Genomic DNA, 44731 nt, shown 5'->3' on the forward strand with positions numbered 1-44731 from the left:
TGCGCCGGCGGCCCCCGCTCCACAGACCGCCCCAGCCGCCACCCAGCCGGTCGACGTCGAGGCGGTGCTCTCGGGCATGGCGTCGCGCAAGAATTCGGACCTCAACTGGCGCAGCTCGATCGTCGACCTGATGAAGCTGCTCGACCTCGACTCCAGCCTCGACAACCGCAAGGAACTCGCGACCGAGCTCGGCTATACCGGCGCGAAGGACGGCAGCGCGGAGATGAACATCTGGCTGCACAAGGCCGTGATGCGCGAACTGGCCAAGAATGGCGGCACCGTTCCCGCAGGTCTGCAGGACTGAGTGGTCGGGCGCCGGCAACCAAGGCCGGCGCCAAGCATTGAGGTGATACCGACAACCCTCTGAAAGGACGCGAAATGCGCGCTATGACGCTGGGCCTTATGGCTGCCTCCACCCTGATCGCCGGTTGCGTCGGCGGTGGCGGCGACCGCTACGGCGTCGACCCGCGCTATCGGTCCTACGACTATAACCGGCCCGACCCTGCCTATGGCAGCTACGACGCCGGCCGCTACTACCGCGACGACCGCCGCTACCGCGAACGCCGCCTGTCGAACAACGACCGCATCTACCGCGGCAATGACGGCCGCTATTATTGCCGTCGCAACGACGGGACGACCGGTCTGATCGTCGGCGGCGTGGCCGGCGGCGTGCTCGGTAACGTGATCGCACCGGGCGGTTCGGGCCTGCTCGGCACCGTGCTCGGCGCGCCGGCGGCGCGCTCGCCGGACGCGCGGTCGATCGCGGCAACACCCCGGCACGCTGCCGCTAATGTCCGGGGCTGGCGGCGTTCTGTTACGCCGCCGGCCTTGGCGCTGCGGGGGATCTTTCTGATGGTAATGGTCGTCTAAAAACACCGCCAGATTTGCAATTTCGGGTCGTCTGGCCCATATGGAGATTTGCTACAGTCGCATATCGACGGTTCTTGGCGCTTTGCGGCACCTTTCTCCTTCTTTCCCTGCTCCGCGGCATCGGGCGGTCCGAACCTCGGATTGCCCCATAACAAAGAAGGAGCCATCGCATGGCTATCACTGGCACCGTAAAGTTCTTCAACGCCGACAAGGGCTATGGCTTCATCGCTCCCGATGGCGGTGGCAACGATGCATTTGTGCACATCACCGCGGTTGAGCGCGCCGGCATGCCGACGCTGAACCAGAACCAGCGCGTCACCTACGAGCTCGAGCCCGACAAGCGCGGCAAGCAGTCGGCTGTGAACCTCCAGCCGGCCGACTGAGGCTGTCGGCGGACTTGTCCGCCGATGACTGATTTCGGTTGCGGCGCGGCGACCCCTCTGGTCGCCGCGCCTACTTCCTCTAGGTCCTCAGGAGCGCAGCAGCATGGCCGATAATCCAGAATTCTACCGGGCCCGCGCTGAAGAAGAGCGTCGCAATGGCGATGCCGCCTCGCTCGACAATGTCCGCGACCGCTGCCGCCGCGCCGAAAAGGCCTGGGATGACATGGCCAACCGTGCCGAGCGCACGCAGACGTTGCGCGCCGCCCGCGAAGCTGCCCCTCCCGGTGGCGAGCGCATGGCAAATACCACGATGATCCCCGCCGAATAAGATCGGCTTAGAACGGCCGCCGCCATCGGCGGCCGTTTCCATATTTAGCGTTTGAGCGTGGCTACACGCCGCACCGTCAGCGCACTCCACCTGTATCCTTCCATTTGTCGAGGATTTCCGGCGCGGGCGGTAATCGATCCGCTTCGATTGGCGTCGACGCACGAGCGACCGCACTTGTTGGAACCGTCGCCGACATGGTGTCAGCCGGACCTGAATCGCCTCTGGTGCCACCCGCGCTATCAGGCAGCGCTGTGGTCGAGAGTACTGCAAATGCCGCGCCGGTGGCCCCGCCTGGCACGGGCTCGTGACCGAGATAGTGCTGGTTAAAGGCAGCAACGGTGCCCCAATAGTCTCGCCACCGGTGGAAGAAATGTGCACCGACGACCGCCGTCATCACCAGACTACGGCTCCAGGGCGGCGTGACGGCATAGGTATGATAATGCGTTGCCAGTCCGACCGGAGTGTAGACATAGCCCGCCAAAGCCATCGCCGCATTCCGCTCAGCCCGGACCCAGGCAAACCTGGCCGGCGCGTGCGCGGTGGCACCGTCACAGGCAAAGCTAAACTGACATGCAGTCGGTGCCCCGCCCGAATGCGGCCCCTGATAGACCACGCCGCAGACGCTTGCCGGGAAGGCGGGATGGCGGACACGATTGAGAATGACCTGAGCAACCGCGCGTTGCCCGGCATCGGGCTCGGATGCGGCCTCGTAATAGATCGCAGTCGTCAGGCAGAACAACGCCCGCGCCCGGTCCGCCGCGCTGGTCCTCGTCATTGAAAAGGGACGCGCCGCCACGATGCCGGGATCCCCTGTACGAATATCAACGGAACTGGGCACCTTGGGGAGGGCGGTCGTTCCCGTCACCCCGGGGACGGGAGCCCCAAAGTCCCCGGGAATGCTCTTGAGGGCATTGCTATGGGGCCCCTCGCCATCACCGCCGCGCAGAGGTGTCCCGGCATCCCTTGGCGCGTAGCGGAACGCCGCGTGCGCAAACAGCGCGGTCGACGCGATCACGCCGGATATGGCCACCGGCAACCATCGACGTCTCGATGACCGGGAGGCCCAGCGCGTCGTGTTCAAAATCCCGCTATCCTTGCGCCACCGTCATCAAAGACGGCCAGCCATATCGCAGGAAACCCTACCGTTCCGCTACCGAATGCCCGCGGTCCTCCCGACGAGAGTCATTTAAGTGCGGCGGTATCGAGCTTTAACGCAGCCTCGGGGATCAGCTCGGTCTGCGGGTAGGCTTGACGGAGCGAGGGGGCGAACTGCCTGGCATCGCCGACAACCACAATACTGGCCTTTTTGGGATCGAGCAGCGCCGCGGCTGCGGTTTGGACCGACGCGGAATCAACTGCGCCAACCTTTGCCGTAAACTGCTGCAGTTCATCGACGCTGACGCCGTTCTGGACATAGGATCCCAGAATTCCCGCCACGCCGGACGTCGTCTCGATCCCGCGCCCGAAATTCCCGACAAGTACCGCCTTGCGTGTCTCCAGTTCGCCCGGGGATACGGGCGCCTTGCCCATGCCCGCCAGCTCCGCTGCGATCAGCGAGACGACTTCCGTTGCGGTAGGGTTCTTGGTCTGTGTCCGCGCGGCAACCGTTCCCTGTGTCTTCCCCGCGTCCAGCGTGCTGCCTGCGCCATAGGCCAGACCGCGCTTGATCCGGATTTCCTGGTTCAATCGTGAAGAGAAGCCTCCGCCAAGCACGGTGTTCGCTACCGCTAGCGAATAATAGCGGGGGTCGGTACGTGCGATCGCCGGCCGGGCGACGACGACGCCAGCTTGGCCCGCATCGGGCATGTCGACGACGATCACGCGAGGCGCCGGGTAATCGATCGCCATGGCGGGTGTCGTCGCCGCGCCGGTCTTCTTCCAGGGGCCGAATTGGGCGTCGGCCAGCGTCTTCGCCTGCGCTGCGGTGACGTCGCCGACCATGATGAGCGTAGCCTGATCGGGGCTGAAGCTGCGCGCATAGGCCGCGGTGATGTCGGCCCGGGTGATCGCCTTCAACGAGATCGGGGTGCCGCCGATCGGTGCGCCATAGGCGGACGCGCCGAGAACCGCCCGGTCGGCGACCAGTGCGGCAAGCTGCGCCGGATTCTTGAGCGCGAGCGATACCGCGTCGATTTGCTGCGTCCGTGCCCGTTCGATTTCGTCGAGCGCGAACGCGGGGTGCATCGCTACATCGGCAAGGATCGACAGGGCAGGGGAGAGCTGATCCGCCTTCACCGTGACATCGACGGCGGCACCGTCGCTGCCCGCATCGCTGCCGATCGATCCGCCGAGCCCTTCGATCTGCCGCGCAATCTGCGTGGCCGTCCGCGTGCGCGTGCCTTTGGTCAGCAACTCGGCCGCCAGGCTGCTGACACCTGCCCGATTAGCAGGATCGGTTGCCGCGCCGCCACCGGTAACGAGATAGGCGGTGACGATCGGCAGATCGTGCCGCTCTACGGTGATAAGCCGCATGCCATTGGCGAGCTGGGTCGAGATCGGGCTGGGGTAGGGTCGGCGAAATCGGTGTACCGGGGGGCGGGGGGAAGGACGCGCTGTCCTTCGGCGGCGGGGGTAACAATCTCGACGCTGGCAGGCGCCTTAAGATCGGCGACGCGGACGGTGGGGGCCACATCGATCGTCGCGACCCGCGTCGCGGCCGGCTTGGCATCGAGCGGGAGATACCGGATCGTCGCGGATTGCGCGTCAGCCAGATAGGTCCGTGCGACGCACTGGATATCTGCGGCCGTGACCTGCGCAATAGCCGCGAGCTGGCGGTCTGCGGCGCGCGGATCACCATCCACGATCACCGATGACGCAAGGGTGCTCGCCTTTCCTTCGGCGGTTTCCCGGGCGATGATCGACGCTGTCAGAATTTCGTTCTTCGCCTCGGCCAGTTCGGCAGGCGTGACGGGGGCATCGCGCAGCCGTGCGATCTCTCGCTTGAGCGCGGCCTCGCCAGCGTCAACGCTCTTGCCCCCGGCCATGATGGCATAGACGACCAGATTGCCAGTCGACTGCTTGCTGTCGATCATGCGTCCGCGGACTGTGCGAGTTGATCGCGGTAGACGACGCTTTCGTAGAGCCGCGAGCTCTCGCCCTCCGACAATATCGCTTTCAGGAGACTGAGCGCGGGGATGTCGGCAGCGCGGTCCGCCGGAATATGATAGCTGATCAGCACCGCGGGGAGCGGCGTGTTGGGCTCGTAGACGGTACGCGTCACGGCTTGGGTACGGGCCGGCTCGGCGACCGTCACCCGGGGAATTTCCCCGCTCGGCTTCTTGATGGGGGCGAAGTAGGTGTCGATCCACCGGTCCAGCTGTGCAGGCTCGAAATTGCCCGAGACGACCAGAACCGCATTGTCGGGTCGGTAATAGGTTGCATGAAAGGCGCGGACGTCGTCGATGCCGGCGGCTTCGAGGTTTTCCAGGCTGCCGATTGTGCCACGTGCATAGGGATGTCGTACATAGGCAAGCGCGGGATAATAGAGTGAGAACAGCTTGCCATAGGGCCGGGCCAGCGTGCTCTGGCGAAGCTCCTCCTTCACGACGTCGCGTTCGGAGGCGAAGCTCTTGGGTTCGACCACAAGGCTCGCCATTCGGTCGGCTTCGGCGAACAGCAGACGCTGCAAGTGATTGGCCGGCACCACCTCGTAATAGTTTGTATAGTCGTCGTTGGTCGATGCGTTGTTATAGCCGCCGACGTCCTCGGTCAGCCGGTCCATCTGTTCTGACACCAGGTTGCGGGTCGATTTGAACATCAAATGTTCGAACATATGGGCAAAGCCGGACCGGCCCTTGGGATCGTCCTTCGACCCGACGTCATACCAGACCTGGACCGACACGTTGGGTGTCGCCGTGTCCCGGATGGCGTAGACACGCAAACCGTTGGCCAGCACGCGCTCAGTGAAGGCGAGCGGCTTTACGGAAACGTTCGACGTAGATTTTGGGGGGGCGGACTGCGCCACCACCGCTGCAGGACAACAGGCTGCACCAAGCAGCAAGGCGGAGCGGAGGAGGCGCATCTGTGTCCTTACTTCTGGGTACGCGAGCGGTTAAAAAGCACCGCGCCGGCGATGGCGGCTGAGCCTATGCCGACGCCAAGCCCGATCTTCGCAAGTGGCCAGGTCTTCGCTTTCTCTACGGTCGCGCCTTTGCCGCGGCTTCGGCGTGAAGCTTTGCTTCCTTGGCTGCGGCGAGGATTTCGTTGGGGGTATCGTCGTCGGCAGCCGTTGTGATGGGATCGGTCACGTCACTCTCCTAACTCGATTTCCGACCATACTCCGCTCGGAAATCATTTGCGAACTTCGTCAATGTGCCGGCGGCGATCGCAGCGCGCAGATCTGCCATCAGCGTTTCGTAGAACCAGATATTGTGCTCGGTCATCAACATCGCGCCCAGCATCTCGCCCGCGCGGACGAGATGATGCAGATAGGCCCGGCTCCAAGTGGCGCAGACCGGGCAGGCACAGTCGGCCGCCAGCGGCGACTGGTCCTCGGCAAACCGGGCGTTGCGGATGTTGATCGGCCCCTTGCGCGTGAACGCCTGGCCGGTTCGCCCTGACCGGGTCGGCATGACGCAATCGAACATGTCGATTCCGCGCTCGACAGCGCCCACGATATCATCAGGCTTGCCGACGCCCATCAGGTAGCGGGGTTTATCGGCGGGCAATTGTCCCGGCGCGAAATCCAGGCATCCGAACATCGCCTCCTGTCCTTCGCCGACCGCCAATCCGCCGACCGCATAGCCATCAAAGCCGATATCGATCAGCGCGTCCGCCGAGGATCTGCGGAACGACTCATTCAGCGCGCCTTGCTGGATTCCGAAGATCGCGTTGTTCTCCGCATGCGCACCGCCTGCATCGAAGGCATCGCGTGATCGCTTCGCCCAGCGCATCGATCGTTCCATGGCGGCGGCCTGAACCTCCCGCGTGGAGGTCGTCGGGACAAGCTCGTCGAACGCCATGACGATGTTCGACCCCAATAAACGCTGGATCTCGATCGACCGTTCGGGGCTGAGCAGGTGCCGGGTGCCGTCCAGATGCGATTTGAACGACACGCCCTCCTCGGACCGCTTGGTAAGATCGGCAAGGCTCATCACCTGATACCCGCCCGAGTCGGTCAGGATGGGCTTCGACCAGCCCATGAAGCCGTGAAGCCCGCCCAGTCGCGCGACGCGTTCCGCGCCCGGACGCAGCATGAGATGATAGGTATTGCCAAGGATGATTTCGGCCCCGGCGGCCGCCACGTCGTCGGGCTTCATCGCCTTGACCGTCGCGGCGGTGCCGACCGGCATGAAGGCGGGGGTACGGATCACGCCGCGCTGCATCGCGATCTGGCCCGTGCGTGCTGCGCCATCGGTGGCGGAAATCGTGAAGTCGAAACGTGGGGACACGGGATGATCCATTAACGGCGCTTGCCGCGCGGTGGGGCGTTGGGGGCGAAGCTCCTGATCGTCAGCAGTTCCTCGCGTACGAGTACGCCGTCGCGGTTGCGGTCGAAGCGGAGAAAGAACTGCGCAAATCGGGCCTGAAGTTCGGCAAGGGTGATCGCGTTGTCGCCGTCGCGATCGACTTCGAAGGGGCTGGGCAGGGCGTTGCGATCGCCAAGCCATTTCAGCGACCAGTCGGCATAGGCGATATAGCCGATCTTACCCGTCGTGCTGCCCTCGGCACCCGCAAAGCTCCGCGCGAGGCAAGCGTCGAGTTCGGGCCTGGTCACCCGCGCGTCGCGATCCGCATCGCAGGCGGCGATCAGCATTGCGGCCGGTTCGGCAAAGATCGTTGCGGGCGGTTGCGCGATCCCAGCGGAAGGCACGACCTGCAAGGCCAGAATCAACGGGATCAACATGGGCCGGTCATGGCAGCAGCAGGCTGGCATCGCCATAGCTGTAGAAGCGATACTTGGCCGCAATTGCATGCGCATAGCCGGCCTGCATCCGCTCGCGTCCCATCAGCGCCGATACCAGCATGAACAACGTCGATCGCGGAAGGTGGAAATTGGTCATCAGGCCATCGATCCCCTTGAAGCGGTAGCCCGGCGTGATGAAGATCGCCGTGTCGCCCTCAAACGGGCGGATGATGCCGTCGTCACCGGTCGCGCTCTCGATCAGTCGCAGCGATGTCGTGCCGACCGCGATCACCCGGCCGCCGGCGGCGCGCACCGCATTCAGCTGGTCCGCCGTGGTGGCATCGATCCGGCCCCATTCGGCATGCATCTGGTGATCGTCGGTATCGTCCACCTTCATCGGCAGGAACGTGCCCGCACCGACGTGCAGCGTCAGCGTTGCCTTCCCGATGCCCGCAGCCTCGAGCGCCGCCATCACCGATGGGGTGAAGTGCAGCGCCGCGGTCGGCGCCGCGACCGCGCCGGGCTCGGCGGCGAACATTGTCTGGTAATCCTCGGCGTCGCGCGCGTCCGTCGGGCGCTTCGCCGCGATATAGGGAGGCAAGGGCATTCGCCCCGCGCGATCGAGCAGCAGTTCGATCGGTTCGTCGCCTGCGAATTCGAGCGCGTAGCTGCCGTCTTCTGCCCGGTCGACCGCCCGGGCGACGGCGCCGTTGCCAAAATCGATCGGATCCCCATCGCGCAGACGGCGCGCATTTCGAATGAAGGCGCGCCAGCGCCGCGGCCCCTCGCGCTTGTGCAGCGTCGCCCCGATCTTCGCCCCGGACGAGAGCTGCCCGTCCTGCTCGATCCCAGCACGACGCCCTTCGAGCTGCGCCGGAATGACCCGCGTGTCGTTGAACACCAGCAGGTCGCCGCGACGCAGCTGTCCAGCCAGATCCGTGACGCGCAGGTCGCGTGTTGCATCCCCGTCTAAGACCAACAGCCGTGCGGCATCGCGCGGCGTTTCGGGCCGGAGTGCGATACGGTCGGTCGGCAGGTCGAAGTCGAAAAGGTCGACGTTCAACGGATTCTCACTTCTTCGCGGGGGCCTTCTTGGCAAGCTTGGGCTTTGCAACGACCGCCGGTGCTGGCCTCGACTTGCTGCTGCCGGTCCCCGGCAGGGTTACAGGCACGCCCAGTGCCGGTGGCGGGGTAACGGGCGCGGCGACATAGGCCGGTGGGCTGTCCGCAGCGATATAGGCGTGCAGGATACGCGAGGGGTTTGCCGGCGGCTCGCCGCGCTCAATGGCGTCGACATATTGCATGCCGTCGATCACCCGGCCGAACACGGTATATTTCTTGTCGAGGCTGAGGCGCGGCTGAAAGACGATGAAGAACTGGCTGTTCGCGCTGTCTTCCTTTTCCGAACGCGCCGCGGACACCGCGCCGCGAACGTGCGGCAGATAATTGAACTCGGCCTTCACGTCGGGCAGGGGTGAGCCACCGGTACCGTCACCCTTTGGATCGCCGCCCTGTGCCATGAACCCGTCGATCACCCGGTGAAACGCCAGGCCGTCGTAGAAATGCTGCCGGGTCAGGGTTTTGATGCGCTCGACCATCAAAGGGGCGACGTCGGGACGAAGCCAGATCGTGACCCGGCCCCCCGTCGACAGGTCAAGCAGCAGCAGGTTCTGCGTGTCCGTCGTCAACGGCGGGGTAGCGCGTCCGGCAACGGCGGGATCGATGATCTGGGCGGACGCAGGCGCCGCGACGAGGCACCCGAGGATCGCAAACATACCGGCGAAAAAGCGCATCAAATCCCTACTCGCATTGGCCATGAGGCCGGGGCCGACCTTGAAGCCCGCCGCTTAGAACAAATCCGTGCTTGCGCCAAACTGAACATCGTCTGCCGACTGGCGTCCCGCGCGCGTCAACTTCCCTTGCGGCCGATCTGATTGACGCGGGCAATGACCTCTTCACTGACGGCAGGCGGCACGAATTTGGCTATGTCCCCGCCGAAGAGCGCGATTTCCTTGACCAGCTTGCTCGCAATCGGCTGCAGCGCGACATCCGCCATCAGGAACACCGTCTCGACCCGCGGATTGATCTGCTGGTTCATCCCCGCCATCTGATATTCATATTCGAAGTCGGCGACGGCACGCAGACCGCGGACGATGACCTTTGCCCCTTCGCGCTCGGCAAAATCCATCAACAATGAGTCGAACGCGACCACGTGGATCTCGCCGGCCACGCCGTCTACCTCACGCCTCACCATCGCCATGCGTTCCTCGATCGTGAACATCGGCGATTTGGAGGCGTTCGTCGTGACGCCGACGACCAGCCGGTCGACGAGCTTCGCGCCACGCCGGATGATGTCCATATGGCCTAGCGTGATCGGGTCGAACGTACCCGGGTAAACACCGACCCTTACGGTCTCTTGGCTTGCCGTCATGGTCGGTGTCTCCGGAAGAGGTCAGCGGTCGCGATCAAGCACGAAGCGTGCGATCTCGCGGAGCAGATCGGCCTCGCGGCCATAGCTGTGCAGATGCGCGATCGCCTGCTCGACAAGCATGCGGGCCTGTTCACGCGCGCGCTCCGCGCCGAGCAGCGACAGGAATGTCTCCTTGCCCGCACCGGCATCCTTGCGGAGACGTTTGCCCGCCGCCGTCTCATCGCCTTCGGCATCGAGCAGATCGTCAGCAATTTGAAAGGCAAGTCCCAGGTCGTGCGCATAGCCGCGCAGGCCAACCCGGCCCTCGGGCGCAATCCTGCCAAGAATGGCGCCTGCTTCGACGGACGCCAAAATCAGCGCACCGGTCTTCATCTGCTGAAGCCGGGTGACAGTGTTGAGATCAAACCGGGCATTCTCCGCCTCGAGATCCATCATCTGGCCGCCGGCCATGCCAGTCGGGCCGGACGCCTTGGCAAGGTCGAGCACCAGATCGGCGCGCACGAACGGATCGGGGTGCGTTGACGGGTCGGCGAGGATCTCGAACGCCAGCGCGTGAAGGCAGTCACCTGCGAGGATCGCGCATGCTTCGCTGAACATCTTGTGGACGGTCGGCTTGCCACGACGCATGTCGTCGTCGTCCATGGCCGGGAGATCGTCATGGATCAGCGAATAGACATGGATCGCCTCGATGGCCGTGGCCACCCGCGCCGCACAAGCACGGTCGACCCCAAACAGACTGGCGGTCGCGAAAACGAGCAACGGGCGTAGCCGCTTGCCGCCGCCGATCGCGGCATGACGCATCGCGCGATACAGGTCCGCACGCGGATCTTTGGGGATCGCCAGAAGGACGTCGAACTGCGCGTCGATCTCTGCGGAAACCTCCGCGAGCGCTTCTGCCAGCGATTGCGGCAAGGTCGTCATGCGCGGCTCAACCTGCCGCAAAGGGGCGAACCCCAGCCGGCTTACCCTCGGCATCGAGCCGGATCGCTTCGATCCGCGCCTGCGCAGCGTCGAGCCGATCGGCACAACGCTGGCGCAGCTTGTTGCCGCGTTCGTAAAGCTCGATCGCCTGCTGCAGCGGCGTATCGCCACGCTCGAGCTGCCCCACGATCGTCTCCAGCTCTTTCAATGCCTCTTCGAATGAGAGGTCTTCGGTCGGCGTTTCCATGCGTGCTGCTATGGAGCAGGCGCGCGACGGGGGGTCAAGGACGCGTCGACGGCGGAGGCTATGCCGTGACCGGCACGCGCCGAGTTTGCCGCGAATTCTAGCGCAACCGGTCGACGGTCCAGGTGTAAAGCACCGATATGCCGATCAGCCCCAGGTCGACGGCAGCCTGCATCCTGTGCGGCGCGGGGTCGGACGGGTCATGCGTGATGAGGCGGATATCCGCCGTCGGTCGCGGCATTACTGCGAGCGTCAGCACCAGCGCTGCGACAGCGAGGCCAGCCTTACGATTACGCATCGTCATTCCCCCGGCGGAAGCTGCATCCTGACGTCGTCAATCCGCTTTGACAAGCCGCGGCACCAGGCACCGCATTCAGGCGGCCGAGACGAGGCTGACCGCGCTTCGCGATCGATCGCGCCCCGCCGCTTTGGCCTCGAACAAGGCGCGGTCGGCGTCGCGGTAGAGCGTCTTCCAGTCGGCGTCGTGCAACAGGGGGCCGGTGCATGTACCGATGCTGGCGGTGACGGTGATATCGTACGGCATCGACTGGCCGCGGACACGGTCGCGGATTGCGCAGGGCGAAACCGATGTCGAGGCATCGACGAGGATAGCAAACTCCTCGCCACCAATTCGCGCGATGAGCGTATCGGTTGGCAGTGCGCTGCGGAGCGCACGGGCGAAGGCCCGCAACACCTCGTCGCCGCCATCATGACCGATCGTCTCGTTGACCCGCTTGAAATGGTCGATGTCGGCGATCAGCAGCGTCTGCTCGCCGGGGCGGCCAATCGCGCGTGCCAGGAAGGCGCGACGATTAAGCAGGCCGGTCAGCGGGTCAGTATCGGCGAGCAGGCGCGCCGCGATCTCCTGTTCCCGCGCAGCGTCGCGTTCGCGGCTCAGCAACAGGATGCGATAGGCAATCGCCGTGCTCGACAGAAGCGCCTCGATCGCCATCGCGATGACCGTCGAATTGTCGACCAGCAGGCTCGGCTCGACCATCCCGAAGCTGCTGGCGATGCGAAGCCCGGACATGACGATCGGTGCACCCCACGCAAGCGCAAACAACCACAGATAATTGCTGCGGACGCGCCACGCGCGCCACAGGATGATCGCTACAACCCCGATGAACCCCAGATATGCGATCGACATGCCGGTATCGAGGACATGGATCGCGCGGGGGGGCGAGCATAACCCAGAGCCCCGCCATGCCGACCAGCCCGACCATCACCGCACTGCTGAGCGGCCGTACCCAACCCGAAAACACGGCGCGTTCGAAAAAGCTGCGGGCGAAAAGGAGTGCTGTGCTGGCGGATGCGGCCAGGAACAGTATGTTGAGCCGCTGGCGGTCGTTATTGTCGAGGCCCGTAAAGACTTGGCCCGCAGCACCTGATGACGTCGATACATAGGCCAGAAGGCACAGGACGAGCAGGCAGTAAATTGGCTGGAAGGACTGGCGAAGCGCTCCCCAGAGCGCCAGATTGTAGACGATCAGCGCGATCGCCATGCCGGCAAACGCGCCGTAAAGTGCGCCGCGCACGATCTCGGTCGTCGCCGCCTCGCCATGATCCGCCAGTGCCGGCTGCAGGATGACGCCGCGAAGGTTCGTGGCGCCTTCGACATGCCACAGGAGACGTACCGGTGGCGCGTCATGGCGCGGCAGCGGTTGCGAGAGGACGGCGCCGAGGTTCAGGATCTCATGGGCGGTTTTTGGCGTGACGCCGACATGGCGAATCGCACCATCGGCATAGCGGACATAGAGCGTGATGCGCGTCATCCAGATACTGCCGATACGCACGCTGGTGCCGCGTAGCTGAGCGGCGGGAAGCGGCTGTGACAGGACCCAGAAATCACCCGGGCCGAATCGGCGCTGTGGGGTGGTGCAGTCGAATCGTTCCGGCGTCTTGAACAGGGACGGCGCCGTCATGCCGGGTGCTGCGCGGACGAGACAGGTCGCCAGAGGGAAGGCGGTCGCGGCGGCGGGCGGTGCAGTCACCAGGCTGAGCGTCCACAGCAGCAAGACCATGACCCACCGCATATATGCCCGTATCCCCATGACATGCCTCGTAAAGCGCGTTCGGCAAAGAACGGTAAACGTGGCTGGCTATGGCACAAAAAAACCCGGCGGCAAGCGCTGCCGCCGGGTCTTATAAACACGGCTTGACGCCGTCTCGCTGCTACTTCGCAGAGACGGGTTCAGCCTTCCCCTTCTTCTTGGGCTTTTTCGGCGCTGCACTTTCAATCGCGAACGATAGCGCACCATCCTTCATCTTCACCGTCACCTCGCCGCCATGGACCAGTTTCCCGAACAGCAGCTCCTCGGCAAGTGGCTGCTTGATCTTTTCCTGGATCAAACGGCCCATCGGACGCGCTCCGTAGAGCTTGTCATAGCCCTTCTCGGTGAGCCACGCCTTCGACTCGTCATCGAGCTGGATATGGACGCCGCGGTCCGCCAGCTGAAGCTCGAGCTGAAGAATGAACTTGTCCACGACCCGGGCGACCACAGTCGTCGGCAGATAGCCGAACGGCACGATCGCATCGAGGCGATTGCGGAACTCCGGCGTGAACATCTTCTGCACCGCCTGTTCGTCCTCGCCTTCACGCGTAAGGTTACCGAAGCCCACCGTCTCGCGCGCCATGTCGCTGGCCCCCGCATTGGTCGTCATGATCAGGATGACGTTGCGGAAATCGACCGACTTGCCGTGCTGGTCGGTAAGGCGCCCGTTGTCCATTACCTGCAACAGGATGTTGAACAGGTCTGGATGCGCCTTCTCGATCTCGTCGAGCAGCAGCACGCAATGCGGATTTTGGTCGACCGCATCGGTCAGCAGACCACCCTGATCGAACCCGACATAGCCCGGGGGCGCACCGATCAGACGGCTGACCGAGTGCCGCTCCATATATTCGGACATGTCGAACCGCTGGAGCGGGATGCCCAGGATCGAAGACAGCTGCTTGGCCACCTCCGTCTTGCCGACGCCGGTGGGGCCGGTGAACAGATAGTTGCCGATCGGCTTCTCTGGCTCGCGTAGACCCGCTCGCGCCAGCTTGATCGCCGAACTGAGCTTCTCGATCGCCGCATTCTGCCCGAACACCACGCGCTTTAGATCTGTTTCGAGCGTGGCGAGCGCGAGCTTGTCGTCGGTCGAAACCGATTTCGGCGGGATGCGCGCCATGGTCGCGATGACCTGTTCGATCTCCTTGGGGGTGATCGTCTTCTTGCGCTTGTTCGGCGGCACCAGCATCTGCATCGCACCCACCTCGTCGATCACGTCGATCGCCTTGTCGGGCAGTTTGCGGTCGTTGATGTAGCGCGCGCTGAGCTCCACCGCCGACTTGATCGCGTCGGGGGGTGTATTTGACGTTGTGGTGATCCTCGAACGCCGAGCGCAGGCCCGCCAGAATCTTGATCGTGTCCTCGATCGTCGGCTCGTTCACATCAATCTTCTGGAAGCGCCGCAGTAGGGCGCGATCCTTCTCGAAATGATTGCGGAATTCCTTGTACGTCGTTGAGCCGATGCAGCGGATCGTGCCGCCCGAGAGCGCCGGCTTGAGCAGATTTGACGCATCCATCGCACCGCCGCTCGTCGCGCCTGCACCGATGACTGTGTGGATCTCGTCGATGAACAACACCGCGTCCGGCATCTTCTCCAACTCGTTGACGACTGCCTTCAGGCGTTCCTCGAAATCACCACGATACCGGGTGCCTGCCAGCAATGCGCCCATGTCGAGCGAATAGATTACCGCCGGCTTGAGCACGTCGGGGACCTCGCCCTCGACGATCTTGCGCGCGAGGCCTTCCGCAATCGCGGTTTTTCCGACGCCGGGATCGCCGACATAAAGCGGGTTGTTCTTCGACCGGCGGCACAGGATCTGGATCGTGCGATCCACCTCCGGCCCGCGCCCAATCAGGGGATCGACCTTCCCGTTCTTGGCTTTCTCATTCAGGTCGACCGTGAATTGTTTGAGCGCGCTTTCCGTCTTGCCCTTCTCCTGTCCCTTGGTCGGCTTCTCGTCGTCGGCACCCTTGGGCGTCGAAGCTTCGGTCGGCTGCTGTCCGCCCTTGCCGACGCCGTGGCTGATGAAGCTGACCGCATCGAGGCGGCTCATGTCCTGCTGTTGCAGGAAATAGACGGCATAGCTTTCCCGCTCGCTAAACAAGGCAACGAGCACATTGGCACCCGTCACTTCGTCGCGGCCCGAAGACTGGACATGAAGGATGGCGCGCTGGACGACGCGCTGGAAGCCGCTCGTCGGCGAAGGATCGGTCGCGGCATCGACCTTGAGCGCATCGAGCTCGGTGTCGAGATAATGCGCGACCGTGGTTTTCAGTTCGCCCAGATCGACGTTGCAGGCGCCCATGACCTTCGATCCGTGCTCGTCGTCGATCAACGCCAGCAAGAGATGCTCGAGCGTCGCATATTCGTGGCGTCGGGACGATGCAGCCTCGAGTGCCTTGTGCAGGGTGGTCTCGAGGGCGGGTGCAAATGACGGCATTTACATTACTCCTGTCGGGCCACGCAGACGCAGGCCCTTTGGCACTATGTCGGAACGGTAATCGATCGCATCAAGCACTTGACCCCGCCGGCCTGCGTTCCTGCACCGTCCAAATGCGGACCGCCGAGACGAGGTCGAGGACATCACCGTCTAAATAGGTCGTCGGCGCTGGCGCGGTGGCTGATCGCTCGATCTTTTTTCAACTGGCAGCGCGCAATCTCGCCTTGCAGCACGGTGATCCGCGCATCGAGCTCGGCGACCGAGAGCGAGTCGATGTCCTGACGCACGAGCGCATCGAGGAAATCGTCGGGACGAGAGGGGGCGTCATCCGGATCCATTGCGCCTGTAACGTTGACCCGCACCGGAGTGATGTCAATAAGGCACGGGAATCCAATGGGGCGTCTCGATCACATGACTGCAAAAACCGTGACTCCGCGTTACATCGTCCCTGACGTCATGAAGGCAATCGATCCCGAAGCCCCGGGAGGCCCTGAAGTGCTCGTCCTTGTGGAGCGCGCCGTGCCGCATCCCGGAGCCGGCGAGGTCCTCGTCAAGGTTGCGGCGGCGGGCGTCAATCGTCCCGAGGTGATGCAACGGCAGGGTAAATATCCGCCGCCGCCCGGTGCCCCGTCGATCTTGGGCATGGAGATTGCCGGGACGATCGTCGCGGTCGGCGACGGGGTCGGCGAGGAACAGATCGGGCAGCGGGTCTGTGCGTTGATCACGGGCGGTGCCTATGCCGAATATGCGGTTGCGCCGTTCGGCCAGTGCCTCTCCGTGCCCGAAGCGCTGACGATGGTCGAAGCCGCGGCGATGCCCGAGACGTTGTTCACGGTGTGGACCAACCTGTTCGAGCGTGCCTATGCGACCGAAGGCGATACGGTACTCGTCCATGGCGGCACGAGCGGGATCGGCACGATGGCGATCGGCTTGTGTGCCATCTTCGGGATCGACATCATCGTCACCGCGGGCTCGAAGGCGAAATGCCAAGCCGCGCTCAGCCTCGGCGCGACGCACGCGATCGACTACAAGACCGAGGACTTCGTCGAACGGGTCAAGCAGATCACCGGCGGCAAGGGTGTTGCGGCCGTACTCGATATGGTGGGTGGCGACTATGTCGCGCGTAATCTGCAATGTCTGGCCGAAGACGGGCGGCACGTATCGATCGCGGTTCAGGGTGGGGCGAATGCGACAGTGCCGCTGTTCGAGATCATGCGCCGTCGTCTGACCTTGACGGGATCGACGCTGCGCCCGCGTGATACCGCGTTCAAGTCGCTCGTGGCCGATGAACTGGCACGGACGGTCTGGCCGCATGTCGAGGCCGGCAAGCTCAAGCCAGTGATCGATCGCGTCTTTGCCTTTGCCGACGCCCCGGCGGCGCATGCGCGGATGGAGGCGGGCGATCACGTCGGGAAGATCGTGCTGTCCATGACGTGACGCGGACATGCCTGACCAGGCTGTCCCCGAGCCGCCTCTGTATTCGTGACGGAGGCTGTGCGTCGTCCGATGACTTAGAATAGTCACCGGACTGCGACTGCCATGTCATATTGCGCCGCTAGACAGGACCGCAACGAACAGATTTGCGGGGCAGGCCGATGGACATCGTCACGTTTCCAACCGACGCGTTGCCGATAGCCGATGTGGCGGACATCGCGGACTTCATCCATTCGCGACCCGTTGTGCCCGAACGCGTGGTCGACCGGCGGCAATATCGCACGATCTGGATTTCCGACGTCCATCTCGGCACGCGTGGCTGCAACGCGGCGATGCTCAACGACTTTCTCGACCATGTCGACAGCGAGACGATGTTCCTGGTCGGCGACATGATCGATGGCTGGCGATTGAAGAAGAAATTCTACTGGCCGGCGGCGCATAACGACGTGCTGTGGCGGCTGCTCAAGCGCGCGAAGCGCGGTACGCGGGTCGTCTATATTCCGGGCAACCATGACGAGGTGTTCCGGCAATATTCGGGGCTCGACTTCGGTGGGATCTCGATCCGGCGCAAGGCGATCCACGAGACCGCCGACGGCCGCCGCCTGCTGGTTCTGCACGGTGACGAGTTCGACGCTATCACGCTGGCGCATCGCTGGGTCGCGCATATTGGGGATGCGGCGTACACATTGCTCATGGGGCTCAACCGGTGGGTGAATGGCGCGCGCCGACGCCTCGGCATGCCCTATTGGTCGCTCTCGAAACACGCCAAGGCCAAGGTCAAGAACGCGGTCGCCTTCATATCGCATTTCGAAGAAGTCGTCGCGCACGCGGCCGGCGTGCGGGGGGTCGACGGCGTCGTGTGTGGACACATCCATACCGCGGAAATGCGCGATATTGCCGGCGTTGCCTATTATAACGACGGCGACTGGGTCGAAGGCTGCACGGCACTTGTCGAGCATTTCGACGGGCGAATGGAACTGCTTCACTGGGCAGACGAGATCGCCGCACGCGAAATCGACAACGTCGTCACGCTGGCCGCCTGACCCACGTCAATTCGGCTCATGCCGCGATTACCCAAGGAGACCCCGATGCGTATCGCGATCGTCACCGATGCCTGGAGCCCGCAAGTCAACGGCGTGGTTCGCACCCTGCAGTCCGTCCGACGGGAACTCGAAGCGGTGGGTCATCAAGTGCTGATCATATCCCCCGCGCAGTTCGCCTCGATGCCGTGTCCGACCTATCCCGAGATTCGGCTGGCCTTTGCACGGTCGGGCGCGGTCGGACGATTGCTCGAAAGCTTTGGCGCCGATGCGATACACCTCGCGACGGAAGGTCCGGTCTGCCTCGCTGCACGAGCCTGGTGCCTGGCCCGAGATCTGCCGTTCACGACCGCCTATCATACCCAGTTTCCCGATTACATCGCGGCACGGACGGGCGCGAACCCCGCCTGGATATGGCGCTATATTCGCTGGTTCCATCGTCCCGCCGAGTCGATCCTGGTCTCCACGCCGTCCGTCGCGGCAACACTTACCGCACAGGGGCTGCATCAGGTTCGCGAATGGGGGCGAGGCGTCGATTTTGCACAATTCGGGCTGGACGGCGCCCGCGATCCGGAGATGGCGGCGCTGCCCGGCCCGATCCTGCTCTATGTCGGGCGCGTCGCCGTCGAGAAGAATGTCGAGGCCTTCCTGTCGTCCGCGCATCGGGGAACGAAGGTCGTCGTCGGCGACGGACCCGGGCGCGCCACGCTTGCACGTCGCTTCCCCGATGCCGTGTTTCTTGGCCAGCGTGACGGACAAGGGCTGGCGGCGGCCTATCGTACCGCGGACGTCCTCGTCTTTCCCAGCCGGACCGACACCTTCGGGCTGGTCATGATCGAGGCGCTCGCGTGCGGGACTCCCGTTGCAGCCTATCCCGTCGCAGGCCCGATCGACGTACTCGACCCGCGCGTTGGCGTGATGCATGAGGATCTCGACGAAGCGATCGCGGCGGCACTGACCCGCGATCCTGTCGCCTGCGCCGCCTATGCTGCCCGGTACAGCTGGCCCGCAAGTGCGCGCCAGTTTCTGCGTGCCCTTGTTCCGCTTGCCCGTCCACTCGATCGACCGCGCATGGCGGCATGATGCGACGCGACGATCGCGCGCTTGCCTGTTAGTCATGGGCGCACTAAGCCGTGTGTCATGTCAGGCCGCTCCGAAAGGGGCGGCCCTTTCTATTTTTACGGAGTTTCCGCCGTGGCCCAGCCGCTCATGCCCCATGCGACCGCCGCCTGGATGGTCGACAATACTGCGCTCAGTTTCGAACAGATCGCAGACTTTTGCGGTCTGCACATTCTCGAGATCCAGGCGATCGCCGACGACACCACGTCGACCAAGCTGACGGGGCGCGATCCCGTCCGCGCGCATGAGGTCACGCAGGACGAGATCGACAAGGGCGCGGCCGATCCCGATTATCAGCTCAAGATGATCAAGGGTCCCGAGCAGGTCCGCCGGACCAAGGGCCCGCGTTACACGCCGGTGTCCAAGCGCCAGGACAAGCCCGATGGCATTGCCTGGATTATCCGTAATCATCCCGAGATCACCGATGGCGCGATCTCGCTGCTGATCGGCACGACGCGCACGACGATCGCTGCGATCCGTGACCGTAGCCACTGGAACATCGCCAACATCACGCCAAAGGATCCGGTCACGCTCGGCCTGACGTCGCAGCGCGAACTCGACGCCGCGGTTGCCAAGGCCGCCAAGGCGGCAGGTATGGAAGCACCGACCGACACGCGTCTCGAAGGTGATCGTGAGGCGCTGCTCGAGCAGCTTCGTAACGAGCGTACGCAGGCAGCGGCGGACGCGCAGTTCGTCGCAGAGGGCGGTGTCCTGCCGGTCAAGCCGCTGTTCGACGACCCCTTCAAGCGCTGAACGTTCCCGGTCCCCGCGTGGCGCGGTGCGGGGGCGGTACGGGCTATCGGATAGGTTTGCGGTCCTGACGGCGCGGGGATGGCCGGCGGCACAGGGCGTTGAGGGCATGCGGCATGGCTGATGCGCGTGTCGGCCCGGGGACTATCTCTGGCGCCTGGTGGTTGCTACCTGCGGCACATGACGTCGCCGCCGGCTCCACAGGATGAACCGCTAACACACAAGGGGCTGGTCTACCCCTTAGGCCACCGCGAGCCCGAACCCGGTAACGTATTTCGCATCGCTCCCGGCGTTGACTGGGTACGCCTCAAAATTCCCGGTCCGCTGCGCCACGTGAACTGCTGGATGCTCGCCGACGGCGACGGCGACGCGCTCGTTGATACGGGCATGAATACGCCGGAAGCTCGCGACGCGTGGACCGCAATCCTGGCAGGGCCGAAGTCGGGCGTCCGCATCACCCGCGTGATCGGCACGCATTTTCATCCTGATCATATCGGCCTTGCTGGTTGGCTGTGCGAGGCGCACGACGCGGCCCTCGTCATGACCCGGGGCGAATGGTTGACCGCACGAATGCTGGCCGCTGATGCCCGGGATGCCGTTCCTGCCGAAATGCTGGCATTCTGGCGCGGTGCGGGCTGGGACAATACGCAGATCGCGCATGCCAGTGCGAAGGGGTGGGCGGGATTCCGCAAGATCATCACGCCGCTTCCCTTGGGTTACACGCGGATCACCGACGGTGACGTGTTGACGGTAGGCCGCGATGACTGGCAGGTCGTGATCGGGTCGGGCCACAGCCCAGAGCATGCATGCCTTCTCAACGAAGCATCGGGCATCCTGATTGCCGGGGATCAGGTTCTGCCCCGTATCAGCCCGAATATCTCTTTGGGCATCACCGAGCCGCATGCGGATCCGCTGGGCGAATGGTTTGCCGCGATCGCCCGGCTCAAGACATTGCCCGCAGATTTGCTGGTCCTGCCGGGGCATGGCGATCCGTTTACTGGTCTTCATACCAGGCTTGGCGCGATGGATCGTGAGCACCGCGAACGGCTCGACGAACTCGCTGCCTTTCTCGCCGAGCCGCGTCGTGCGGTTGAGTGTTTCGGACGGCTGTTCCGGCGCGCAATCGGCCCCGATCTGCTCGGCATGGCGACGGGTGAAGCGCTCGCGCATCTGCGTCGGCTCGAGGTCGAGGGTCGCGCCGTTCGGGACAGTGTCGATGGCGTGTGGTGGTGGCGCGCAACGTGAGCTAGCATCGGATCAAAGCCGGCAGGAGAGGCCCCATGTGCGACGAGCATACCGCAGACGATAACGAACACTATCTCGCCGCCATGTCGCGGCGCCAGTTCGGCGTGATGACCGGGGCCGCAGGTCTTGCGATGCTGTTGCCCGTGCCGGCCGATGCGAAGCCGATCAGCGGACGCGACGTGTCGATCAAGACGCCCGATGGTCAGGCTGACGCCTATTTCGTCGCGCCGGCCACCGGGGCTTATCCGGGCGTGCTTGTCTGGCCAGACATCATGGGCCTGCGTCCGGCGTTCCGTCAGATGGCCGATCGGCTCGCGCAGTCGGGTTATGCCGTCCTGGTCGTCAATCAATTCTATCGGTCGACCAAGGCACCGTTCCTTAGCCCCGGTGAATCCTACGACCAGCCGGCCGTCCGCGCGCGAATTGCACCCTTTCGTGACGCGCTTACGCCCGAGGCTACGGTCCGTGACGCCAAGTCCTTCACCGCCTTCCTGGATGCGCAACCGCAGGTGGATCACAAGCGTGGTCTGGCGACCACCGGCTATTGCATGGGTGGGCCGATGGTGATCCGCACTGCGGCTGCGGTCTCGGGGCGCATTCGTGCGGGGGCGACGTTTCACGGCGGTGGGTTCGTGACCGACACACCCGATAGCCCGCACCGCCTGATCCCCGCATTAAAAGGCGGCTATCTGATCGCAATAGCGGCGAACGACGATGCGCGCGCGCCGACCGAGAAGGATGTGCTGCGGGCAGCCTTCGCGGCAGCAATGCGTCCGGCGGAAATCGAGGTCTATCCGGAAACGATGCACGGATGGTGCCCGCCCGACAGCAAGGTCTATAATCCGGTGCAGGCGGACCGTGCGTGGGGCCGTATGCTCGCGCTGTTCGCCACGGCGCTGGCGTAGGACACATCGCCGCTTCGTTCGACGGCACAACCCGCTGGGTGCGATCCGCGATCGCATCTTGACGGGACGGCATCGCCATGAGACCATCGTTCGCTCTATGTTCTTGAGGGGCGGGCCATGACGTTGACGCTGTATTCGAATCCGATGTCGCGGGGGCGTATTGCTCGCTGGATGCTCGAGGAGACCGGGGTCGCTTACGATACGGTAATGCTCGATTATGCGACGACGATGAAGGCGGCGCCGTATCTTTCGGTCAATCCGATGGGCAAGGTGCCGGCTATCGTCCATGACGGCCACGTCGTTACCGAATGCGGCGCGATCTGCGCCTATCTGGCCGACGCCGTGCCCGAGGCGCAATTGGCGCCGACGGCCGACGAGCGGGCCGACTATTATCGATGGCTATTTTACGCGGCCGGGCCTCTGGAGGCCGCGATTACCAACCGATCGCTCGGCGTGGTCCCGACCGAGACGCAGCAGCGGATGGTCGGTTATGGAAGTTTCGAGGCCGCGATCGCGGGACTTGAGCATGCCGTTGCGGCGCATCCCTATATCGCGGGCGAACGCTTCACGGCAGCCGATGTCTATGTGGGTGCCCAGGTCATATGGGGATTACAGTTCGGCACGATGCCGAAGCTTGCAGCATTCGAGGCCTATGCCGCCCGCCTGACCGGACGCGCGGCCTATCGGCGGGCAGCAGCGCTGGATGATGACGCTATGGCCAAGATGGCGTCATGAGGTTGCGCTATGAGGTCGAATGCCCGATCAGGCGGCCCAGACGCAACCCCCGGCAGCGCCTGTGACCCCATAGCGCGGGCATTCGTCGACTCGGCCACGTACCTCCGCACTCCCAAGGCGATCGCTCCGTGGATCAACGATCAAAACGGCAAGCGCGCTTGTGTCGCTATCGCTCCTATAGTGGGCAAGCCTGAAGCTAAGCTCTCGGCATCACTCGTATCCGCCAATCACGGCATTCAGGAAGCTGGGGAAGGGGCCGTTCCACCCGTCAACCGGCGCGTCGGGCACGGTACTGCGGCGGGTGGCCCGCACGGGATCGACCTTTGGCTCGCGTGCCTGCTCGGGCATGGCGGTCGACGGTGCTGGCGGCACTGTCGGCACCGGGGCCGCGGCAGGACGTTCCGCGACCGGCGCGATGGGCATTGCCGGAGCAACACGGGGAAGCGCAGGCTGTGCGGCTGGGACCGGTTCGTCAATCGGCGTCCGAGCCCAGCGCGATGGTTTCGGCGTGGCAGCGGCCATGGGCGCTGCGATTTCGGCAGCTGCCATCACTTCGTCCTCGACGGCATGGGCAACGACATCGGCACGCGGCACCCGCCGCGTCCGCGACCGCTCGCGCCGCGGTGGCAGCTCTTCATTGCTATCGGACGGCGCGGTAGCCGCCGGAGCCAGCGCTCTCGGCTCGGACAGCTTGAGCCGCTCGATCGTCTGGCCCGTCAGCTTTTCGATATTCTGGATATTCTCGGAATCGTCGGGTGCGACGAAGGTATAAGCGGTGCCCGTCGCGCCCGCACGGCCCGTGCGGCCGATCCGGTGGACATAATCGTCGGGATGCCAAGGCGCGTCATAGTTGAAGACGGTCGACACGCCCTTGATGTCCAGACCACGCGCAGCGACGTCCGAGGCGACGAGGATCGTCACCGCACCGTTCTTGAACAGGTCCAGTTCGGCGAGGCGCTGGGGCTGCTCCATGTCGCCATGGATTTCGCCGGATTTGTAACCCGCCTGCTTCAACACCTTGTTGAGGTCGCGCACGGTCGTCTTGCGATTGCAGAAGATGATCGCGTTGGTGACCTCGTCCTGCGCTAGGATCCGGCGCAGTGTCTCGCGTTTCGCGGTCTGGCTGGCGACCGGGACCAGATACTGCTTGATGTTGAGGTTGGTCGATGCAGGGCGCGAGACCTCGATCGTCTTGGGGTTCGAGAGAAACTTGTCCGCCAACTTCTTGATCGGCGGCGGCATCGTTGCCGAGAATAGCAGCGTCTGGCGCGACTTGGGCAGCTTGGTGCAGATTTCCTCGATGTCGGGGATGAACCCCATGTCGAGCATCCGGTCCGCCTCGTCGATGACCAGCAGCGAACAGCCGTTGAGCATGATCTTGCCGCGGCCGAACAGGTCCATCAGCCGGCCCGGCGTCGCGATCAGGACGTCGACGCCCTTTTCGAGCGCGGCGAGCTGGTCGCCCATCGACACGCCGCCGATAAGCAGCGCCATCGAGAGATGCAAATTGACGCCGTATTTCTCGAAGTTTTCGGCAACCTGCGCGGCCAGTTCGCGGGTCGGCTCAAGGATCAGCGAGCGCGGCATCCTGGCGCGGCTTCGGCCATGGGCAAGAATGTCGATCATCGGCAGCACGAACGACGCGGTCTTGCCGGTGCCCGTCTGGGCGATGCCGATGATGTCACGCATCATCAGAACCGAAGGGATCGCGCCGGCCTGGATCGGCGTCGGCTCGGTATAGCCGGCGTCAGTGACCGCCTTCAGGAGTTCTTCGGAAAGGCCGAGATCGGCAAAGCTCATTTATATGTCCGGGAAAAGGAGGGCGCGCATTATTCCCTCAAGCGCCCCGCCGCTCGCGGATTTCCAGCAAAATGTCAAGGAAAGCGGGTGGCGGCACGACGAAAGTCGCACATCACCCGTACGGTCTTGTCTATTGCTTGAGCTTCAGCGTCTTGAAGTCATCGATTTCGCAGCGCGCGCCGGACCGCATGCGAATCGCGTCGCGATCGCGACATATCAGACCGTCACCGCTCGGCCGCAGGTAGAAGCCCGGATAATAGTCGAGTGGTTTGCAGTCGCCATCAAGCTTCGCGCGCAACCGCGTGCCGTCCTGCATGACGAGATCGACCGAGCCCGGCTGGCCGAGAAAGCGCCCGCTATCTCCGCGACGGCGACGCATTTGGGCCCCTTGCGCTCCTTCCACTCGCGCGGCTTCGACAAGGGCGCGCTACCGACGGGTTGGGCCGATCGCCTGAACATGCGGGGGACGCGGATGATGATCCGCTCGTGGATCGAGACCTGCGTGATCTCGACGCGCGCGTGCGTCGGCACGGCGGGGTTCGCCACGGCCGCGAGGGGGGCGGTGAGGGCGAGGAGGGAGGCGGGAAGCGCAGGGTGAATCATGATGTCGCTAAGCAGCGTTAACCGCGATCGTTGAACGGGAGGTGAATTGCGCTTAGCGGCGCAGTCATGACGCCCGAACAGATACAGATGCTCGACGCGCTTGCCCCGCAGCTCGAGCGCAAGTCCATCGTCACCGATGCCACAGATATCGCCCCCTGGCTCGAGGACTGGCGCGGCCGGTTCCATGGTGCAGCCCCGCTGATGCTCGCCCCGTCGTCGGTTGCCGAGGTATCGGCGATCGCCCAGGCCGCGCTGGCGTTCCGCGTCCCGCTGGTACCGCAGGGCGGCAACACGTCGATGGTCGGAGGGGCAACGCCGCCCGCCGACGGCCGTGCCGCCCTGCTGTCGCTGCGCCGTCTCAACCGCATCCGGTCGATCGATGCCGAGGCCGGCCTCGCGGTGGTGGAGGCAGGCGCTATCCTCGCCGATCTCGACGACGCTGCGCAGGCGGTCGGCCAGCGCTTCCCGCTGACGCTCGGCGCACGCGGCAGCGCGACGATCGGCGGCCTGGTCTCGACCAATGCCGGCGGCACGCAGGTGCTGCGGTTCGGGACGATGCGCGGGCTGGTTGCAGGCGTCGAGGCGGTGCTGCTCGACGGCAGCGTCCATGACGGCCTGTCCGCGCTGAAGAAGGACAATCGCGGCTACGACATCGATCAGCTGCTCGTCGGATCCGAGGGAACGCTGGCGATCGTCACCGCAGCCACATTGCGGCTGGTGCCAGCCGTGGCCGCACGCGCGGTCGCCTGGGTCGGGGTCTCCGGACCCGACAGCGCGCTCCGGCTGCTGCGCGGCCTGCAGGCGGCGACCGACCGTGTCGAAAGCTTCGAGATCCTGCCGCGTGAAACGCTAGCGGCAGCGGTCGCGCATCTCCCCGGAACGCGTGCGCCGCTCGACGGCGACCATGCCTGGCATGTCCTGATCGAGGCAACCGCACCGTCCATGGACGGCGAAACCCCCGCGGCGCTGCTCGAACGGCTGCTGGGCGCCGCGCTGGAGGCAGGGCAGGCTGAGGATGCGTGATCGCCGCCAGCGAGGCGCAGGCCGCGGCATTCTGGCGGATCCGTGATTCCCTGTCCGCGGCCGAACGTGCGCTCGGCCCCGCCACCCAGCATGACATCTCGGTCCCGGTCGAGACGATGCCGCGCTTCATGATCGATGCCGCGCGGGCCTGCAACGCGCGGTTTCCCGGTACGCATGCCAGCGGGTTCGGCCATCTGGGCGACGGCAATGTCCATTTTCACGTCCGCGCCCCGCAGGGCACCGATCCCTCGCGCTGGTATGCCGAGGATGCGCCGGTCGTGACGCGCTTCGTCGACGATCTGGTCGTCGCGGCCGGAGGATCGATCTCCGCAGAGCACGGGATCGGCCAGATGAAGATTGGCGAGCTGGAGCGGTTGTCGTCGCCCGCACGGCTGACGATCCTGCGCGCGGTGAAGACCGCATTCGATCCGCACGGGCTGCTGAACCCCGGCAAGCTCGTCACGCTTGCACGGGCAGGCGTCACGCCATAGAGCCTCGCGCCAATCGCCGGCGTCCTGCCGCCCAGATCCTCTGACGAAACACTGGAGATACATGATGGCCAGCGCACCGCAGCTTCCGCTCTTCTACAACGGCCTGGAGCCGCTTTCGAGCGACACGCACGCCGATTACAAGGTCCGCCCGCAGGAGAGCGCGCCGTTCCTCGTCGGCCAGCATGCGATCCCGATCACCGTCGACGAATTCCCGCTGGTGCAGCGTCACATGCCGATCGTCTTCTCGGTCGGCGACGATGCGATCCCGCTGGCGCTGATGGGCCTCAACGAGGGCGTCAACGTCTTCATCGGCGACGACGGCAAGCTGACCGAGAACACCTTCTACGTTCCCGCCTATATCCGCCGCTATCCGTACATGCTCGCGCGGCTGCATCCCGATGCGCAGGAGCTGTCGCTCTGCTTCGATCCGACCTCCGATGCGCTCGGTTCGTTCGACGAGGGCGACGCGCTGTTCGCGGATGGCGCGCCGACCGAGGTCACCAAGTCGATCCTGGCGTTCAATGAATCGTTCGAACAGGCCGGCGCGCGCACGCAGAACTTCATGAAGGAGCTGCGCGAACTCGGCCTGCTGATGGACGGCGAAGTCTCGATCCAGCCCGACGGTGCCGAGCAGCCCTTCGTCTATCGCGGGTTCCAGATGGTCAACGAGGAGAAGCTGATCGACCTGCGCGGCGATGCGCTGCGCAAGATCAGCAAGTCGGGCATGCTGCCGCTGCTGTACGCCCACCTGTTCTCACTTGCGCTGATGCGCGACATCTTTGCGCGCCAGGTTCAGCTCGGCAAGACGCCGCTGCCGCAGCTCGGCGGCTGATCCGTCCGCGCCGACCGATCGCAGCGCGGTCGGTCGGCGCACCAGATACCGCGCGCTCGCGCCGGGATCCCGAGCTGCGATCGTTGCGGCGCAGAATTTTTCGCGTCGGGGTTGAACCAAAATCCCGCTCGCCCATTTTAGACCTGTACGGCACCGTGTCCCCCCCTTTCGCGGCGTCGTACGGCACGCTTCTAGCGTGCCTCCTCCCTGAACCTTGGCCACCTCGTGCTTCGCGCACGGGGTGGTTTTTTTATGTGCCAAGCTGGGGTCCCGCTGCGGGTGATCGGTGTCGCTAGCGCTGGCCCTTATTCGGCCGCTGCGGCCCGGGTGGTGGCCGATGCGCCCATGGCCAGCGCCTCGTTCGTCAAGGCTGTGAGAAGGGCCTTGAGCAGCCGCACCGTCGCATCCACGCCGGTGCCCAGCCCGTCGAACTGGCGATCCAAGTAGAGCAACCGATCGAATTCGAGCTGGATCGCGTGGATCCCCGCGGTGGGACGCGCGTGTCGTTCGAGGATATGCCCCCCGGCATAGGGCGCGTTGCGGGCAAAGGGGAGGCCTGTGTCCGCGATCTCGGTCTCGAGGCGGGCGAGGAAGCGCGGATCGGCGCTGCGGCCGAAACGGTCCCCCAGGACGATCCGGGGCGGGCTGCCGCCCGGTACGCCCGCCGCCGAGAGCGGCGGCATCGAATGGACGTCGAGGAGGATCGCGATCCCGAACCGCGCCTGCGCTGCGGCCAACGCGTCGCGCACCGCGTCATGATAGGGGCGGTGGTCGTTGGCGATCCGGCTGGAGATGTCCGCGTCTGTAAACCGGCGCCGCCAGAGGTCGGGCGCGGCGGCTGCCCGACGCGGCACCAGGCCGAGGCCGCTTCGCAGCTTGGCGGAGGGTTGAGGCTGCGCCATCGGGTTCGCCCCCTCGTCCACGCGGGGATCGCGTTCGGCCTCGCTGCGGTTCAGGTCGATCCAGGCGCGTGCCCGGGTCTGCACGATCATCGTCTCGACCGTCCGTGCCCGGGTGGCAACGATGTCGATATGACGGTCCTCGAGCGCCACGACGGTGTCGAACGGGACGCGTAACGCCTCGCGCAAGGCGGGCGGATAGTCGCGACCGGCATGCGGTACCGACATCACCACCGGGCTGGCAGGCGGCAGGTCGCCGAAGCGCGTGAACGAAGGAGACTGCATGCGGAAAAGCGTAGGGCGCATTGCATGAACGGGCAAACGATCTGGAAATCTTAACTGCTTATGGAGTAACGGACCGCTAAATCACGGGAATATATCGATGTTGCGAATCCTGCTGGCCGAGGATGATCAGGTCATGCGCGAATATCTTACCCGCGCCTTGCAGCGATCGGGGTATGCGGTGACCGCGGTCGACCGTGGCACCGCGGCGATTCCGCTGCTCGAGACCGAGACGTTCGACCTGCTGCTGACCGATATCGTGATGCCCGAGATGGACGGCATCGAGCTGGCGCAGCGTGCCGGCGAGCTCTGCAAGAACCTCCGCGTCATGTTCATCACCGGCTTTGCGGCGGTCACGCTGAAGGCGGGCAAGACGATGCCGCAGGCGCGCGTGCTGTCCAAACCCTTCCATCTCCGCGACCTCGTGGCCGAGGTCGATCGGCTGTTCGAGATGGATAATGCAACAAGCTTCAATTGAGCGCTTGCGCCCCGCGATAAGCGCGGCTAGTGGAGCGCTCCGGCGGGCGTGTAGCTCAGTGGTAGAGCACTGTGTTGACATCGCAGGGGTCGCAAGTTCAATCCTTGCCACGCCCACCATGGAATTGACCCTACCCGTCTTTCTCGTCTTTGCAGACAGAAAGCCGGGTAGGGATAATTCGAAGCAGAGGATGTCCTCAGGGACTTCCGGGCTTCCCAAACCCCATCATGTCATTTCTGGATCTTCGTGAGCACGGCCCTTTAAGGGGGCCGGACTCGGGAGCGCGGATCACTGCGCTCCTGCGGGATCAGAAGCCCAGCCGCGCGCGGGCGACGATACGGTCGCCGCTGTGTCGCGCATCCGCAAACGGGCCGGTCGCATCGGCGCGTGCGATGTCGGTGCCGATATAATCGACCCCGAGCGTCAGCGGCCCCTGCTGGCGTTCCACGCCCAATCGCCAATCGGTATAGCTGCCACCGGGACGCAGCCGCTGTATGCGCAGCGGATCCGTCGTGGTGCCCGAGGAGTGCCCGATACCTGCGAGCAGCGTGTAGGGCGTCCCGGGGATCCCGGCATCGGCATTCGCATAAAGATAGACGTTGCTGCCCCCCAGCGCATCCTGCGACGGGGCGAACTCGATCCCGCCGACCAGACGGGCGGGACCATAGCTGTACCGCGCGGACGCGCCGATCTCGGCATAGTCCATCCCGGTGCGCGCGCCGGCGAACAGATGCCCGGTCGCGGACGTCCGGAGCGTGACCGCGCCCAGATCCCACCCCCGTCGCCAGCATGACGTCGACGACCGCGTCGGCGCCCGCGTGGCGGTCGGCGTTGCGGAGCGTCGTCACGCGCGCTGTCGCGTCGATCCTGCCGAGCGAGGCCGCCGCATCCGCGGACAACACCGCGCGGCCCTCGCTCCAACTGAGCCCGCGGCGTGCCTCGTCGGTGGCGACCTCGATCCCGCCGGAGGGCGCGACCTGTGCCCGCACGGACGTTGGGAGAAAGGCTGCCCGTGCTGCACAGGGTCAGCGCGAGTGTGTGCGTGAAGGGGCGCGTCATCCTGCGGCCAACGCTCCGTGGATCTGATCAAGTTCGGCGCGGAGTACGTCATGGTCTTCTTGCGCCATGGCGGTCACGTCGTGATGCAGGTCGCGCGTCTTCGCGGCGACCTCGCGTGCGATCGCGGCGCGGCTGCTGCTGCACCATCCCGGCTGGTGGCCCGCCGCTACGCCATCGCGTGCGAAGTTGCGCGTCATCAGCGTTCCCGACGACGCTTGGCATGGCGGTCGACGATCATGTTGGCGGTCCAGGCACAACGCAGCGTCGAGGATTGTCCGGCTGGTGCGACCGCGCCGATCTGGCGGTGTTCGACGACGACCGCGCCGCGATAACGGACCTCCACGGGGCCGCTGTGATGATCGACCCGCGTGGTGTGTTCGATGGTCGGTGCGGCCATGGTGGCGGCGGTCGCGAGCGCGAGGCCGGCGAGCAACATATGGGTCATGTTCGTCTCCTTTCAGGTCCCGGCTTATGCTGGCCGGTGACGCTTCCAAGTCTGGGCACGGTCGATTGACCATGGCCTGTGAACGCGCGCGTCTGGCGGTTCGTTGCGCGGGTACCGCGTCGGGCCGGGGGTGCGACGTGCTGCGTCCGGCAATTCGGGGCAGCGCGCCACGGCGGCGCGGTGGTGTTGACACGCCATTTGCGGCGGGTATGGCAGGGCGCTCAGAGCGTCGGTTGCAGCGACTTTGGATGATCCGGTATGGTCCGCGCCCGTGCGCGGCAACGCCGGCCCAGGTCCACTGGCGCACGCCGCATGCCGTTTACAGGAACGATCACCATGACCGACGATCCGATCATCATCGCCAGCTATGCCCGTACGCCGATGGGTGGATTCCAGGGGGCCCTGTCAGGGGTCACCGCGACCGAACTCGGCGCGACCGCGGTCAAGGCGGCGGTCGAGCGCGCACGCGTCGACCCGGCGGTGATCGACCGCATCTATATGGGCTGCGTCCTGCCCGCCGGGCTAGGACAAGCGCCCGCGCGGCAGGCGGCGCTCGGCGCGGGGCTGCCCGACTCGGTCGAGGCCACCACGATCAACAAGATGTGCGGATCCGGAATGCAGGCCGCGATCATGGGGTTCGAGGCACTTGCCGCCGGGACCGTCGACGTGGTGGTCGCGGGCGGAATGGAGAGCATGACGAATGCGCCCTTCCTGCTCGCCAAGCATCGCGGCGGCGCGCGGATCGGCCATGACGTCGTCTCCGATTCGATGATGCTGGACGGTCTCGAGGATGCCTATGAAAAGGGCAAGCCGATGGGCGCGTTCGCCGAGGACACGGCGGGGGCCTATCAGTTCACGCGGGCGGATCAGGACGCGTTCGCGCTCGAAAGCCTCGCGCGGGCGAGTGCGGCGGTCACCGGGGGGCATTTCCGCGACGAGGTCGTGCCGGTGACGGTCAAGACGCGCGGCGGTGACGTCGCGGTCGTCGAGGACGAGCAGCCGGGCAAGGCAAAGCCCGAGAAGATCTCGGGCCTGCGCCCCGCCTTTGCCAAGGACGGCACGATCACCGCGGCGACCTCGGCGTCGATCTCGGACGGTGCCGCGGCGCTGGTCCTGACGCGGGCGAGCGTCGCCGCGCGGCTGGGGCTGGCGCAGGAGGCGCGGATCGTCGCGACCGCCGCGCATGCGCACGCCCCCGCGCAGTTCACGACCGCACCCGTCTCGGCGATCCGCAAGGTGCTTGACCGCGCGGGCTGGTCGGTCGGGGACGTCGACCTGTTCGAGGTGAACGAGGCGTTCGCGACGGTGGCGATGATCGCGATGCGCGACCTCGCAATCCCGCGTGACCGGCTGAACGTCAATGGCGGCGCAACCGCGCTCGGCCATCCGATCGGTGCAAGCGGCGCGCGGATCATCGCCACGCTGGTTGCCGCACTCAAGGCGCGCGGTCTGCGCAAGGGCGTGGCGGCGTTGTGCATTGGTGGCGGCGAGGCAACGGCGGTCGCGGTCGAACTCGTCTGACGCAGCCCGCCTTTGCCCTGGCGTCAGGTCTTTGGCGAAAGAGGCTTTTCGCCGGCGGTGCAATGCTGGCATGAGCCCGCGATGACCATTATCGCGCGATCGCGTCGCCTGTCCGCCGTCCTTCTCCTTCCGCTCGCGCTCCTGACGCCAGGCATCGCGCAGAGCGTCGCCCCATCGCCCGTCGCCGAGACGCCGCCGGTGATCGTCGTCACCGGCCGCGGCTTGGCGGATGCACCAGGTGACCGGGCCTATGATATTGTCACGATCGAGCGCGACCGCATCCAGTCGAGCGCGAGCAACCGGCTGGAAACCGTGCTCGCCGATGTCGCGGGGCTGCAGCAGTTCCGCCGCTCGGATTCACGCAGCGCCAACCCGACCAGCCAGGGCATTTCGCTGCGCGGCATCGGTGGCAATGCGTCGAGCCGCGCGCTGCTGCTGTTCGACGGCGTCCCACAGGCTGACCCGTTCGGCGGCTGGGTCGCGTTTCCCGCCTATGCGACGGGCCGGCTCGGCCGGATCCGCGTCACGCGTGGCGGCGGCAGCGGCTATCAGGGGCCGGGCGCACTTGCCGGCACCGTCGAGCTCGAAAGCGCCAGTCCTGGCCAGCTGACCCCGTTCCAGGCGGGCATCGCCTATGGCAGCCGCGATTCGGTCGACGCGCAGGCCTCCGCGGCGCTGGTCCGCGACGGCGGTTTCGCGGTCGTGTCGGGCGCTTATACGCGCGGCGACGGCTTCACGCCGACGGTCGCGGGGTCGCGCGGCGCGGTCGATCGCCCGGCGCCGTATGAACAGGCGTCGGGCGCCGTGCGCACGGTGATCGCCGTCGACGCGACCACCGAGCTGCAGCTGAACGCGAGCGCCTTCACCGACACGCGCGACCGCGGCAGCGATTTCACCGCCAATCGCAGCGAGGGCGCGGATGCCAGCCTGCGACTGGTCGGGCGGGGACGCTGGGGCTATTCGCTGCTCGGTTATCTTCAGACCCGCGCCTTTGCCTCGAGCTTCGGCAGCATCAACGCGGCACGCAGCACGACCACCCAGTCGCTCGACCAGTATAATACGCCCGCGACGGGGCTCGGTGCGCGGTTCGAACTCCTGCCGCCGCTTGGTGAGGCGATCACGCTGCGGCTCGGTGCGGACATTCGCGACGTGAGCGGCAAGACGCAGGAGCTGTTCTTTTTTGCCGGCGGCAATCCGACCCGGCGACGCGAGGCGGGCGGCAGCTCGACCACGTCGGGGCTGTTCGCGGACGGCAGCCTCGTCGCGGGCGATGTGACGTTCAGCCTTGGCGGGCGGATCGACCGCTGGACGATCGACCAGGGGTATCTGTCGGAACGACCGCTTGCCGGGGGGCTGCCGGTCACCGACCTGCGCTCTGCCGATCGGGAGGGCACCGAAACGACGGGCCGCGCGGGGATCGCCTATCGTCCCGTCGACGCGGTTACGTTCCGCGTCGCGGGCTATCGCGGTTGGCGGCTGCCGACGCTCAACGAACTCTATCGCCCGTTCCGCGTCGGCAACGACACGACCGCGGCCAATGCGCTGCTGTCGCCAGAGCGGCTGACCGGGGTCGAGGGTGGGGTCACGCTGCGCCCGCGCCGGGGGTCAGCATCGCCGCGACCTATTTCTACAACAGGCTGAAGGACGCGATCGCCAACGTCACGCTGTCGTCGACCGCCACCAGCGCGTCGCGCGTCCGCCGCAACCTCGACGCGATCCGCGCGCATGGGTTCGAGATCGATGCCGCGTATCGCCCCGGCCCGGTCGGCGTCCAGGCCTCGTGGTCGCACGTCAATTCGACCGTGGACGCCTCGGCCGCCGCGATCGCGCTCGACGGGCTGCGTCCGGCCCAGACGCCGCGCGACCAGGTATCGGCGACGATCGACTGGCGACGCGATGCCGCCGCCGCATCGCTGACGGTGCGCCATGTCGCGCGCCAGTTCGACGACGATCAGAACAGCCGCAGCCTCGATCCCGCGACCACGCTCGACGCCTATGCGGCCTATCCGATTACCCGCGCGCTGGTCGTCGAGGCGCGCGCGGAAAACCTGTTCGATGAAACGGTCGAGGCGGGGATCAGCAGCGGTACGATTGTCGAGCGTGCAACGCCGCGCACGCTCTGGATCGGGCTGCGCTACGCCATGCGGTAACGGACGGATCGGGGCCGGGCGAGGGCGGGGAGACGGGAAGGTCATCGACGATGCCGCGCGAGCGCTCTATCCCGCGCGGGTGATCGATATTCCCGCCCCGCTCCGCCTGCGCCTCGACGGCGACGCTCTTGTCCGCAACTGGCAGACGCTCGACCGCATGAGTGGCCGCGCCGCGTGTGGGGCGGCGGTCAAGGCGAACGGCTATGGTCTGGGCGCGGTCGAGGTCGCGCAGCGTCTCGCGGGGGCGGGGTGTCGCGACTTCTTCGTCTCCAACTGGCGCGAGGCGGTCGAGCTGGCACCGCTCGGCCTCGCGGTGTCCGTCCTGCACGCGTCCGTGACGAAGACATGGCGGCTGCCCGCGCCGGGGTCGGGCGTCCGGTGCTGAACACGCCCGCACAGGTCGCGCGCTGGAAGGCCGGGGGGCGGGGGCGCGTGCGACGTCATGGTCGACACGGGGATGAACCGCCTCGGCGTGTCCGCGCAGGATATCGCCGACGGACTGCTCGACGGACTGACGATCGAGACGCTGATGAGCCATCTCGCCTGCGCCGATGAGGACGCGGCGATGAACGCGCTGCAGCGCGATCGGTTCGCGGCGTTGCAGGGCATGACGGGCGCGCGGCGGATGAGTCTCGCCAATTCCGCAGGGATCGCGCTGGGGCACGATTATGCGTTTGATCTGACACGGCCGGGATTGGCGGTGTATGGCGGGGTGCCGCGAGGGGAACTGGGCGAAGTGATCACGCCGGTGGTTTATCCCGAGGCGGAGATCCTGCAGGTCCGGCGGGTGCGCGCAGGCGACGCGGTCGGGTATAATGCGACATGGACCGCGAAGGCCGACACCGATGTCGCGGTTGTCAATCTTGGATATGCCGACGGGTATTTCCGGGGATTTTCCAATTGCGGCACCGCATGGCATGGCCAGGACCGGCTCGCAGTGATCGGCCGGGTCTCGATGGATCTCGTCGCGATCGACGTGACCTCGGCGACTGCTAGCGAGGGGGACTGGATCGCCTTTGACCCAGCCTTGCCGGATGCGGCCGTCGTGTCGGGAATGTCGCAATATGAACTGCTGACCGCGATGGGCACCAGGTTCCAGCGCGTTTGGGACGCGCCGCGTATATCTGCGTGACGCCCCGCGCGGGCAAGGCGCGGCACTAGGTCACGGCAAGCAACGCATAGGTGTCCGCGGACCGGCGGGTTACAAAAAAAGGGGCGGGTGGAAATCACCCGCCCCCCAAGGGATAGCGTTTGTCGCGAAAATCGCGATCAGGTCAGAACTTCGCCTGGAACCCGGCGTAGAATTTGCGGCCCAGCGGCTCGAAGATCGCGGTGCCGGCGCCGATGCCCGTCGAGCCCAGTGGCGGGAGGCGGTCGGTCAGGTTGTCGATGCCGAAGTAGAAGTTCGTTTCGCGCGTGACGTTCACGCCGAACTTCACGTCCATGTAGAACACGTCGGGGTAGTAGGGGATGTCGAAATCGTCGAGGTTCTGCGGGACGCGGCCTTGGAACGACTGACGGTTCTCGGCGGCCCCGACCGACTGCTTCGTGATGTAACGCATCTGCAGGTTGCCGAAGACCGAGCCGAAATCAGCGCCAAGGTTCCAGTTGACCTGATCCTTGGGCGTTCCAACTTCGCCGACCGTCGTGTCAGCAAAGCCCGGCTGCGTCGGGTCGGTGAACGAGCTGTTGGTCAGCACGTGCGTGTAGATGATGTGGCTGTTCAGGCGAACATCGCCAAAGGTGTGCGTGTAGTTCAGGTCGACGTCGATACCGCGAACCTGCAGCTTTGCATAGTTGAGCAAGGTCTGCTGAAGGCTGCCCTCGACGATGCGATACTGCTCTTCACCGACAGCACCGGTCTGACCCGCGGGAACGCGAGTGAAGAGCGAGCAGAACTGGTTGCCGGTCGTTGGCGAATCGTAGCAGCTGTTGATGATGCCCTGCGCCGATGGCGCGGTGATCACATTGTTGACCTTGATGTTGTAGTAATCGACCGACAGCGTCAGGCCCGGGATAAACCTGGGCTGGAGCAGCACGCCATAGGTGTAGGAATCCGACTTTTCGACGTCGAGTTGCGGATTGCCGCCGCTGACAATCTCCAGCGTCTGTGCGTAGACATAGTCGTAGGTGGTCGGAATGCCCGCCGCGGCGCAATTGCCGGCCCGGAACTGCGTGCCCCCCGCGACGTTTCGCGCCGAGCACGGATCTGTGACGGTGGCGAAGTTCTGCGATTGCGGCGAGTAGAGATCGGACAGGTTGGGCGCACGGACCGAGCGAGAATAGTTTCCGCGGAAACGGATCCCATCGATCGGCGTATAGGTCGCGTTGCCGCTATATGCGTAAACCGTGCCCGCCGAGCCCTTGTAATCCGACACGCGGCCCGAACCGCTCAGTGTCAGCTCGCGGATGAGCGTGATGTCCTTCAACAGCGGTATGCGGATTTCGCCATACGCTTCCTTGACCTCGAACGAGGTCGGGTCGAACTTTCCGATCGCGTTGTAAAAGGTATAGCCTGACGAGACCAAGGGATCCTGCTCGTAGAAGGCCGTCTCGCGCCGGTATTCGCCGCCGACCGAGAAGCCGATGTCGCCGCCGGGCAGGCTGAACAGCTGGCTCAGATCGCCGGAGACGAAGCCGTTGATGTCAAGCTGCGTGATCTTGCCACTCGAGACCGTGTCCTGAAGGACGTAGTTCTTGGCCGCCTGCGAGATATTCCCGGTGCCGAACGGATTGAGCGGCTGGCAGGCGGCGATATCCGCCGCCTGGACGGCTGCGTTTCCGGCGATGTCGCCGCCGAAGGACGCATCGGCGCGCGCCTGACCCGTACCCGGCAGCTGCGATCCGCAGATGATCTGGCCGTTTGCCGGATTGGTGACGGCGTCGAGGGCAAGCACCATGCGCTGCTGGTTCAGATTGCCCATGACCTTCGTCTTTTCGCGGAACTCGCCATAGTTCCCCGCAAGCTCATAGTGCCAGTCGTCGTTGAACGTGCCCCGGACACCGCCGACAAGACGGTAGGTTTCGCGCCGCGCGGCTTCGGTGCGGACGCCCAGATCGGTGAGGTTCTTGCGCAGGATGAAGCGGAAGGACCCGTTGTTGATCGCGGTGATGTTCGCGGCCGTGAGCGGTGCGTTGGTGGTCGGATTGATACCGCTTGCGAGGATCTGCGCAGCGATGGTGTTGCGCGCATCGGCCGACAGATAGGGGTTGTCAAGTCGCGGCCGCTCGTAAAGAAGGTCCAGCGTTTGGCCGGTGAAGAAGGCCGGTCCCGAGCTCCCCTGTCCGACCGAATCGGTGCGCGAATATTTGGCCTCGATGAACGGGACGAAGGCGTCCGATACCTCGAAATGGCCGATGAGATTGGCGGAATACCGGTTGAGTTCTGGCAGGATCTGAATCAGCTGCCCTTCACGGCGCGTGTCGCCATTGCCGCTCAGATAGGATCCGGCCGGTACCGCGCTGGCGCGGAACGGGTTGGTGGCACTGCCCGTGCCGGCCGTTGCGGCAAGGCCGACACGCGAGCCGGTTTGCTGCGCCAGGGCGCCGGACGACTGGAACAGGAAGTTGCACGAGAAGGGGCGTCCGGCATTGTTGAACGTCGCCGTCGGCGTGTTGTCGCGCCCGCACGCGCGGTCGGGCTTGCAAAGGCGACAAGACCGCCGGCCGAGATCGTTGCCGACCGGATATCGCGGAAGAACACCGAATCCGGAATGCCGTCATAGTTCAGGTTCGTCTGACCGGTAGCGACGCCCGCGGAGTCGGAATCGGTTGCGATGAAGCCGTTGGCCTGGCGCAGATAGTCGCGCTGCGACGCGTAGAGCGCATTCTGCCGCGAATATTCCAGATTGACCGCGATGTTACCGCGGCCGTCGGCGAAATTCTTGCCCGCCAGGACGCTGCCGAAATAGGACCCGGCATCGCCACGCTCGCTGATCGCACCCTGGCCGCGGACCTGCAGACCCTCGTAATTGTCCTTCAGGATGAAGTTGACGACGCCGGCCAGCGCGTCCGATCCGTAGACGCCCGAATTACCGCCCGTCACAAGATCGACGGACTGGATCAGGTCAGTCGGGATCGTGTTGGTGTCGACCGATACGGCGTTGTTGAGGATGTCGGACCCGACATGCCGGCGACCGTTGACGAGCACGAGCGTGCGCTGCGTTCCAAGGCCGCGCAAGTCGAGCAGGTTGAGGCCGGCCGTGCCGAGGAAGCGGGTCGAGTTCGCCTGGCTATAGGTGCTCTGGAGCTGCGGCAGATCGTTCAGGACGTCGCCGATCGACGTCTTGGCGGTCGTCGTCAGTTCGACCGCACTGATCGTGCTGACGGGAACCGCGGATTCGCCGTTCGGGCTGGCGATGCGCGACCCGGTGACGAGGATCTCGTCGTTCGCGGGCTGTGACGCTTCGCGCTGGGGTGCTTCCGCAACAGGTGCGACCTGATCCGGTGCGGTTTGTGCCAGCGCAGTGCCGGGCAGTGCCGCAAGCGCGCCGACGATCGCCGTCGCGCCCAGAAAGCGAGAAAATTTCATAAAACCCCTTTGCGTTGGCATTTATGCCCTATTCGATGGCGAGAGGGTGACGCCATGCGATTGGCCGCGCAATTGGTTTATTGCTGCAGCATGAACGGAAGTCCGAGTTTTCACAAAACTGTAGCGTTCACGCAACAATTCGACACATCCTCTTCCATATTCCATGTTGTGAACTCGAAGAGGCGAGGTGGCGTTATCACCGCAGCGGGGCGATAGCGGCCGCGTCGTTGTCAACGAGGCTCACAGCTTCCGCCGTGCGATCGCAAACCATAGGGTTTAAACCAAAATACACCTAAGCGGCCTTGCAGGGGTTTTTAACAACAAACATAGATTATAAATCGACATATTGTGTCAAATATGTTGCATTCTTACAACGCGTGCGGCGCCAAATGACACTTCCGTCATGTAAGGGTCGATCTTCGTCCGATGTCTCCCTAGAAAATCACGTGTTCACAGGGGGATATAACTAATGCGATGCAATCTGCTCGTTCGCGTATCCGCGCTTGCCGTCTTGGCCGCGGGATTTTGCGGCACCGCCTATTCACAAACCTCGACCACCCCTGAATGCACGCCCGGCCAGGAGCGTCTCGCCGATGGGTCGCTGTGCGCGCCGGTCGCGGGCGAGCCGGCGGTGGGCGCCGATGGCGCAACGCGGCGCGAGTCCGCCCCCGAAGAGATCACCGTCACCGGATCGCGTATCCGGCTGCCGAATGTCGAAGGCACCGTGCCGATCACGGTGATCAACAATCAGTATCTGTCCAATCGCGGCCTGACCAATGCCGCCGATGCGCTGAACGAGACGCCGGGCATTCGCGGCAGCATCACGCCCGCGGGCGCGCAGGGTTCGTTTGGCCAAGGCGTCAATTTCATCAACGGACTTGGCCTGGGTTCGAACCGGACGCTGACGCTGATCAACGGCCGCCGCTCGGTATCGTCCAACGTGACGACGATCTTCAACCAGGGCGGCGCGGGGACGCAGGTCGACGTCAACGTCATTCCGACGCTGTTGCTCGACCGTATCGAACAGATCTCAACGGTCGGGGCGACCACCTATGGTTCAGACGCGATTGCCTCGACGGTCAATTTCATTCTCGACACCCGCCTGAAGGGCGTCCGCTACACCGCATTGAGCGGTATCACGGAAGAAGGGGACGCATTCCGTTACAACCTAGCGCTGGCGGGCGGCTTCGACTTTGACGATGGCCGCGGTAACATCACGCTGGCCTATACGCGCGACTATCAAAAGGGCTTGCTGTACAATTCGCGTGGTTTTCTTCGCGACAATATCGGATCGGCCGACAATCCCTCGACAGCGCAGTCCGCGCAGCTCGGCCGCCCTGCTGGTACGACCGCCGCAAATGACGGCCGGGTGAATACGGGAATCGGTTTCAATGATTCCGGAACTGACGGATTTCCCGGATCGATCCTGGTACGCGACCGGACGTTGCCGTTGCTGACCGGTGGAGGTCTGATCACGTCGGCCTTCGCCAACGCGAACGGGACCGGCTCAGTCGCGGCGGCAGTGCAGAATTATCAGTTCGACCGCAGCGGCAATCTCGTGCCCTTCAACCGGGGTATCCGGTTCGTGAGCGTCCAGCAGGGCAGCGGCGGCGACGGGTTCCGCTTCAACGATTATTCGCAGATCACCAGCGATCTGCGGCGCAACGTGTTTAACGGCTTTGCCGGTTACGACTTTTCCGATGCGTTCAAGGTCTTCATCGAGGCAACCTATTTCCAGTCGCGCGGTGACGAACTGGTTCAGCAGCCGACCTTCAACAGCAGCCTGTTCGGCGGTCTCAGCGGCGCGCTGACGTTCACGAGCGCAAGCCCGTTCCTGACGGATCAGCGCGCGCGCAGCTGACGGCGCTCGGCGTCCAGCGGTTCCAGGTCTCGCGTGCGTCGCTCGATCTGGCTGACCTGACGGGCTTCTCGACCAACAAGCAATATCGTGCCGTCGCCGGCGTCCGCGGCGATTTCAATATTGGTGGTCGTCGTTTCAACTATGAAGCCAGCAGCAACATCGGTCGGGTCGATATTCGCGATACCCGACAGGACATCAACGCCCAGCGGTTCATCAATGCGGTGAACGTCACGCGGAACGCTGCGGGGCAGATCGTGTGCACGGCAACCCCGTTGGTGCAGGCCGCACCTGGCGGTACGCCAGTCGCAGACGCCGCCTGCGTGCCGCTCAACCTGTTGGGTGAAGGTCTTTCGAGCCCGGAGGCACGGTCGTACATCGTATCCGAGAACATCACGAGGAGCCGGCTCGAACAGATCGTTTACAACGTCAATGTCGGCGGCAGCCCGTTCGACCTGTTCGGCAACGAGACCGGCTTGAACCTGGGCTATGAGCATCGCGAGGAGCGCGGCAGCTTCACCCCCAGCACCTTCGAACAACTGGGGCAGGGGCGTGCTGTCGCCATTCTTCCGGTCGCGGGACGATACAATGTCGACGAGGTGTTCGGCGAAGTCATCCTTCCGATCGTCACGGCGCAGAACGGGTTGTCGTTCCTGCATTCGCTTCAGCTGAATGCCAGCGGCCGTCACGTCAACAACACCGTCAATGGCGGTTTCACGGCCTATGCAGGCGGCGTGTCGTTCGCGCCGATCCGGGATATCGCGCTGCGCGGCAATTATACGAAGTCGTTCCGCGCACCTGCCATCACCGAGCTGTTCTCCCCCGTTGCGAACGTGTTCACCACGGTTCCCGACCTGTGTTCGCCTGCCAACATCAATGCCGGTGCCGCGCCCGAAAACCGTGCCCGCAACTGCGCGGCCTTCCTGTCGGCATTCCCGAATGCCACGCCACTGGATGCCGCAGCCGCCACCGTCCCGGGACGCAACGGGGGCAATGTCGGGCTTGCGAATGAAGTGGCGAAGAGCTTCACCTACGGTGTCGTTCTACAGCCGCGTTTCATTCCCAACCTGACGCTGACGGTCGATTATGTGAACATCAAGATCTCGGATCCGATTGCCAGCCTGACGGTCGCGCAGATCGCATCGGCGTGTTTCGACAATTCGACGTTCAACGCCGCCGATCCGGCGAACGGCAATGCGTTCTGCTCACAGATCCGACGCTATGCACAGGGACAAGGCGGCGCATCGGCGAACGGTGGCAACAATGGCGGCCAGGTGGTCAACGACCCCCTAAACCCAGGTGTCGGAAGTGGTTTCGTCAACGGAAACAAGATCAAGTTTGAAGGGATCCAGTCCGAACTCACCTATAATCGTTCGCTGTCGGGTCTGGGCATTCCTGGCTCGGTCGGGATGCGGGGAAATCTTTTCGTCTCGCTCAAGCGCGTCAACGACATCACCGGCGTTGCCCCCGTGCGGACCGACGGAACGCTGGGCGATCCGACGTTTCAGGGCCAGTACAACCTCTCCTATTTTCATGACGACTTCGGCATCTCGACTTCGTTCAACTATACGGGCGAAGCGCTTTTCTCTCGTGTCAGCCGTGGTGCCGATCTTCGCGAAATCGACAAGCTCAAGGATTTCGTGACGGTCAATCCGAGCGTCTACATAAACGCAAGCGATCGTTTCCGGGTTACCTTTGCCGTGACCAACCTGTTCAACAGGGTCGGCGAAGAGTATAACGGCATCATCATCCCGGCGAGCTATAGTGATCTGATCGGTCGTCGATTCGCAGTGAGCGTTGCCGGCAAGTTCTGAGCCGGCTATAATTTGATAAAGGGGGCCGCTCGTCTTACAGAGCGGCCCCCTTTATTCGTTTGAGGCTTATAAGTGCGGCAACGGCAGTCTCACCGTTCGAGGCACATAGCAATCCCCATGCCGCCGCCGATGCACAGCGTGGCAAGACCCTTGCTCGCGTCACGCTTCTGCATTTCGTAGATCAGCGTCGTCAGCACACGCGCGCCGCTGGCGCCGATGGGGTGGCCGATCGCGATCGCGCCGCCATTGACGTTGACCTTGTCGGCATCCCAGCCGAGCTCCTTGCCGACCGACAGAGCCTGGGCGGCAAACGCCTCGTTCGCCTCGATCAGGTCGAGATCGGCGATCGTCCAGCCGGCCTTCTCCAGCGCGCGGCGCGTGGCGGGGACGGGGCCGATGCCCATGATCGACGGGTCGACGCCGGCGGAGGCCCAGCTGCGGATGGTTGCGAGCACCGGACTGCCGCGGCGCTCGGCCTCGTCGCGGCGCATCAGCACCAGCGCGGCGGCGCCGTCGTTGAGGCCGCTCGCATTCGCCGCGGTGACGGTGCCGTCCTTCTTGAACGCCGGCCGCACGCCCGACACGCTCTCGATCGTCGCGCCCGCGCGGATATATTCGTCGTCGCTGACGATCGCGTCGCCCTTGCGGCCCTTGATCGTTACCACGGCGATCTCGTCCTTGAACCGGCCCGATCCGCGGGCCGCCTCCGCCTTGTTCTGCGAGCTGACCGAGAAGGCGTCCTGTTCGCCGCGCGTCACCTGATATTGCTCGGCGAGATTTTCGGCGGTGATGCCCATGTGATAACCGTTGAACACGTCGGTCAGGCCATCGCTGACCATCGTGTCGACAAGGCTGAGAGTGCCCATCTTCTGCCCGCCGCGGATCGACTGGGCGTGCGCGGACAGCGACATGGATTCCTGCCCACCAGCGACGACGATCGTCGCATCGCCGGTCTGGATCGCCTGGCAGGCAAGCGCGACCGCGCGCAGCCCCGAGCCGCAGACCTGGTTGACGCCCCAGGCGGGGACTTCCTTCGGAACGCCCGCCGCCATCGACGCCTGACGCGCGGGATTCTGCCCCTGCGCTGCGGTCAGCACCTGGCCGAGGATCACTTCGGAGACATCGGCGCCGTCGACACCCGCCTGCGCGAGTGCCGCCTCGATCGCAGTGCGGCCGAGCTCATGCGCGGGGACGGTGGCGAAGGCGCCGAGGAAGCTGCCGACCGGCGTACGCTTGGCGGCGGTGATGACAATGTCGCTGGGGTGGGTGGCGGTCATGACGGGTCCTCTCGTTTCGAGAATGCAATACGCTAGCCGAGCGAATCTATCCAGTTCGCGAGCGGCTCCCAGAGCTGGGCGCGGGCACGGCGGCCGACGATCATGCCGACATGGCCGGCATCGACGTCGCGCCGGTCCGCCAGTCCGATCGCAGTCGCGGCCGGCACGATCCGGTCGTTGCGCGCGACGAACTCGACCGCGGGGCAGGACAGCGCCCGCGGGGCGATCGAGCGACCGGCAATCCGCCACAGACCGCGTCCGGGGAGGTCCAGGGCGATCATGTCCCCGAACAGTCCGGCGGCGGCGGCGGCGGGGAGCGGCGCACCCGCATTCGCCCAGTCCTCCAGCCTGACGAACGCGCGCGCGCCGGGGCTGGTCGGATCGCGGTCGGCAAACCCCTCGTATTTCGCGATCGTCTGCGCGGGCGCGAGCTGCCAGAACCCGCTTTGCAGCACTTCCATCGGCAACAGCCCCGTCTGGCGCGCAAACGGCGCACCGGCGCGCCAAAGTCGCGCCATCTCGGCACGCGCGGTCTCGCCATAGCCGGCGAAATGCCAAGGCGCCGCGATCGTCGCCAGCCCCGCGACCCGCGTCAAGGCGGCAGCGGCGACGGCGAGGGTGCCGCCCAGGCAATAGCCCACCAGGATCGGCGGGGTGGCAAACCCTTGCAGCAGGGGCAGGAGGATGCGCGCGACATGCGCGTCGAGGTCGAGGTCCCGATCCTCGGGCCCCGGCGTTCCCCAGTCGAGCAGGTGCGCATGATAGCCCCGCGTGGCCAGCCACTGCATCAGCGACGTGTCCGCGGAAAGATCGAGGATCGCCGCCGGGTTGATCAGCGAGGGTATAACGATGACCGCCGGCTTGCCCGTAGTGCCACCGCCATAGTCGCGCAGGACCGCCCGGCCGGCCGACGCGCGGATCAGGCG

The 44731-nt window shown here is 64.9% G+C and carries 43 protein-coding genes, 1 tRNA gene and 4 pseudogenes; 23 read left to right on the forward strand and 25 right to left on the reverse strand.

All coding sequences use genetic code 11. From position 1 onward, the window contains the following. The 4 genes and pseudogenes from NI18_RS10540 to NI18_RS23330 form a co-directional block, all read left to right on the forward strand. On the forward strand, positions 1 to 304 hold a 304-nt coding region (locus tag NI18_RS10540), incomplete at its 5' end, for a DUF3597 domain-containing protein (RefSeq protein WP_037529889.1). 74 nt (positions 305 to 378) lie between these two features. Continuing rightward, positions 379 to 791: pseudogene (locus NI18_RS10545) on the forward strand (hypothetical protein). Between the two features lie 249 nt (positions 792 to 1040). Then, a complete protein-coding gene (locus tag NI18_RS10550) occupies positions 1041 to 1253 on the forward strand; it encodes a cold-shock protein (RefSeq protein ID WP_031394996.1) in 213 nt (70 codons plus the stop codon). Between the two features lie 103 nt (positions 1254 to 1356). Beyond that, complete coding sequence (locus NI18_RS23330) at positions 1357 to 1581, forward strand: hypothetical protein (RefSeq protein WP_056405216.1); 225 nt, start codon at positions 1357 to 1359, stop codon at positions 1579 to 1581. 76 nt (positions 1582 to 1657) lie between these two features. Here the strand turns inward: NI18_RS23330 and NI18_RS10560 are convergent, their stop codons facing one another. The 13 genes from NI18_RS10560 to NI18_RS24325 all read right to left on the reverse strand — a co-directional run bounded on the left by NI18_RS10560 (position 1658) and on the right by NI18_RS24325 (position 12169). Beyond that, positions 1658 to 2596: a cell wall hydrolase gene (locus NI18_RS10560; RefSeq protein ID WP_306286355.1), complete on the reverse strand. Its 939-nt coding sequence runs from the start codon at positions 2594 to 2596 to the stop codon at positions 1658 to 1660. 167 nt (positions 2597 to 2763) lie between these two features. Further along, complete coding sequence (locus NI18_RS26905) at positions 2764 to 4053, reverse strand: pitrilysin family protein (protein ID WP_306286356.1); 1290 nt, start codon at positions 4051 to 4053, stop codon at positions 2764 to 2766. Then, positions 4035 to 4613 (reverse strand): hypothetical protein, encoded by a 579-nt coding sequence (locus tag NI18_RS26910; protein WP_306286357.1) that lies wholly within the window; start codon positions 4611 to 4613, stop codon positions 4035 to 4037. The genes NI18_RS26905 and NI18_RS26910 overlap by 19 nt, the downstream gene beginning before the upstream one ends. Then, the gene (locus NI18_RS26915) at positions 4610 to 5476 is read right to left on the reverse strand and encodes a pitrilysin family protein (protein ID WP_306286358.1); all 867 of its coding nucleotides are present in this window, start codon (positions 5474 to 5476) and stop codon (positions 4610 to 4612) included. Before NI18_RS26915 ends, NI18_RS26910 begins: the two co-directional genes overlap by 4 nt. A gap of 361 nt (positions 5477 to 5837) precedes the next feature. Continuing rightward, entirely contained in the window at positions 5838 to 6971 is a 1134-nt protein-coding gene (tgt, locus tag NI18_RS10570; protein ID WP_306286359.1) for a tRNA guanosine(34) transglycosylase Tgt, read from the reverse strand. 11 nt (positions 6972 to 6982) lie between these two features. After that, complete coding sequence (locus NI18_RS10575) at positions 6983 to 7426, reverse strand: calcium-binding protein (RefSeq protein WP_037529892.1); 444 nt, start codon at positions 7424 to 7426, stop codon at positions 6983 to 6985. A gap of 7 nt (positions 7427 to 7433) precedes the next feature. Further along, positions 7434 to 8489, reverse strand: coding sequence for a tRNA preQ1(34) S-adenosylmethionine ribosyltransferase-isomerase QueA (gene queA, locus NI18_RS10580; protein WP_037529894.1), 1056 nt, complete (start codon positions 8487 to 8489; stop codon positions 7434 to 7436). 7 nt (positions 8490 to 8496) lie between these two features. After that, a complete protein-coding gene (locus NI18_RS10585; protein WP_031439972.1) occupies positions 8497 to 9219 on the reverse strand; it encodes a peptidylprolyl isomerase in 723 nt (240 codons plus the stop codon). 116 nt (positions 9220 to 9335) lie between these two features. Next, positions 9336 to 9857: a pantetheine-phosphate adenylyltransferase gene (gene coaD / locus NI18_RS10590; protein ID WP_031439973.1), complete on the reverse strand. Its 522-nt coding sequence runs from the start codon at positions 9855 to 9857 to the stop codon at positions 9336 to 9338. A gap of 21 nt (positions 9858 to 9878) precedes the next feature. Further along, on the reverse strand, positions 9879 to 10778 hold the full coding sequence (locus NI18_RS10595; RefSeq protein WP_031439974.1) for a polyprenyl synthetase family protein: 900 nt from the start codon (positions 10776 to 10778) through the stop codon (positions 9879 to 9881). A 7-nt stretch (positions 10779 to 10785) separates the two neighbouring features. Next, on the reverse strand, positions 10786 to 11025 hold the full coding sequence (locus NI18_RS10600) for an exodeoxyribonuclease VII small subunit (protein WP_031394986.1): 240 nt from the start codon (positions 11023 to 11025) through the stop codon (positions 10786 to 10788). Between the two features lie 97 nt (positions 11026 to 11122). Continuing rightward, a complete protein-coding gene (locus tag NI18_RS10605) occupies positions 11123 to 11320 on the reverse strand; it encodes a hypothetical protein (protein ID WP_031439975.1) in 198 nt (65 codons plus the stop codon). A gap of 75 nt (positions 11321 to 11395) precedes the next feature. Further along, positions 11396 to 12169: a GGDEF domain-containing protein gene (locus tag NI18_RS24325; protein ID WP_128082187.1), complete on the reverse strand. Its 774-nt coding sequence runs from the start codon at positions 12167 to 12169 to the stop codon at positions 11396 to 11398. A 469-nt stretch (positions 12170 to 12638) separates the two neighbouring features. On the opposite strand from NI18_RS24325, the gene NI18_RS25670 reads away from it, so the two are divergent. Beyond that, a complete protein-coding gene (locus tag NI18_RS25670; protein WP_198526999.1) occupies positions 12639 to 12830 on the forward strand; it encodes a hypothetical protein in 192 nt (63 codons plus the stop codon). Positions 12831 to 13194: 364 nt separating this feature from the next. On the opposite strand, the pseudogene clpA reads toward NI18_RS25670, so the two are convergent. Both clpA and NI18_RS10620 read right to left on the reverse strand, forming a co-directional pair. Beyond that, a pseudogene (clpA, locus tag NI18_RS10615) lies at positions 13195 to 15514 on the reverse strand (ATP-dependent Clp protease ATP-binding subunit ClpA). 143 nt (positions 15515 to 15657) lie between these two features. Continuing rightward, a complete protein-coding gene (locus NI18_RS10620; RefSeq protein WP_031394982.1) occupies positions 15658 to 15852 on the reverse strand; it encodes a DUF1192 domain-containing protein in 195 nt (64 codons plus the stop codon). Positions 15853 to 15970: 118 nt separating this feature from the next. On the opposite strand from NI18_RS10620, the gene NI18_RS10625 reads away from it, so the two are divergent. The 7 genes from NI18_RS10625 (at position 15971) to NI18_RS10655 (ending at position 22742) form a co-directional block, all read left to right on the forward strand. Then, positions 15971 to 16951 carry an NAD(P)H-quinone oxidoreductase gene (locus NI18_RS10625; protein WP_031394981.1) on the forward strand — a complete coding sequence of 327 codons (981 nt, stop codon included), beginning with the start codon at positions 15971 to 15973 and terminating at the stop codon, positions 16949 to 16951. 158 nt (positions 16952 to 17109) lie between these two features. Then, complete coding sequence (locus tag NI18_RS10630; RefSeq protein WP_031439977.1) at positions 17110 to 17991, forward strand: UDP-2,3-diacylglucosamine diphosphatase; 882 nt, start codon at positions 17110 to 17112, stop codon at positions 17989 to 17991. A gap of 45 nt (positions 17992 to 18036) precedes the next feature. After that, a complete protein-coding gene (locus NI18_RS10635; protein WP_031439978.1) occupies positions 18037 to 19071 on the forward strand; it encodes a glycosyltransferase family 1 protein in 1035 nt (344 codons plus the stop codon). 111 nt (positions 19072 to 19182) lie between these two features. Next, positions 19183 to 19860 (forward strand): DUF1013 domain-containing protein, encoded by a 678-nt coding sequence (locus NI18_RS10640; protein WP_081874195.1) that lies wholly within the window; start codon positions 19183 to 19185, stop codon positions 19858 to 19860. Positions 19861 to 19980: 120 nt separating this feature from the next. Then, complete coding sequence (locus tag NI18_RS10645; RefSeq protein WP_081874196.1) at positions 19981 to 21102, forward strand: MBL fold metallo-hydrolase; 1122 nt, start codon at positions 19981 to 19983, stop codon at positions 21100 to 21102. A 35-nt stretch (positions 21103 to 21137) separates the two neighbouring features. After that, entirely contained in the window at positions 21138 to 22007 is an 870-nt protein-coding gene (locus NI18_RS10650) for a dienelactone hydrolase family protein (protein WP_031439981.1), read from the forward strand. Positions 22008 to 22124: 117 nt separating this feature from the next. Continuing rightward, on the forward strand, positions 22125 to 22742 hold the full coding sequence (locus NI18_RS10655) for a glutathione S-transferase family protein (RefSeq protein WP_031439982.1): 618 nt from the start codon (positions 22125 to 22127) through the stop codon (positions 22740 to 22742). Between the two features lie 210 nt (positions 22743 to 22952). On the opposite strand, the gene NI18_RS10660 is transcribed toward NI18_RS10655, so the two are convergent. After that, positions 22953 to 24542 carry a DEAD/DEAH box helicase gene (locus NI18_RS10660; protein WP_037529896.1) on the reverse strand — a complete coding sequence of 530 codons (1590 nt, stop codon included), beginning with the start codon at positions 24540 to 24542 and terminating at the stop codon, positions 22953 to 22955. Between the two features lie 130 nt (positions 24543 to 24672). Beyond that, positions 24673 to 24921 carry a hypothetical protein gene (locus NI18_RS24335; protein WP_128082189.1) on the reverse strand — a complete coding sequence of 83 codons (249 nt, stop codon included), beginning with the start codon at positions 24919 to 24921 and terminating at the stop codon, positions 24673 to 24675. Positions 24922 to 25211: 290 nt separating this feature from the next. On the opposite strand from NI18_RS24335, the pseudogene NI18_RS10670 reads away from it, so the two are divergent. Both NI18_RS10670 and NI18_RS10675 read left to right on the forward strand, forming a co-directional pair. Beyond that, positions 25212 to 26659: pseudogene (locus NI18_RS10670) on the forward strand (FAD-binding oxidoreductase). 64 nt (positions 26660 to 26723) lie between these two features. Beyond that, the gene (locus NI18_RS10675; protein ID WP_037529901.1) at positions 26724 to 27491 is read left to right on the forward strand and encodes a SapC family protein; all 768 of its coding nucleotides are present in this window, start codon (positions 26724 to 26726) and stop codon (positions 27489 to 27491) included. 305 nt (positions 27492 to 27796) lie between these two features. On the opposite strand, the gene NI18_RS10680 is transcribed toward NI18_RS10675, so the two are convergent. After that, positions 27797 to 28675: an N-formylglutamate amidohydrolase gene (locus NI18_RS10680; protein ID WP_037529902.1), complete on the reverse strand. Its 879-nt coding sequence runs from the start codon at positions 28673 to 28675 to the stop codon at positions 27797 to 27799. 97 nt (positions 28676 to 28772) lie between these two features. Between NI18_RS10680 and NI18_RS10685 the strand changes: the two genes are divergently transcribed. Together NI18_RS10685 and NI18_RS10690 are read left to right on the forward strand one after the other, a co-directional pair. After that, positions 28773 to 29150 (forward strand): response regulator, encoded by a 378-nt coding sequence (locus NI18_RS10685; protein WP_031394969.1) that lies wholly within the window; start codon positions 28773 to 28775, stop codon positions 29148 to 29150. A 44-nt stretch (positions 29151 to 29194) separates the two neighbouring features. Beyond that, positions 29195 to 29269 (forward strand) — tRNA-Val (locus NI18_RS10690). 188 nt (positions 29270 to 29457) lie between these two features. On the opposite strand, the gene NI18_RS26920 is transcribed toward NI18_RS10690, so the two are convergent. The 3 genes from NI18_RS26920 to NI18_RS26930 form a co-directional block, all read right to left on the reverse strand. Continuing rightward, on the reverse strand, positions 29458 to 29919 hold the full coding sequence (locus NI18_RS26920) for a TorF family putative porin (RefSeq protein WP_347574840.1): 462 nt from the start codon (positions 29917 to 29919) through the stop codon (positions 29458 to 29460). A gap of 286 nt (positions 29920 to 30205) precedes the next feature. Next, complete coding sequence (locus tag NI18_RS26925; RefSeq protein WP_306286360.1) at positions 30206 to 30406, reverse strand: hypothetical protein; 201 nt, start codon at positions 30404 to 30406, stop codon at positions 30206 to 30208. Next, a complete protein-coding gene (locus tag NI18_RS26930; protein WP_306286361.1) occupies positions 30406 to 30654 on the reverse strand; it encodes a hypothetical protein in 249 nt (82 codons plus the stop codon). Before NI18_RS26930 ends, NI18_RS26925 begins: the two co-directional genes overlap by 1 nt. Before the next feature lie 336 nt (positions 30655 to 30990). Here NI18_RS26930 and NI18_RS10705 point away from each other — a divergent pair, with 336 nt between their 5' ends. The 5 genes and pseudogenes from NI18_RS10705 to NI18_RS26940 all read left to right on the forward strand — a co-directional run bounded on the left by NI18_RS10705 (position 30991) and on the right by NI18_RS26940 (position 35457). After that, entirely contained in the window at positions 30991 to 32175 is a 1185-nt protein-coding gene (locus NI18_RS10705) for an acetyl-CoA C-acyltransferase (RefSeq protein ID WP_037529897.1), read from the forward strand. 81 nt (positions 32176 to 32256) lie between these two features. Beyond that, positions 32257 to 33816, forward strand: coding sequence for a TonB-dependent receptor (locus NI18_RS10710; protein ID WP_347574839.1), 1560 nt, complete (start codon positions 32257 to 32259; stop codon positions 33814 to 33816). Between the two features lie 23 nt (positions 33817 to 33839). Continuing rightward, on the forward strand, positions 33840 to 34325 hold the full coding sequence (locus NI18_RS27975) for a TonB-dependent receptor (RefSeq protein WP_347574841.1): 486 nt from the start codon (positions 33840 to 33842) through the stop codon (positions 34323 to 34325). A gap of 79 nt (positions 34326 to 34404) precedes the next feature. Continuing rightward, positions 34405 to 35031: pseudogene (locus tag NI18_RS26935) on the forward strand (alanine racemase); the annotation flags it as partial. Between the two features lie 42 nt (positions 35032 to 35073). Beyond that, complete coding sequence (locus NI18_RS26940) at positions 35074 to 35457, forward strand: alanine racemase C-terminal domain-containing protein (protein WP_306286363.1); 384 nt, start codon at positions 35074 to 35076, stop codon at positions 35455 to 35457. Positions 35458 to 35599: 142 nt separating this feature from the next. Here NI18_RS26940 and NI18_RS10720 read toward each other — a convergent pair whose 3' ends face one another. Together NI18_RS10720 and NI18_RS25675 are read right to left on the reverse strand one after the other, a co-directional pair. Continuing rightward, on the reverse strand, positions 35600 to 37867 hold the full coding sequence (locus tag NI18_RS10720; RefSeq protein WP_198527001.1) for a TonB-dependent receptor: 2268 nt from the start codon (positions 37865 to 37867) through the stop codon (positions 35600 to 35602). Next, positions 37762 to 38856 carry a TonB-dependent receptor plug domain-containing protein gene (locus NI18_RS25675; RefSeq protein WP_198527000.1) on the reverse strand — a complete coding sequence of 365 codons (1095 nt, stop codon included), beginning with the start codon at positions 38854 to 38856 and terminating at the stop codon, positions 37762 to 37764. The genes NI18_RS10720 and NI18_RS25675 overlap by 106 nt, the downstream gene beginning before the upstream one ends. A 469-nt stretch (positions 38857 to 39325) precedes the next feature. Between NI18_RS25675 and NI18_RS22315 the strand changes: the two genes are divergently transcribed. Both NI18_RS22315 and NI18_RS22320 read left to right on the forward strand, forming a co-directional pair. Continuing rightward, entirely contained in the window at positions 39326 to 40717 is a 1392-nt protein-coding gene (locus NI18_RS22315; RefSeq protein WP_052149137.1) for a TonB-dependent receptor plug domain-containing protein, read from the forward strand. Positions 40718 to 41037: 320 nt separating this feature from the next. Further along, on the forward strand, positions 41038 to 42528 hold the full coding sequence (locus tag NI18_RS22320) for a TonB-dependent receptor (protein WP_347574842.1): 1491 nt from the start codon (positions 41038 to 41040) through the stop codon (positions 42526 to 42528). 89 nt (positions 42529 to 42617) lie between these two features. On the opposite strand, the gene NI18_RS10730 is transcribed toward NI18_RS22320, so the two are convergent. Next, positions 42618 to 43805, reverse strand: a complete 1188-nt coding sequence (locus NI18_RS10730; RefSeq protein WP_037529898.1) for an acetyl-CoA C-acetyltransferase — start codon at positions 43803 to 43805, stop codon at positions 42618 to 42620. 32 nt (positions 43806 to 43837) lie between these two features. After that, on the reverse strand, positions 43838 to 44731 hold an 894-nt coding region (locus NI18_RS10735; protein ID WP_037529899.1), incomplete at its 5' end, for an alpha/beta fold hydrolase.

Source organism: Sphingomonas sp. Ant20 (genome assembly GCF_000783375.1).
Classification (GTDB): Bacteria; Pseudomonadota; Alphaproteobacteria; order Sphingomonadales; family Sphingomonadaceae; genus Sphingomonas; species Sphingomonas aerolata.

What these genes read in the sequence shown, in the direction of transcription:
- NI18_RS10730 (WP_037529898.1), bottom strand. Translation starts at nt 43,805, where the DNA reads ATGACCGCCACCCACCCCAGCGACATTGTCATCACCGCCGCCAAGCGT.
- NI18_RS10655 (WP_031439982.1), top strand. Translation starts at nt 22,125, where the DNA reads ATGACGTTGACGCTGTATTCGAATCCGATGTCGCGGGGGCGTATTGCT.
- NI18_RS26905 (WP_306286356.1), bottom strand. Translation starts at nt 4,053, where the DNA reads ATGCGGCTTATCACCGTAGAGCGGCACGATCTGCCGATCGTCACCGCC.
- NI18_RS10705 (WP_037529897.1), top strand. Translation starts at nt 30,991, where the DNA reads ATGACCGACGATCCGATCATCATCGCCAGCTATGCCCGTACGCCGATG.
- NI18_RS10645 (WP_081874196.1), top strand. Translation starts at nt 19,981, where the DNA reads ATGCGCGTGTCGGCCCGGGGACTATCTCTGGCGCCTGGTGGTTGCTAC.
- NI18_RS26930 (WP_306286361.1), bottom strand. Translation starts at nt 30,654, where the DNA reads ATGACCCATATGTTGCTCGCCGGCCTCGCGCTCGCGACCGCCGCCACC.
- NI18_RS10660 (WP_037529896.1), bottom strand. Translation starts at nt 24,542, where the DNA reads ATGAGCTTTGCCGATCTCGGCCTTTCCGAAGAACTCCTGAAGGCGGTC.
- NI18_RS26925 (WP_306286360.1), bottom strand. Translation starts at nt 30,406, where the DNA reads ATGACGCGCAACTTCGCACGCGATGGCGTAGCGGCGGGCCACCAGCCG.
- NI18_RS10625 (WP_031394981.1), top strand. Translation starts at nt 15,971, where the DNA reads ATGAAGGCAATCGATCCCGAAGCCCCGGGAGGCCCTGAAGTGCTCGTC.
- NI18_RS10585 (WP_031439972.1), bottom strand. Translation starts at nt 9,219, where the DNA reads ATGCGCTTTTTCGCCGGTATGTTTGCGATCCTCGGGTGCCTCGTCGCG.
- NI18_RS10635 (WP_031439978.1), top strand. Translation starts at nt 18,037, where the DNA reads ATGCGTATCGCGATCGTCACCGATGCCTGGAGCCCGCAAGTCAACGGC.
- NI18_RS22315 (WP_052149137.1), top strand. Translation starts at nt 39,326, where the DNA reads ATGCGATGCAATCTGCTCGTTCGCGTATCCGCGCTTGCCGTCTTGGCC.
- NI18_RS25670 (WP_198526999.1), top strand. Translation starts at nt 12,639, where the DNA reads ATGCCACAGGAGACGTACCGGTGGCGCGTCATGGCGCGGCAGCGGTTG.
- coaD (WP_031439973.1), bottom strand. Translation starts at nt 9,857, where the DNA reads ATGACGGCAAGCCAAGAGACCGTAAGGGTCGGTGTTTACCCGGGTACG.
- NI18_RS24325 (WP_128082187.1), bottom strand. Translation starts at nt 12,169, where the DNA reads ATGTCGATCGCATATCTGGGGTTCATCGGGGTTGTAGCGATCATCCTG.
- NI18_RS10710 (WP_347574839.1), top strand. Translation starts at nt 32,257, where the DNA reads ATGACCATTATCGCGCGATCGCGTCGCCTGTCCGCCGTCCTTCTCCTT.
- NI18_RS23330 (WP_056405216.1), top strand. Translation starts at nt 1,357, where the DNA reads ATGGCCGATAATCCAGAATTCTACCGGGCCCGCGCTGAAGAAGAGCGT.
- NI18_RS10550 (WP_031394996.1), top strand. Translation starts at nt 1,041, where the DNA reads ATGGCTATCACTGGCACCGTAAAGTTCTTCAACGCCGACAAGGGCTAT.
- NI18_RS26910 (WP_306286357.1), bottom strand. Translation starts at nt 4,613, where the DNA reads ATGATCGACAGCAAGCAGTCGACTGGCAATCTGGTCGTCTATGCCATC.
- NI18_RS10630 (WP_031439977.1), top strand. Translation starts at nt 17,110, where the DNA reads ATGGACATCGTCACGTTTCCAACCGACGCGTTGCCGATAGCCGATGTG.
- NI18_RS24335 (WP_128082189.1), bottom strand. Translation starts at nt 24,921, where the DNA reads ATGCGTCGCCGTCGCGGAGATAGCGGGCGCTTTCTCGGCCAGCCGGGC.
- NI18_RS10575 (WP_037529892.1), bottom strand. Translation starts at nt 7,426, where the DNA reads ATGTTGATCCCGTTGATTCTGGCCTTGCAGGTCGTGCCTTCCGCTGGG.
- NI18_RS10675 (WP_037529901.1), top strand. Translation starts at nt 26,724, where the DNA reads ATGGCCAGCGCACCGCAGCTTCCGCTCTTCTACAACGGCCTGGAGCCG.
- NI18_RS10605 (WP_031439975.1), bottom strand. Translation starts at nt 11,320, where the DNA reads ATGCGTAATCGTAAGGCTGGCCTCGCTGTCGCAGCGCTGGTGCTGACG.
- NI18_RS10595 (WP_031439974.1), bottom strand. Translation starts at nt 10,778, where the DNA reads ATGACGACCTTGCCGCAATCGCTGGCAGAAGCGCTCGCGGAGGTTTCC.
- NI18_RS10600 (WP_031394986.1), bottom strand. Translation starts at nt 11,025, where the DNA reads ATGGAAACGCCGACCGAAGACCTCTCATTCGAAGAGGCATTGAAAGAG.
- NI18_RS10685 (WP_031394969.1), top strand. Translation starts at nt 28,773, where the DNA reads ATGTTGCGAATCCTGCTGGCCGAGGATGATCAGGTCATGCGCGAATAT.
- NI18_RS25675 (WP_198527000.1), bottom strand. Translation starts at nt 38,856, where the DNA reads ATGAAATTTTCTCGCTTTCTGGGCGCGACGGCGATCGTCGGCGCGCTT.
- NI18_RS10680 (WP_037529902.1), bottom strand. Translation starts at nt 28,675, where the DNA reads ATGCAGTCTCCTTCGTTCACGCGCTTCGGCGACCTGCCGCCTGCCAGC.
- NI18_RS10650 (WP_031439981.1), top strand. Translation starts at nt 21,138, where the DNA reads ATGTGCGACGAGCATACCGCAGACGATAACGAACACTATCTCGCCGCC.
- NI18_RS10620 (WP_031394982.1), bottom strand. Translation starts at nt 15,852, where the DNA reads ATGGATCCGGATGACGCCCCCTCTCGTCCCGACGATTTCCTCGATGCG.